This window comes from Streptomyces sp. NPDC059832 (genome assembly GCF_042731715.1).
GTDB lineage: Bacteria > Actinomycetota > Actinomycetes > Streptomycetales > Streptomycetaceae > Streptomyces.
In genome coordinates this window covers 1-55596 of record NZ_JBHWIY010000010.1, presented here as the reverse complement: position 1 = coordinate 55596, position 55596 = coordinate 1, and the positions used below count along the sequence as shown (strand labels likewise).

At 71.0% G+C, this 55596-nt stretch carries 53 protein-coding genes and 2 pseudogenes (1 of these 55 only partly in view); 21 read left to right on the top strand and 34 right to left on the bottom strand.

What is annotated here, in order from left to right:
- The 11 genes from ACFV8T_RS19305 to ACFV8T_RS19255 all read right to left on the bottom strand — a co-directional run.
- Positions 1-1181 carry the 5' portion of an APC family permease gene (locus ACFV8T_RS19305; protein ID WP_385328878.1) on the bottom strand. The gene continues 385 nt to the left of window position 1, outside the view, so 1181 of the gene's 1566 nt are visible here — the first part of the coding sequence; the start codon lies at positions 1179-1181; the stop codon falls past the left edge of the window.
- 246 nt (positions 1182-1427) lie between these two features.
- Positions 1428-2891 carry an aldehyde dehydrogenase family protein gene (locus ACFV8T_RS19300; protein WP_385328876.1) on the bottom strand — a complete coding sequence of 488 codons (1464 nt, stop codon included), beginning with the start codon at positions 2889-2891 and terminating at the stop codon, positions 1428-1430.
- Positions 2888-4627, bottom strand: coding sequence for an amidohydrolase family protein (locus ACFV8T_RS19295; RefSeq protein ID WP_385328874.1), 1740 nt, complete (start codon positions 4625-4627; stop codon positions 2888-2890). Before ACFV8T_RS19295 ends, ACFV8T_RS19300 begins: the two co-directional genes overlap by 4 nt.
- Positions 4628-4820: 193 nt before the next feature.
- Complete coding sequence (locus ACFV8T_RS19290) at positions 4821-5942, bottom strand: LLM class flavin-dependent oxidoreductase (protein WP_266418033.1); 1122 nt, start codon at positions 5940-5942, stop codon at positions 4821-4823.
- A gap of 108 nt (positions 5943-6050) precedes the next feature.
- Complete coding sequence (locus tag ACFV8T_RS19285; RefSeq protein ID WP_385328872.1) at positions 6051-6848, bottom strand: SDR family NAD(P)-dependent oxidoreductase; 798 nt, start codon at positions 6846-6848, stop codon at positions 6051-6053.
- 10 nt (positions 6849-6858) lie between these two features.
- Positions 6859-7803: an LLM class F420-dependent oxidoreductase gene (locus tag ACFV8T_RS19280; RefSeq protein ID WP_385328871.1), complete on the bottom strand. Its 945-nt coding sequence runs from the start codon at positions 7801-7803 to the stop codon at positions 6859-6861.
- A 232-nt stretch (positions 7804-8035) separates the two neighbouring features.
- Positions 8036-8485 carry a hypothetical protein gene (locus ACFV8T_RS19275; RefSeq protein WP_385328868.1) on the bottom strand — a complete coding sequence of 150 codons (450 nt, stop codon included), beginning with the start codon at positions 8483-8485 and terminating at the stop codon, positions 8036-8038.
- A 137-nt stretch (positions 8486-8622) separates the two neighbouring features.
- Complete coding sequence (locus ACFV8T_RS19270; RefSeq protein ID WP_385328867.1) at positions 8623-9489, bottom strand: oxaloacetate decarboxylase; 867 nt, start codon at positions 9487-9489, stop codon at positions 8623-8625.
- A 489-nt stretch (positions 9490-9978) separates the two neighbouring features.
- Positions 9979-10941, bottom strand: coding sequence for a phosphotransferase family protein (locus tag ACFV8T_RS19265; RefSeq protein WP_385328866.1), 963 nt, complete (start codon positions 10939-10941; stop codon positions 9979-9981).
- A 53-nt stretch (positions 10942-10994) separates the two neighbouring features.
- Positions 10995-12899 carry an AMP-dependent synthetase/ligase gene (locus ACFV8T_RS19260; protein WP_385328864.1) on the bottom strand — a complete coding sequence of 635 codons (1905 nt, stop codon included), beginning with the start codon at positions 12897-12899 and terminating at the stop codon, positions 10995-10997.
- Positions 12900-13047: 148 nt separating this feature from the next.
- A complete protein-coding gene (locus ACFV8T_RS19255; RefSeq protein WP_385328862.1) occupies positions 13048-14316 on the bottom strand; it encodes an acetyl-CoA C-acetyltransferase in 1269 nt (422 codons plus the stop codon).
- 71 nt (positions 14317-14387) lie between these two features.
- Here ACFV8T_RS19255 and ACFV8T_RS19250 point away from each other — a divergent pair, with 71 nt between their 5' ends.
- Together ACFV8T_RS19250 and ACFV8T_RS19245 are read left to right on the top strand one after the other, a co-directional pair.
- Positions 14388-15707 carry a 3-oxoacyl-ACP reductase gene (locus tag ACFV8T_RS19250; protein ID WP_385328860.1) on the top strand — a complete coding sequence of 440 codons (1320 nt, stop codon included), beginning with the start codon at positions 14388-14390 and terminating at the stop codon, positions 15705-15707.
- Positions 15708-15711: 4 nt separating this feature from the next.
- A complete protein-coding gene (locus ACFV8T_RS19245) occupies positions 15712-16572 on the top strand; it encodes a MaoC/PaaZ C-terminal domain-containing protein (protein WP_385328859.1) in 861 nt (286 codons plus the stop codon).
- Here the strand turns inward: ACFV8T_RS19245 and ACFV8T_RS19240 are convergent.
- The 6 genes from ACFV8T_RS19240 to ACFV8T_RS19215 form a co-directional block, all read right to left on the bottom strand.
- Positions 16526-17155 (bottom strand): TetR/AcrR family transcriptional regulator, encoded by a 630-nt coding sequence (locus tag ACFV8T_RS19240; protein ID WP_266425735.1) that lies wholly within the window; start codon positions 17153-17155, stop codon positions 16526-16528. The genes ACFV8T_RS19245 and ACFV8T_RS19240 overlap by 47 nt on opposite strands.
- Positions 17156-17354: 199 nt before the next feature.
- Positions 17355-18701 (bottom strand): dicarboxylate/amino acid:cation symporter, encoded by a 1347-nt coding sequence (locus ACFV8T_RS19235; protein WP_385328858.1) that lies wholly within the window; start codon positions 18699-18701, stop codon positions 17355-17357.
- A gap of 436 nt (positions 18702-19137) precedes the next feature.
- A complete protein-coding gene (locus ACFV8T_RS19230; RefSeq protein WP_385328857.1) occupies positions 19138-19392 on the bottom strand; it encodes a DUF4229 domain-containing protein in 255 nt (84 codons plus the stop codon).
- A 151-nt stretch (positions 19393-19543) separates the two neighbouring features.
- The gene (locus ACFV8T_RS19225; RefSeq protein WP_385328855.1) at positions 19544-20071 is read right to left on the bottom strand and encodes a GNAT family N-acetyltransferase; all 528 of its coding nucleotides are present in this window, start codon (positions 20069-20071) and stop codon (positions 19544-19546) included.
- Positions 20072-20178: 107 nt separating this feature from the next.
- A complete protein-coding gene (mqnE, locus tag ACFV8T_RS19220; protein ID WP_266418005.1) occupies positions 20179-21342 on the bottom strand; it encodes an aminofutalosine synthase MqnE in 1164 nt (387 codons plus the stop codon).
- A gap of 97 nt (positions 21343-21439) precedes the next feature.
- On the bottom strand, positions 21440-21895 hold the full coding sequence (locus tag ACFV8T_RS19215; RefSeq protein WP_266418001.1) for an Lrp/AsnC family transcriptional regulator: 456 nt from the start codon (positions 21893-21895) through the stop codon (positions 21440-21442).
- Between the two features lie 132 nt (positions 21896-22027).
- On the opposite strand from ACFV8T_RS19215, the gene ACFV8T_RS19210 reads away from it, so the two are divergent.
- Positions 22028-22162, top strand: coding sequence for a hypothetical protein (locus tag ACFV8T_RS19210; RefSeq protein WP_256260259.1), 135 nt, complete (start codon positions 22028-22030; stop codon positions 22160-22162).
- An 8-nt stretch (positions 22163-22170) separates the two neighbouring features.
- Here ACFV8T_RS19210 and ACFV8T_RS19205 read toward each other — a convergent pair whose 3' ends face one another.
- A complete protein-coding gene (locus ACFV8T_RS19205) occupies positions 22171-22845 on the bottom strand; it encodes a UbiX family flavin prenyltransferase (RefSeq protein WP_385329234.1) in 675 nt (224 codons plus the stop codon).
- A 128-nt stretch (positions 22846-22973) separates the two neighbouring features.
- On the opposite strand from ACFV8T_RS19205, the gene ACFV8T_RS19200 reads away from it, so the two are divergent.
- Positions 22974-23609: a rhomboid family intramembrane serine protease gene (locus tag ACFV8T_RS19200; protein ID WP_385328854.1), complete on the top strand. Its 636-nt coding sequence runs from the start codon at positions 22974-22976 to the stop codon at positions 23607-23609.
- 201 nt (positions 23610-23810) lie between these two features.
- On the opposite strand, the gene ACFV8T_RS19195 is transcribed toward ACFV8T_RS19200, so the two are convergent.
- The 3 genes from ACFV8T_RS19195 to ACFV8T_RS19185 form a co-directional block, all read right to left on the bottom strand.
- The gene (locus ACFV8T_RS19195; RefSeq protein ID WP_385328853.1) at positions 23811-24476 is read right to left on the bottom strand and encodes a DUF4232 domain-containing protein; all 666 of its coding nucleotides are present in this window, start codon (positions 24474-24476) and stop codon (positions 23811-23813) included.
- Positions 24477-24945: 469 nt separating this feature from the next.
- On the bottom strand, positions 24946-25863 hold the full coding sequence (gene mqnP / locus ACFV8T_RS19190; RefSeq protein WP_385328852.1) for a menaquinone biosynthesis prenyltransferase MqnP: 918 nt from the start codon (positions 25861-25863) through the stop codon (positions 24946-24948).
- Positions 25860-27317, bottom strand: coding sequence for a menaquinone biosynthesis decarboxylase (locus ACFV8T_RS19185; RefSeq protein WP_385328850.1), 1458 nt, complete (start codon positions 27315-27317; stop codon positions 25860-25862). Before ACFV8T_RS19185 ends, mqnP begins: the two co-directional genes overlap by 4 nt.
- 212 nt (positions 27318-27529) lie before the next feature.
- On the opposite strand from ACFV8T_RS19185, the gene ACFV8T_RS19180 reads away from it, so the two are divergent.
- From ACFV8T_RS19180 to ACFV8T_RS19165, 4 genes are all read left to right on the top strand, one after another.
- Positions 27530-27925, top strand: coding sequence for a PLD nuclease N-terminal domain-containing protein (locus tag ACFV8T_RS19180; RefSeq protein ID WP_266417979.1), 396 nt, complete (start codon positions 27530-27532; stop codon positions 27923-27925).
- Positions 27926-27946: 21 nt separating this feature from the next.
- Positions 27947-28390, top strand: a complete 444-nt coding sequence (locus ACFV8T_RS19175) for a nucleoside deaminase (RefSeq protein ID WP_385328848.1) — start codon at positions 27947-27949, stop codon at positions 28388-28390.
- Between the two features lie 129 nt (positions 28391-28519).
- Positions 28520-30634, top strand: a complete 2115-nt coding sequence (locus ACFV8T_RS19170; RefSeq protein ID WP_385328846.1) for a hypothetical protein — start codon at positions 28520-28522, stop codon at positions 30632-30634.
- Positions 30627-32189 carry a hypothetical protein gene (locus ACFV8T_RS19165; RefSeq protein ID WP_385328844.1) on the top strand — a complete coding sequence of 521 codons (1563 nt, stop codon included), beginning with the start codon at positions 30627-30629 and terminating at the stop codon, positions 32187-32189. The genes ACFV8T_RS19170 and ACFV8T_RS19165 overlap by 8 nt, the downstream gene beginning before the upstream one ends.
- Before the next feature lie 37 nt (positions 32190-32226).
- Here the strand turns inward: ACFV8T_RS19165 and ACFV8T_RS19160 are convergent, their stop codons facing one another.
- The 8 genes from ACFV8T_RS19160 to hemL form a co-directional block, all read right to left on the bottom strand.
- A complete protein-coding gene (locus ACFV8T_RS19160) occupies positions 32227-32754 on the bottom strand; it encodes an SRPBCC domain-containing protein (protein ID WP_385328842.1) in 528 nt (175 codons plus the stop codon).
- 50 nt (positions 32755-32804) lie between these two features.
- Positions 32805-33893 carry a c-type cytochrome biogenesis protein CcsB gene (ccsB, locus tag ACFV8T_RS19155; RefSeq protein ID WP_385328840.1) on the bottom strand — a complete coding sequence of 363 codons (1089 nt, stop codon included), beginning with the start codon at positions 33891-33893 and terminating at the stop codon, positions 32805-32807.
- Positions 33890-35698: a cytochrome c biogenesis protein ResB gene (locus ACFV8T_RS19150; protein ID WP_385328839.1), complete on the bottom strand. Its 1809-nt coding sequence runs from the start codon at positions 35696-35698 to the stop codon at positions 33890-33892. The genes ccsB and ACFV8T_RS19150 overlap by 4 nt, the downstream gene beginning before the upstream one ends.
- 5 nt (positions 35699-35703) lie before the next feature.
- The gene (locus ACFV8T_RS19145) at positions 35704-36474 is read right to left on the bottom strand and encodes a cytochrome c biogenesis CcdA family protein (RefSeq protein ID WP_385328838.1); all 771 of its coding nucleotides are present in this window, start codon (positions 36472-36474) and stop codon (positions 35704-35706) included.
- A gap of 4 nt (positions 36475-36478) precedes the next feature.
- Complete coding sequence (locus ACFV8T_RS19140) at positions 36479-37090, bottom strand: TlpA family protein disulfide reductase (protein ID WP_385328836.1); 612 nt, start codon at positions 37088-37090, stop codon at positions 36479-36481.
- A gap of 67 nt (positions 37091-37157) precedes the next feature.
- Entirely contained in the window at positions 37158-38408 is a 1251-nt protein-coding gene (locus ACFV8T_RS19135; protein WP_385328834.1) for a hypothetical protein, read from the bottom strand.
- Positions 38409-38761: 353 nt separating this feature from the next.
- Complete coding sequence (locus ACFV8T_RS19130) at positions 38762-39478, bottom strand: histidine phosphatase family protein (protein ID WP_385328832.1); 717 nt, start codon at positions 39476-39478, stop codon at positions 38762-38764.
- The gene (hemL, locus tag ACFV8T_RS19125) at positions 39475-40791 is read right to left on the bottom strand and encodes a glutamate-1-semialdehyde 2,1-aminomutase (protein WP_385328831.1); all 1317 of its coding nucleotides are present in this window, start codon (positions 40789-40791) and stop codon (positions 39475-39477) included. The genes ACFV8T_RS19130 and hemL overlap by 4 nt, the downstream gene beginning before the upstream one ends.
- Before the next feature lie 118 nt (positions 40792-40909).
- On the opposite strand from hemL, the gene ACFV8T_RS19120 reads away from it, so the two are divergent.
- Entirely contained in the window at positions 40910-41083 is a 174-nt protein-coding gene (locus tag ACFV8T_RS19120; protein WP_385328829.1) for a hypothetical protein, read from the top strand.
- Positions 41074-41511: a hypothetical protein gene (locus tag ACFV8T_RS19115; RefSeq protein WP_385328827.1), complete on the top strand. Its 438-nt coding sequence runs from the start codon at positions 41074-41076 to the stop codon at positions 41509-41511. Before ACFV8T_RS19120 ends, ACFV8T_RS19115 begins: the two co-directional genes overlap by 10 nt.
- 119 nt (positions 41512-41630) lie before the next feature.
- Here ACFV8T_RS19115 and ACFV8T_RS19110 read toward each other — a convergent pair whose 3' ends face one another.
- Complete coding sequence (locus ACFV8T_RS19110) at positions 41631-42188, bottom strand: NAD(P)H-dependent oxidoreductase (protein WP_385328826.1); 558 nt, start codon at positions 42186-42188, stop codon at positions 41631-41633.
- A gap of 123 nt (positions 42189-42311) precedes the next feature.
- Here ACFV8T_RS19110 and ACFV8T_RS19105 point away from each other — a divergent pair, with 123 nt between their 5' ends.
- The 4 genes from ACFV8T_RS19105 to ACFV8T_RS19090 all read left to right on the top strand — a co-directional run bounded on the left by ACFV8T_RS19105 (position 42312) and on the right by ACFV8T_RS19090 (position 46355).
- Positions 42312-42965, top strand: coding sequence for a TetR/AcrR family transcriptional regulator (locus ACFV8T_RS19105; RefSeq protein WP_385328824.1), 654 nt, complete (start codon positions 42312-42314; stop codon positions 42963-42965).
- Positions 42966-43147: 182 nt separating this feature from the next.
- Positions 43148-44149: an Acg family FMN-binding oxidoreductase gene (locus tag ACFV8T_RS19100; protein WP_385328823.1), complete on the top strand. Its 1002-nt coding sequence runs from the start codon at positions 43148-43150 to the stop codon at positions 44147-44149.
- 73 nt (positions 44150-44222) lie between these two features.
- A complete protein-coding gene (locus ACFV8T_RS19095; protein WP_385328821.1) occupies positions 44223-45107 on the top strand; it encodes a universal stress protein in 885 nt (294 codons plus the stop codon).
- A 90-nt stretch (positions 45108-45197) separates the two neighbouring features.
- A complete protein-coding gene (locus ACFV8T_RS19090) occupies positions 45198-46355 on the top strand; it encodes a hypothetical protein (protein ID WP_385328820.1) in 1158 nt (385 codons plus the stop codon).
- Positions 46356-46741: 386 nt separating this feature from the next.
- Here ACFV8T_RS19090 and ACFV8T_RS19085 read toward each other — a convergent pair whose 3' ends face one another.
- Positions 46742-47314 (bottom strand): TIGR03086 family metal-binding protein, encoded by a 573-nt coding sequence (locus ACFV8T_RS19085; protein ID WP_385328818.1) that lies wholly within the window; start codon positions 47312-47314, stop codon positions 46742-46744.
- 89 nt (positions 47315-47403) lie between these two features.
- Between ACFV8T_RS19085 and ACFV8T_RS19080 the strand changes: the two genes are divergently transcribed.
- The 4 genes and pseudogenes from ACFV8T_RS19080 (at position 47404) to ACFV8T_RS19065 (ending at position 50698) form a co-directional block, all read left to right on the top strand.
- Complete coding sequence (locus ACFV8T_RS19080; RefSeq protein WP_385328816.1) at positions 47404-48204, top strand: DUF6597 domain-containing transcriptional factor; 801 nt, start codon at positions 47404-47406, stop codon at positions 48202-48204.
- A gap of 36 nt (positions 48205-48240) precedes the next feature.
- Positions 48241-48765: pseudogene (locus ACFV8T_RS19075) on the top strand (GNAT family N-acetyltransferase); the annotation flags it as partial.
- A 247-nt stretch (positions 48766-49012) separates the two neighbouring features.
- On the top strand, positions 49013-49867 hold the full coding sequence (locus ACFV8T_RS19070; protein WP_385328814.1) for an NAD(P)H-binding protein: 855 nt from the start codon (positions 49013-49015) through the stop codon (positions 49865-49867).
- Between the two features lie 87 nt (positions 49868-49954).
- The gene (locus ACFV8T_RS19065; RefSeq protein ID WP_385328813.1) at positions 49955-50698 is read left to right on the top strand and encodes a Mut7-C RNAse domain-containing protein; all 744 of its coding nucleotides are present in this window, start codon (positions 49955-49957) and stop codon (positions 50696-50698) included.
- A 147-nt stretch (positions 50699-50845) separates the two neighbouring features.
- Here ACFV8T_RS19065 and ACFV8T_RS19060 read toward each other — a convergent pair.
- Both ACFV8T_RS19060 and ACFV8T_RS19055 read right to left on the bottom strand, forming a co-directional pair.
- Positions 50846-51319, bottom strand: a pseudogene (locus tag ACFV8T_RS19060) (MarR family winged helix-turn-helix transcriptional regulator); the annotation flags it as partial.
- 107 nt (positions 51320-51426) lie between these two features.
- Positions 51427-51999 carry a TetR family transcriptional regulator gene (locus ACFV8T_RS19055; protein ID WP_385328811.1) on the bottom strand — a complete coding sequence of 191 codons (573 nt, stop codon included), beginning with the start codon at positions 51997-51999 and terminating at the stop codon, positions 51427-51429.
- Between the two features lie 125 nt (positions 52000-52124).
- On the opposite strand from ACFV8T_RS19055, the gene ACFV8T_RS19050 reads away from it, so the two are divergent.
- The gene (locus ACFV8T_RS19050) at positions 52125-53591 is read left to right on the top strand and encodes an FAD-dependent monooxygenase (RefSeq protein WP_385328809.1); all 1467 of its coding nucleotides are present in this window, start codon (positions 52125-52127) and stop codon (positions 53589-53591) included.
- Positions 53592-53619: 28 nt separating this feature from the next.
- On the opposite strand, the gene ACFV8T_RS19045 is transcribed toward ACFV8T_RS19050, so the two are convergent.
- Positions 53620-54018, bottom strand: a complete 399-nt coding sequence (locus ACFV8T_RS19045) for a hypothetical protein (protein ID WP_385328807.1) — start codon at positions 54016-54018, stop codon at positions 53620-53622.
- Between the two features lie 301 nt (positions 54019-54319).
- Here ACFV8T_RS19045 and ACFV8T_RS19040 point away from each other — a divergent pair, with 301 nt between their 5' ends.
- A complete protein-coding gene (locus ACFV8T_RS19040) occupies positions 54320-54655 on the top strand; it encodes a YnfA family protein (protein ID WP_266417897.1) in 336 nt (111 codons plus the stop codon).
- A gap of 54 nt (positions 54656-54709) precedes the next feature.
- Positions 54710-55468: an SDR family NAD(P)-dependent oxidoreductase gene (locus ACFV8T_RS19035; RefSeq protein WP_385328805.1), complete on the top strand. Its 759-nt coding sequence runs from the start codon at positions 54710-54712 to the stop codon at positions 55466-55468.
- The last annotated feature ends 128 nt before the right edge of the window (positions 55469-55596 follow it).

Genomic DNA, 55596 nt, shown 5'->3' with positions numbered 1-55596 from the left:
AGGGTCATGACCGTGTAGAAGACGCCGGTCGCGACGCCCGCGGTGATCGTGGCCCTCCCCGGGGTCCGGAAGCGCGGGTGCACCCGGGCGTACGAGGCGGGCAGGGCCTCGTAGGTGGACATCGCGAGCACCGTGCGGGCCACCGGGATGAAGGTGGTCTGCAGGCTCGCGGCGGCCGAGGCGAGCACGGCGACGAAGAGCAGGATGCCGAGGCCGGGGCCCATGACCGGGCCGGCCAGCGCGGCGAAGACGTTGTCGGAGGTGCCGGGGTTGGCCAGGCCCAGGCCGGAGGTGCCGGAGCCGACGGCCATCTGGGCGGCGACACCGGTCGCCAGGTAGGAGCCGACCAGCACGACCATCGCGATGAGGGCGGCCCGCCCGGGGGTCTTCTCGCTGCCGGTGGTCTCCTCGTTGGCGGTCAGACAGGCGTCCCAGCCCCAGAACATGAAGATCGACAGCGACAGACCGGCGGTGAACGCGGCGAAGGACTGCACGGCGAACGGGTTCAGCCAGGACCAGGAGAAGTCCAGCGACGAGGCGAAGTCGCCGCTTCGCGCCTTCTGTACGGCCATCACCACGAACACTGCGAGGACGACGAGTTGAAGCCCCACCAGTGCGTACTGGAGGCCCTTGGTGGCCGTCATCCCCCGGTAGCTGATCGCCGTGGCGACCGCGATCAGGGCCAGACAGGTCAGGATGTGGACGGGTTTGCTGTCGTCCAGGGCGGCGATCGAGTCGTTGCCGGTGATCTCGCCCGCCAGGAGCCAGAAGTACGAGGTGGCGACGCCTGCCAGATTCGACAGGACGATGATCGTCGCGATGACCAGGCCCCAGCCGCACATCCAGCCGACGCGCGGGCCGAACGCCTTGACCGTCCAGGTGAAGGAGGTGCCGCAGTCCGGCATGGCCTTGTTGAGCTCGCGGTACGCGAAGGCGACGAGCAGCATCGGCAGGAAGCCGGCCAGGAAGACGGCGGGCATCTGCACGCCGACCTCGCCCGCGGTGGAGCCGAGGGTGGAGGTGAGGCAGTAGACGGGGGCGACGGTGGAGATGCCGATGACGGCGCTGCCCATCAGGCCGACGGAGTTCCCGCCGAGGCCCTTGCCGCGTACCCCACTGTCGGCCGGGGCGGCGCCCCTTACCGCGTCTCCGGCCTGCGGCCGCACGTCCAGCTGAGTCATGAAAAGGACGATAAACGCTGCGATTTCCACATCTGGAGGATGAGACTCCGCCGTCTCACCCTTGAATTCCAGGCAACAATACGGAAAGACCTTGATTAATTGAAGGTCTTTCGCGAATATCGCCTTCCGATGCGAGGTCGAGGCCCGATCGCAGCACCGTACGGGAACCGCAGCAGTGTCCGTTTTGTGGGGGTTCAAAATTTCCCGTGGGTGTCCGCTCAGCGGACACCCACGGAGTGTTCCGGTTCAGCCGGGCCAGACGATCGACTGGAGTTCGCTGTACGCGTGCAGGGCGTACGAGCCGACGTCGCGCCCGACACCGCTCTTCTTGAACCCGCCGAACGGGGCCTCCATGTTCCGTCCGATGGTGTTCACGCCGACCCCGCCGGCCCGCAGCCGCCGGGCCACCCGGAAGGCGCGGGCCACGTCCGAGGACCAGACGTAGTCGATCAGTCCGTAGTCGCTGTCGTTGGCGAGCGCGATGCCCTCCTCCTCGTCGTCGAAGGGGACGACCACGACGACCGGGCCGAAGATCTCCTCGCGAACGACGCGCATGTCGTTGGTGCAGTCGGCGAGCAGGGTCGGGGCGACGTAGAAACCGCGCTCCGGCCCGGCCGGGCGTTCGCCGCCCGTGACGACCCTCGCCCCCTCCTTCCTGCCCAGCTCGACGTACGACTCGATCCGGTCGCGGTGGGCGGCCGAGATGACCGGACCGACGACCGTGCCCCTGGCCGCCGGGTCGCCCACCTTCAGATGGCCCGCGTACGCGGCGAGCTTCCCGAGCAGGGCGTCATGGACGCCGCGCTGGACGAGGACCCGGGTCGGGGCCGTACAGATCTGGCCGCTGTAGAAGGAGAACGTGGTGCCGATCCCCGCCACCGCCGAGTCGAGGTCCGCGTCGTCGAGGACGACGGCGGCGCCCTTGCCGCCCAGCTCCATCAGCTGCCGCTTCATGCCCCGGCCGCACACCTCGGCGATGCGCTGCCCGACGGCCGTGGAGCCGGTGAAGCTGACCATGTCGACGTCCCCGCTGTCGACGGCGGCCTCGCCCGCCTCGGGGCCCGACCCGGTGACGACGTTGACGACGCCCGGCGGAACGCCCGCCTCTTCGAGCGCCTCGGCCATCCGGTAGACGGAGAGCGGGTCCTGCGGGGCGGGCTTCACGACGACCGTGTTGCCCATGGCCAGCGCGGGCGCCACCTTGCCCGCCGGGTTGGCCCAGGGGTTGTTGTACGAGGTGATGCAGGTGACGACGCCGACCGGCTGGCGGACGGCGAGCGCCCCGAAGACCCCGGCCCGCCCCATCGGCCCGGCCTCGTTGATCTGCGGCGCGACGGCCTCCTCGACCGGCTCCAGGGCGCCCCTGGCGTACCTGCGGAAGCGGGCGGCGCCGACGGCGACCTGCATGCCCCGGGCCGTCGCGGTGGTGGCGCCGCTCTCCGCGCGGGCGAGCGCGGCGTTCGAGGCGAGGTCGCGCACCATCAGGCCCGCGGCCCGGTCGAGGATCCCGGCGCGCTCCTCGGGGCGGGTGCGGGACCAGCCGGCGAAGGCCTCCCGGGCCGCGGTCGCCGCCGCGTACACCTGCTCGCGGCTCGCCTCGGGGGCGAGGCCGACGACCTCCTCGGTGGCCGGGTCGATCACCTCGTAGTGGCCGTGGTCGGGTTCGGTCCACCGCCCGCCGATGAACAGACGCCGCTTCCCGTCGCTCATGCGGTGCTCACCGTCCGGGTGTCGCGCCCGGAGCGGAGCACCGTGCCGGGGACCGCGCCGGTCACCTTGTCGTCGCGCAGGGTCTCCACCCCGTTGACCCGGACCGAGACGATGCCGATGGCCCTGGAGTCGAGCCGGGGGCTGTCGCCGGGCAGATCGTGCACGAGGGTGGCGGGCCCGGCGTCGATGCGTTCCGGGTCGAAGAGGACGAGGTCGGCGTGGAAGCCCTCCTCGATCCGGCCCCGGTCGCGGAGCCCGAAGAGCCGGGCGGGGTCGTCGGTGAGCATCTTCACGGCCCGTTCGAGGGGGACGAGCCTGCGTCCGCGCAGGCAGTCGCCGAGGAACCGGGTGGTGTACGGGGCGCCGCACATCCGGTCCAGGTGCGCGCCCGCGTCGGAGCCGCCGAGCATGACGTCCTCGTGCTCCCAGGTCTCGCGGCGCAGCGCCCAGGAGGCGGGGTCGTTGTCGGTGGGCATGGGCCACAGCACCGTGCGCAGTTCGTCGGCGGCGCAGATCTCGACGAGGCAGTGGAAGGGGTCCAGCCCGCGTTCGGCGGCGATGTCGCGTACGACGCGGCCGGTCAGCCCTTCGTTGGCCGCGCTGTAGGTGTCGCCGATGACGTACCGGCCGAAGTCGGCGAGGCGGCGGAAGACGCCGGCCTCCTTGCTGTCGGCGCGGCGGAGCATCTCGGCGCGGGTGGCGGCGTCGCGGAGCCGTTCGATGCGCTCGGGGACGGGGAGGGCGAGGATGTCGCCCCAGCCGGGTATGAGGTTGAGGGCGCAGAAGGTGCCGAGCGACATGTTCATCGGGGTGAGGATCGGCATGGTGAGCGCGACGATCCGGCCGCCGGCCCGGCGGGCCCGTTCGCTGGGCACGAGCTGACGCGGTACGCGTTCGGGGACGGCGGCGTCGATGGTGAGGACGTTCCAGTTCAGCGGGCGTCCGGCGGTGGCGGTCATGTCGACGAGCAGCTCGATCTCCTCGTCGGAGAACTGGTCGAGGCAGCCCGCGACGATCGCTTCGAGCTGGGTGCCTTCGTGTTCGCCGACGGCCCGGGAGAGGGCGAGGAGCTCCTCCGGCAGCGCGTGCCGGGAGGCGACGGGCTGCCCGTCGCCGTCGGAGTGGGTGGCGGACTGGGTGGTGGACAGCCCCCAGGCTCCGGCGTCCATCGCGTCGTGGAACAGCGCGAGCATGGCGTCGAGCTGTGCGGGGGTGGGCTGTCCGCCGATCGCGTCGGCGCCCATGACGTGCCTGCGCAGGGCGCAGTGCCCGACCATGAATCCGGCGTTGACGGCGATCCGCCCTTCGAGGGCGTCGAGGTATTCGCGGAAGCTGGACCAGCTCCAGTCGACGCCCTCCTCCAGCGCCTTGAGGGCCATGCCCTCCACCCGCGCCATCATCCGGCGGGTGTAGTCGGCGTCCTCGGGGCGCCCGGGGTGGAGCGGGGCGAGGGTGAACCCGCAGTTGCCGCCGGCGACGGTGGTGACGCCGTGGTTCATGGACGGGGTGGCGTACGGGTCCCAGAAGAGCTGGGCGTCGTAGTGGGTGTGCGGGTCGACGAAGCCGGGCGCGAGGACGAGACCGGTGGCGTCCTCGGCGGTGACGGCCTCCTCGGTGAGCGTGCCCGGTTCGGCGACGACGGCGATGCGGCCGTCGCGGATGCCGATGTCGGCGGGGTACGAGGGCCCGCCGGTGCCGTCCACGACGGTCGCTCCGCGGATGAGGTGGTCGAGCATGACGGGGTTCCCTTCTGTGGTGGGTGGGTGCTTCTGCGGTGGGCGGTTGTGCGGCCGGGGTGCGCACGGCCGCGGTACGCACCCCGGCCCCACGGAGCGGCGGTCCGGGAAGACGCCGCTGGTCCGAGCGGGGCGGAATCGAGCCCCTCCGGCGATGAAGGAGCGGGGTCCGGGGGCGGAGCCCCCGGAACCACTACGCCGCGTCGCGGAAGCGGGAGGTGCGGTGGACCGGGTCCGTGTCGATCTCCGGGATCACGTGCTCACCGATCAGCTTGATCGAGTTCAGCGTGTCCTCCCGGCTCACCCCGATCGGCAGCCCGAAGCTCAGCTGGTCCGCCCCCGCCTGCTCCCACCGCTTGCACTGCCGCAGCACCTCGTCCGGATCGCCGCAGATCATCAGCTCCTCGGCGATCAGCAGCTCGATGATCTCCTCGGTGTACTCCGGGAGCAGTTCGGGCCACTCCGGTATGCCCTCGGGCCGGGGGAAGGTGTCGTGGTAGCGGAAGAGCAGCGACTGAAGGTAGTTCAGCCCGCCGCCCACCGCGATCTCCACGGCCTTGGCGTGCGTCTCGGCGCAGATGGCCGTGGAGGTGACCATGACGTTGTCGTTGACGAAGTCCCCTATGGGATCCGCCTCCTTGACGGCCGTCTTGTAGGACTCGACGACCCACTCCATGTCGGAGACCTTCTGCACGCTGAAGCCCAGCACGCCGAGCCCCTTCTTTCCCGCCATCGCGTACGAGGACGGCGACCCGGCGGCGTACCACATGGCCGGGTGCGACTTCCCGTACGGCTTGGGCAGGATCTTGCGCGGCGGCAGCGACCAGTGCTTGCCCTGGAAGCCGACGTACTCGTCCTGGAGCCACATCTTGGGGAACTCGGCGATGGTCTCTTCCCAGAGTTCCTTGGTGTGGTTCATGTCGGTGATGCCCGGCATGAACCCGAGGATCTCGTGGCTGCCGGCCCCGCGCCCCGAGCCGAACTCGAAGCGCCCCTCGGACAGATGGTCGAGCATGGCGACCTTCTCGGCCACCTTCACCGGGTGGTTGACCGGGGCGAGCGGGTTGAAGATGCCGGATCCGAGGTGGATGCGGTCGGTGGCGTGGGCGAGGTACCCCAGGTACACGTCGTTGGCGGAGAGATGCGAGTACTCCTCCAGGAAGTGGTGCTCGGAGGCCCAGGCGTACTTGAAGCCGGACTTGTCCGCCTGGATGACGTACTCGGTCTCCTCGATCAGCGCCTTGTGCTCTGCCCCGGGGTCGACCTTGGCCCGCGCGGCGGGCACGTACCCCTGTACAAAGAGCCCGAATTCCAAGGGGGTTCACCGTCCTCAATCGTTTCTGACACTCCGTCAGATCGTGATGCGTCCGACTGTTCCACCGGCGCCTGCACCCGTCAATACCTGACACATCGTCAGGTCGACTCAGAACAGACTGACGCCCGCCAGCCATCCCCCGTCGATGACGAACGGCTGTCCGGTGATGTACGAGGAGTCCTCCGAGGTCAGGAAGAGTGCCAGCGCCGCCACCTCCTCCGGCTGCCCGATCCGGCCCAGCGGCACGAGCTTGCGGTACAGCTCGTCCACCGCCGCCCTGGACTCCTCCGGGTCCGCGGCCGGGTCCAGCGCCGCCGGGTTGGTCATCGCGGTGTCCACGGCCCCGGGGCAGACGGCGTTGACCCGTATCCCCTTCGCGGCCAGCTCCACCGCCGCCACCCGGGTCAGCCCGAGCACCGCGTGCTTGGTGGCGGCGTACGCGCCCACGAACGCCATGCCCGTGAGTCCGGTGTACGAGGCGGTGTTGACGATGGTCCCGCCGCCCGCGGCCTCGATCTCCGGCGCGACGTTCTTGATCCCGAGGAAGGCGCCCACCTGATTGACCTGCACCACCTGCTGGAACTCCTCCAGCGGCGTGCTCACCAGCTCGTTGAACCGCAGGATCCCCGCGTTGTTGACCAGCCCGTCGATCCTCCCGAAGGCGTCCTTCGCTGCGGCGACCGCGGCCTGCCAGTCCTCCTCCCGACTCACATCGAGACGGACGAACCGGGCGACGTCCTCCCCCAGCTCCTCGCGTATCCCCTTGGCCAGCGCCTCGCCCTGCTCGTCGAGCACATCGGCGATCACCACCCGCGCGCCCTCCGCGGCGAAGAGCCGCGCCTCCTGCTCACCCTGCCCGCGCGCCGCACCGCTGATGAGTACGGTCCGCCCGTCCAGCTTGCCCATGGCCTGACTCCTACCTGTCGAGATGGGGTGCGACCTCGGCGGCGAACACCGCCATCTGGTCGGTCAGTTCGCTGCGGCTCCGGCTGCGGAACCGCACCTGGATCTGGTGGACGCCCATGGCCCGGTACGCGCGCAGCGACTCGGCGACGGCCTCCGGCTTCCCCGTGAGGGTGCGCCGCCCGACGGACCACTCCGGTTCACCGACGTACAGCGGCTCGGTGATCGCGCCGATGACGATCGGGTCCTCGACCCCGGCCGCCTCCCGCAGTTCCGTCAGCCGGGCGATCTGCGCGGGCAGCTTCTCCCGCGGATCGCCCTGCGGCAGCCAGCCGTCGCCCCGCACGGCCGCCCGGCGCACGGCGGCCGGCGAGGAGCCGCCCACCCAGACCGGCACCCGCTCCTGGGCCGGCCGCGGCAGCTGCCCGAGGCCGGCGAAGGAGAACCGTTCCCCCGCGAACTCCGGGTACTCCTCCGGGCCGAGCGCCGCCTTCAGCGCGTCGATGGTCTCGTCGAGCACCCCGCCCCGTCCGTCGAAGTCCGCCCCGAGCGCCTCGAACTCCTCCGGCACGTGCCCCGCGCCGACCCCGAGGATCAGCCGGCCGCCACAGAGGTGGTCGAGGGTGGCGTACTGCTTCGCGGTGGCCAGCGGGTGCCGCAGGCCGACGACGGCGACATGGCTCATCAGCAGGACCCGCTCGGTGATCCCGGCGAGAAAGGCGAGGGTGGCGACCGGGTCGTACCAGACGGTGCCCATGACCCCGGCGAGCCGACGGGGGATCGCGACATGGTCGCAGCTCGCCAGATAGGCGAAGCCGGTGCGGTCGGCTGTGCGGGCGATTGCGGCGAGGTCGGCCACGGTGGCCGCCGCCTCCCACCCCTCGGCGTAGATGGTGCTCTGCGACTGGATCGGCAGCTGCATCCCGTACGACAGCGGCCCGGTGGGTGATATCGGCACCGGACGGCCTCCTCCCCGAGCAGATCTGACGCATCGTCACTTGACGGGCGCGGGGGCCATCGTCACGCCTGACACCGCATCAGGCAAGGGGCGTGGGAGGAATGCCGGAGTCACCGGCGGTGCGCGCGCCCGGCCCGGTCGCGGGCTTGCTCCCGTCGTGGAAGTTCACGTCGTCGCACTCACCGGTCCACCGCAGCCGGCGGCGGAGCCGGCTGCGATGGCGGGGGCGGGGTCAGTGCAGGGGCGGGCGGGGGGCGTCCTCATCGGCGTCGCCCTCGTCGTCGTCCCCGCCGGTCGCCGCGCTCTCGGGGGCCTTGGCGGCGCCGGGGGCCGTCGCCTCCTCTTCCTCGTCGTCCTCGTCCTCGTGTTCGTCCGGGGCGGCCTGGACGCCCACTCCCTGCGAGCTCGACACGTTCTGGTCGATCGCGCCCCCGCCGCCGTCGTGATCGCTGCCCGCCGTGCCCTTGCTGAAGGGGCCCAGCACGTTGAGTGTGCGGTCCACCTCCAGCCAGGAGTCGGCGTTGGAGTTGTCGATGGTGAGCACGGAAGGCCCGTGGTGCGTCTCCATGCCACCGTCCGGGGCGTCCGCCCAGGCGGCACCCGCGGCCCACTGGCCCTGGCAGAGCGCGCCGAGGACGACCGAAGCCAGGGCCGCACGCGCCCTGGACGAGGTGATTCCCATGTGTCCGTGTCCTTCTTTCGCGGTGGTTCATGTGGTGCCGGGGCCCCATGGAGCGTGGGGGTTTCTCCACGGGGCCCCGGCGTTCGGGCGGAGCGGATACGGCCGGGCGCTCCCCCGCTCCCGGCACGCGGTCCGCGTCAGACGGTCACGGCCACGGACTCGGCGGAGTGGTGCCTGCTGATGTTCTTCTCCAGCAGCTCCGTCGAACGCTGCACCCCGATCCCCTCGGAGGGCACGAACTCGGGGAGCCGCCCGTCGGACTGCTTGAGCTCCGTCAGCGCGCCGTCGATGGCCGCGTGCGCGGCGAAGAGGCAGGGGGTGCTGTAGATGGCCACCTGGCATTGCAGGTCGGTCAGTTCGGAGAGCGAGAGCCTGGGCGACTTGCCGCCCGCGATCTGGTTGAAGAGCAGCGGCTTGTCACCGACCACCTTCCGGATGCGCTTGATCCACTCGACACTGCGCACCCCGTCGACCAGGACGACATCGGCGTCCGTCTCGGCCAGCGCCTCGGCCCGGCGCAGGATGTCGGCCTCCTCCGTGGCGTCCGTGCGGGCCACGACCACCAGGTCCCGCCTGCTCTCCAGCACCAGGTTGAGCTTCTCCAGGTACTCCTCCAGCGGCAGCACCTGCTTGCCGTCCGCGTGACCGCACCTGCGGGGGCGCTTCTGGTCCTCCAGGATCACGCCGGAGGCGCCGATCCGCTCCAGCCGCTGCACCACGTGGCAGGCGACCTCGGGATCGACGTAGCCGTCGTCGATGTCGACCAGCAGGTGGTGGGAGGGGAAGGCCAGCCGCAGCCGCTCCACGAAGGCCACCATGTCCGGCCAGGCGATGAAGCCGATGTCGGGGAGCCCGTAGTGGGAGGCGGCGAAGCCGAATCCGGACACGAAGAATCCGTCGTAGTGCCGGGCCACGACGGAGGCCGAATACATGTCGTAGATGCCGATGAGAGGGGTCGTACCCGGAGATCGGACTTCTTCCCTCAGTGCAGTTCCGTAGTGCACAGCGTCTCTCCTTGACCAATGGATGAACGGGTGTTGGGCGATGCCGTCCCGGGTACTGCGGGCTCCGTCGACGCCGGGACCCGGAGCCACTGTCGCCGCGGGTGCGGGAACACCACGCGCAGCACTCACTTACGGAAGAGGCGTCGGCATTTCTGCCGCACGGGACGCAAGACCGCCCTCTTCACGAAGACACGTATATCTATACAGACGTGACCGTGTCTTTACCTAGGGACGCGCCGCTTTTTACCTTGTGTGCGAGGCTTTCCGGGCGCACGCCGGGGCCTTTTGAAGGCGCGAAGAATCCGGCGGGCGCTTTCTTTCGGATCATCCGAAACAACAACCCGGGAAAGCGCCGAATGCCTTGCGCGTGCGCCGTGTTGACGTTTTCAGGGACTGCCGGAACGGCAGCACCGAAGGGCACCGTCCGGTGTTTCGCCGGACCGCTTCAGCAGTAACGTTCCGCCCCACCGGAGACCGCCGGCGGCAGGCCTATCGGTCGAACTGTTCGAGGAGACTCTCCACATAGTTTTCCAGGCGCTCCGTGAGCACCTCGGGCGTCAGATCGGTCCGCCCCAGCTCCCGCCACGGGACCGCCACCTTCTCCGCCTCCGGGGCGTGGGCGAGGGCGTCGAGCAGCCGCCAGTACAGGTGGTCCGCCGCGCTCCCGGCCAACCGCCCGCCCGCCGCCTCGTACCGCCCGGCGAAGCCCATCCCGGCCGGGACGCCGTGCAGCAGCGCCAGCGCCGTCGAGCAGTGGGCGACATCCAGGTCGGCCGGGCCCCAGGAGGTCTCGACCCAGTCGACGACCCCGCTGATCCGCAGCTCCGCCCCCTCGCCGTCGAAGAGCACATTGCCCGGGTGGAAGTCACGGTGCAGGAACTTCGGGACGTACGCGGGTGGTTCGCGGCGGATCACGTCCACGGCGCGCCGCCACAGCTGCGGCCGGCCGGTGGCCTCGGGCACCCGCACCCGGTCCGGCGCGGTCCAGGCCTCGTAGTCACGCGGGCGGGTCCGGTCGGTGACCGCGATCCGGTGGATGCCGGCCAGCTGTCCCGCCAGCAGCCCGATGCGCTCCGCCGCCCCGGCGTCGTCGACCCGCACCTCGCCCGGCAGCAGGGTCATCAACAGCGAGGGGTGATCGCCGTGTTCGCCCCGGGCGTCGACGGCCACACACCGCGCCGCCGGGACGTCCGTGCCGCCCAGCAGCCGCAGAATGTCCGCCTCACGGGTGAGCAGTCCCGGCGCATGGCGTACGTAGAAGGGTTTGACGAAGGACCGCAGGACCAGCGAACGCCCGCCCTGTGGACCGGAGATGTCGAGCCGCCGCATCTGCGAGCTCCATCCGCCGAGCAGTCGCTCCGATCCCTCGATCCGCTCCCCCGGCGCCAGGCTCTTCCCGACCCAGGCTCGCGTCGCCCCCCAGCCGGTCCCGTCGTCTGCCGCTTCACCCATACGGGGAGCCTACCGACGGCCGGTGGGACCGGGGCCGCCTCCGGCTGATCGGCTCACTTCCGGTACAGCGCCTCGATCTCCTCCTCGAAGTCCCGCGCGATCACGTCCCGCTTCAGTTTCAGCGAGGGCGTCAGATGGCCGCCCTCCTCGGTGAAGTCCACCGGCAGGACGGCGAATTCACGGATCGACTCCGCGCGGGAGACCAGCCGGTTGGCCTCGTCGACGGCGCGCTGCAGCGCCGCACGCAGCTCGTCGTCGTCGACGAGTTCCCGCATCGGCACGTGCTGCTTCTTCTTCATCTGCCGCCAGTGGGCCAGCCCGTCCGGCTCCAGGGTGATCAGGGCGGTGATGAAGGAGCGGTTGTCGCCGACCACCATGCACTGGCTGACCAGCGGGTGGGCGCGCAGCCAGTCCTCCAGGGGCGCCGGGGTGACGTTCTTGCCGCCGGAGGTGATGATGATGTCCTTCTTGCGGCCGGTGATCGTGAGGTAGCCGTCCTCGTCGAGCGCGCCCAGGTCTCCGGTGGCGAACCAGCCGCCCTCCTGTGCGGGCACGGCCCGGCCCCGTTCCGCGTCCCAGTAGCCCTGGAACACCTGCCCGCCGCTGAGCAGCACCTCGCCGTCGTCCGCGATCCGCACGGCGGTGCCGGGCAGCGGCCAGCCGACGGTGCCCAGGCGCGGTCTGAGCGGCGGGGTGACGGTGGCGGCCGCGGTGGTCTCGGTCAGGCCGTAGCCCTCGAAGATCTCGATGCCCGCGCCCGCGTAGAACGCCGCGAGCCGGTGGCCCAGCGGGGAGCCGCCGCAGATCGCGTACCGGACATGCCCGCCGAGCGCCGCCCGGATCCGGCGGTAGACCAGCGGGTCGTACAGGGCGCGGGCCGCCCGCAGCACCGGCCCCGGGCCGGGGCCGGTGCCGTGTTCGGCGGCCTCGACGGCCTCCCCGTACCGCCGGGCGATCCGCGCGGCGCGGTCGAACGACGAGGCGCGGCCCATCTTCTCGGCGGTGGCGCGGCCGGTGTTGTACACCTTCTCCAGCACGTACGGGATGGCCAGCAGGAACGACGGCCGGAACCCGGCGAGGTCGGCGAGGAGGTCGTCGGTCCGGATGGACGGGGCATGGCCGAGGCGGACCCGGGCGCGCAGGCAGCCGATCGCGACCATCCGCCCGAAGACGTGGGAGAGGGGGAGGAAGAGCAGCATGGACGCGGGGTACTTGCTGACCGATCTGAACACCGGGTGCAGGAGCTCGATCGCGTTGTCGACCTCGGCGAAGAAGTTGCCGTGGCTGAGCACGCAGCCCTTGGGGCGGCCGGTGGTGCCGGAGGTGTAGATGAGGGTGGCGGGGGTCTCCGGCTCCAGCGTGGCGCGGCGGGCGGCGACGGTGTCGTCGGGGACGTCCCGGCCGAGGGTCTTCAGCCGGCCGAGGGCGCCCGTGTCGAACTGCCACAGATGGGCGAGATCGCCGAGCTGCTTGCGCTCCTGGCTGATCAGCCGGCCCTGGTCCGCCGTCTCGACGGCGCACGCGACCGCGCCGGAGTCCTGGAGTATCCAGCGGGCCTGGAAGGCGGAGGAGGTCGGGTAGATGGGGACGGTGACGAGCCCGGCGGCCCAGGCCGCGAAGTCCAGGAGGGTCCACTCGTAGGTGGTGCGGGCCATGATCGCGATCCGGTCGCCGGCGCCGAGGCCCTCCGCGATCAACCCCTTGGCGACGGCGAGCACCTCGTCGGCGAACTCCGCCGCCGTGACGTCCTGCCAGCCGCCGTCCGGCCGCTTGCGGCTGAGCACGGCGTCGGCGGGGGCCTCGCGGGCGTTGTCGAACGGGATCTCGGCGAGCGAGCCGCGGCGGACGGGCGGTGCGGCGGGCGGTACGGAGACCTGCCGCACCGAGCCGTCGGCGGCCCTGGCCTTGGTCGGCTCGACGAGGGTCGGGGTGGCGGGGGCGGTGGATGGCGTGGACACGTGCGGCTCCTCAACGTGGGGTCGGGCGGTTCCGCCGGGGTCCCTCCGGCGGCCGGTCTCCGGACTGGCCGGGGCTCTGCTGCTGTCCGGTGCGGTGCGTCGGGCCGGTGCGGTGCGTCGGGCCGGTGCGGTGCGTCGGGCCGGTGCGTCAGGGGCGTTCGAGGATGGCCGTGACGCCCTGGCCGCCCGCCGCGCAGATCGAGATCAGCCCCCGGGACGGTGCGTCGCGCTCCGCCAGGAGCTTCGCGAGCGTGGCGACGATCCTGGCGCCCGTCGCGGCGAACGGGTGGCCGGTGGCGAGCGAGGAGCCCGCGACATTGAGCCGGTCCCGGTCGACGGGGGCGAGGCCCTGCTTCTCCCAGGCCGCGAGGGTGGCCAGCACCTGGGAGGCGAAGGCCTCGTGGATCTCGAACAGGTCGAAGTCCTCGATGGTGAGCCCGGCGCGCTCCAGCATGCGCGGTACGGCGTACGCGGGGGCCATCAGGAGCCCGTCGTCGCCGTTCACGTGATCGACGGCGGCCGTCTCGTACAGGGACAGGTAGGCGAGCGGCTCCAGGTCGTGCGCGCGGGCCCACTCCTCGCTCGCCAGCAGTACGGTCGCCGCGCCGTCGGTGAGCGGGGTGGAGTTGCCCGCGGTCATCGTCGCGTCGGGATGATCGGTGCCGAACACCGGCTTCAGCGTGGCGAGTTTGCCCGCCGTGGAGCCGGGGCGGAGGTTCTGGTCGCGGGTCAGGCCCCGGAACGGGACGACGAGGTCGTCCAGGAAACCGCGCTCGTACGCCGCCGCGAGCCGCTGGTGGCTGGTGGCCGCGAGCAGGTCCTGGTCCTCGCGGGTGATGCCCCAGCGGCGGGCGGTGACCGCCGCGTGCTCGCCCATCGAGAGGCCGGTGCGGGGTTCCGCGTTGCGCGGGACGTCCGGGACGAGGTGCCGGGGGCGTACGCCCGCGAGTGCCTTGATCCTGGCGCCCGTCGACTTCGCCCGCCGGGTGGTCAGCAGCAGCCTGCGCAGTTCATCGTTGACGCCGAGGGGCGCGTCGCTCGTGGTGTCGGTGCCGCCCGCGACGGCCGAGTCGATCGCCCCGAGCATGATCTTGTTCGCGGCGGCGACGACCGCCTGGAGGCCGGTGCCGCAGGCCTGCTGGATGTCGTACGCGGGGGTGCGGGGGTCGAGCGCCGAGCCGAGCACGGTCTCGCGGGCCAGGTTGAAGTCGCGGCTGTGCTTGAGCACGGCGCCCGCGACGAACTCGCCGACCCGCTGCCCCTGGAGTCCGAACCGCTCGACGAGGCCGCCCAGGGCGGCCGTGAGCAGCTGCTGGTTGGAGTCCTGTGCGTACGGGCCGTCGGAGCGCGCGAACGGGACGCGGCTGCCGCCGATGACCGCGACCCTGCGGGGCTGCGGAAGTTCGAGGGGGATCATCTCGACCAGCTCCTGACTCTTGAGTAACCTTACTCTGGAGTAAATCTACGACCGAGCAGGGAGTCTGGACAATGGCCGACCGCTATCTGCACTTCACCGGCACAGCACCCGGCCGTTTTCTGACCCGGAGGCTCGGACTCCCGCAGCCCGCCCCGCTGCGCCGCTGGTCGTGGGAGACCCCGGCCCTGGACGGCCCGCTGCTGCACCTCACCGCCGGGGACTCCACGGTCACGAAGGAGCTCGGCGCGCTCCTCGCGGCCACCGGCCTCGAAGTCACCGGTCGTGCCGACCGCCCGGCCGGGATCGTGCTGGACGCGACGGCCGTCGTCACCCCCGGCGGGCTCGCCGGGGTCCACGCGGCGCTGCACCCGGTGGTCCGCTCCCTCGCCCCGGGCGGGCGCGTCGTGGTGCTGGGGGTCCGGCCGTCGGCCGACGACCACCACCAGGCCGCCGCCCAGCAGGCGCTGGAAGGGTTCGTGCGCTCACTGGGCAAGGAGATCGGCAGGGGCGCCACCGTACAGCTGCTCCGTATCGCGCCGGAAGGCGTCGCCGCGGCCGAATCCACCCTGCGCTTCCTGCTCTCGCCCCGCTCCGCGTACATCAGCGGCCAGGTGATCGAGCTGACCTCGGCCGCACCCGACCCGGTCGCCGACTGGGCCACCCCGCTCGCCGGGCGCACCGCGCTGGTCACCGGCGCGGCGCGCGGCATCGGCGCCTCGGTCGCCTCGGTGCTGGCCCGGGACGGCGCCCGGGTCGTCTGCCTGGACGTCCCGCAGGCCCGGGACGAGCTGGCCCGCACCGCCGACCGGCTCGGCGCCACCGCGCTGCCGCTGGACATCACCGCGGCCGACGCGGCGGAACGGATCGCCGCCGCGGCCCCCGACGGTCTCGACGTCCTGGTCCACAACGCGGGCATCACCCGCGACCGCCGCCTCGCCAACATGCCGGCGGACCGCTGGGCCTCGGTCCTCGACGTGAACCTCGACAGCGTGCTGCGCACCACGGACGCCCTGCTGAAGTCGGGCACCGTCAACCGCGGCGGCCGGATCGTCGCCACCGCCTCCATCGCCGGCATCGCGGGCAACAACGGCCAGACGAACTACGCGGCCAGCAAGGCGGGCATCATCGTACTGGTCCGCGCGCTGGCCCCGCGCGCCGCCGCCGACCACGGCGTCACGGTCAACGCGGTGGCCCCCGGCTTCATCGAGACGAAGATGACCGCGACCGTCCCCCTCTTCATCCGGGAGGCGGGCCGCCGGATGAACTCCCTCTCGCAGGGCGGCCTCCCGGTCGATGTCGCCGAGACGACCGCCTGGTTCGCCCAGCCCGCCTCGACGGCCGTCAACGGCCAGATCGTGCGCGTCTGCGGCCAGAGCCTGCTGGGGGCGTGACCCTGTGCCGAATCCGAACGTGTCACTTGTCCGGGCAACCGTCACGACCCCGTTCAAGAGGGCCGGCCGCCCCGGCGCCACCCTGCCCGCCGACCGGGCCGTGCTCCCGGCCGCGCCCATCGCGGCCGGCCCGCTCGCCTCGTACAACCGGATCTGCGGCTACACCGACCCGGGCCCGCTGCCGCTCACCTACCCGCACGTACTGGGCTTCCCGCTCACCATGCGGCTGATGACCGCCCGGAGGTTCCCGCTGCCGGTCGTCGGGCTCGTCCACACCTGGATCGAGATCGCCCGGCACCGGGTGCTTCACCCCACGGACATGCTCGAACTCACGGTGTACGCCCAGGAGTTGACACCACACCGGCGCGGCACCGAGGTCACGGTGGTCACCGAGGCACGGCTGGCGGGCGAGCTGGTCTGGGAGTCCCGCAGCGGCTACCTCTCCCGGCACGCGAGAAGCACACCACCGGCAGGGCGTCCGTCCGGGCCGCCCGGGTCGGCGCACGGCACCCCGGCCGTGGAGCTTCCCGCCGTCGCCGAATGGCGGCTGCCCGGCGATCTGGGACGGCGTTACGGCGCCGCCTCGGGCGACCGGAACCCCATCCACCTGTATCCGCTCACCGCCCGGCTCTTCGGCTTCCCCCGGGCCATCGCCCACGGCATGTGGACCGTCGCCCGCTGCCTGGCCGAGTCACCGCGGCCCGATGAAGTCCATTGGGTACGGGCCGACTTCAAGGCCCCCGTCCTGCTGCCCGCCACCGTCACCTACGCGGCGGACGCCACCGGCTTCCAGCTGCGCGGCACCGGCCGGGTCCACCTCACCGGGCGGACGGGTTCGGCGGCTGCCAGGGACGGCCGTTCATAAGGTTCTCCAGACCCGCCCAGGAGAAGTTCATCAGGGTGGCCGCGGCCTCCTTCGCCGAGACGCCCGGGGTCTCGTTCGCCCACCCGGCGAGCGACTCCGCGGCCCCCACGAGCGCCTGCGCGAGCCCCGACACATCACGGTCGGGCAGCGCCGGATCGTGGTGCGCCTCGCGCGCCGCGGCCCCGATCAGCTCCGTCACGAAAGCAACGATCTCGTCCCGCATCGCCGTCACCTCGTCGGCGAACGGCTCGCCGTGCGTACGCGCCTGGCGGTGCAGCACCGCCCAGCCGTCCGGGTGCTCCGCCGTGTGCGTGAAGAACGCCCGCAGCCCCGACCACAGTTGCCGATCGGCCGGAAGCCCCGGCTCCGCCCCTGCCCGTACCGCTTCGACCAGCGCTTTCGCCTCGCGCCGGATGCAGGCGGTGAAGAGTTCTTCCTTGGAGTTGAGATACAGGTAGACGAGCGGCTTGGACACCCCCGCCAGCTCGGCGATCTCGTCCATCGAGGCGGCCCGGTACCCGCGCTGCCCGAAGGTCTGCACGGCGGCGTCCATCATCTGCTGCTCGCGCACGGCCCGCGGCATCCGTTTGCTCTTCACAGCACCCACGTCGACTTCCTCCCGCCCCCGGTGTGCCACTCCCCCGGTAAGGGTACGGCGCGGGCCTCCTCCCCGGCGTACGCGGCAGGGGCCGCACGCCCCGGACGTCCGGTACGGCACACAAGCGCCCCCGGCCCTGCCGAAAGGCGGACCGGGGGCGCTCCCGTATGTCGTGCGTGAGCGGTTACGCGGCGACCGGCACCCGCTCCGGCTCGGTGTCGCGCACCTCGTCGCCGTCGACCGGGGAGGACGAGGCCGAGTTGTACGCGTCATGGTCGAGGATCTTCTCGCGGGCCGCGACGATCACCGGGACCAGCGCCTGACCCGCCACGTTCGTGGCCGTCCTCATCATGTCCAGGATCGGGTCGATGGCCATGAGCAGACCGACGCCCTCCAGCGGGAGGCCCAGCGTCGACAGGGTGAGGGTCAGCATGACCGTGGCACCGGTGAGACCGGCGGTGGCCGCCGAACCGATCACCGAGACGAACGCGATCAGGACGTAGTCACCGACACCCAGCTGCACGTCGAAGATCTGCGCGATGAAGATCGCCGCCAGCGCCGGGTAGATCGCGGCGCAGCCGTCCATCTTGGTGGTGGCGCCGAACGGGACGGAGAAGGAGGCGTACTCCTTCGGGACGCCGAGGCGCTCGGTGACCTTCTGGGTGACCGGCATGGTGCCGACCGAGGAGCGGGAGACGAAGGCCAGCTGGATGGCCGGCCAGGCGCCCTTGAAGAACTGCACCGGGCTGAGCTTGGCGACGGTGGCGAGCAGCAGCGGGTACACACCGAACAGCACCAGGGCGCAGCCGATGTAGACGTCGGCGGTGAACGTCGCGTACTTGCCGATCAGGTCCCAGCCGTAGTCGGCAATCGCGTAGCCGATGAGGCCGACGGTGCCGATGGGGGCGAGGCGGATGACCCACCACAGGGCCTTCTGGAGGAGCTCCAGGACGGACTCGCTGAGGGTGAGGATCGGCTGGGCCTTCTCGCCGAGCTGGAGCGCGGCGATACCGGCGACGGCGGCCATGAAGACGATCTGGAGCACGTTCAGCTCGGTGAACGGCGTGATCACGTTGTCCGGGATGATGCCGGTCAGGAAGTCGAGCCAGGAGCCCGCGTGCTCCGGCAGCTTGCCGTCCTTCGGCGTGAGGCCCGTACCGGAGCCCGGGTTGGTGACCAGGCCGATCGCGAGGCCGATGGCGACCGCGATCAGCGAGGTGATCATGAACCAGAGCAGGGTGCGGGTGGCCAGCCGGGCGGCGTTGTTGACCTTGCGCAGGTTGGTGATCGACACCAGGATCGCGAAGAAGACGAGAGGCGCGACGGCCAGCTTCAGCAGCTGGACGAAGATGTGGCCGACCTTGTCGAGCGTGGTGTAGAGCCAGCCGATGTCGTACGTACGCGTGAGCCAGCCGAGTACGACACCGAGGACGAGACCGGCGACTATCTGGGCCCAGAACGGGACCTTGGGTATACGGAAACCGGAGCCGGACGGGCTGCCGGCAGCGGTGGACGCGGGGTTCGCGGACACGGACACACTCCAGATGTGACGCATCGGGGCGCACGGGGACGACTGTGCGGGGGACGGGGGTGCGGCGCCCGCGTCAGGGGCGGCGCCGCTGCATGGTGCCGTTCAGACGTTGCGGCAACAGACCGCGGACATACAGCGGCAGAGATCGACATGCAGGCGCTCCACGAGCGGGACGCTCGCGGCGAATCGATGGCGCACTGCTGTCTTCATGTCGAACACGTTAACACTTGAACTTTGAGAAGCTCAAAGCTCTTCTTTGACCCCGGCTCGCCGGCGAGACCGCCGCCACCACGCCCCGGCCCGCCCCGGATCCCCGCGGGAACGACAAAACCCCAGTACAGGAGCGGACGCTCCGGCGCTGGGGTTTCGAACGAAAACTGTGCGGGTGTGAGGAAGCTTACGTAGTCCTTACGCAGCCCTCACGCCGTCGCCACCGTCACGGGGTGACGTGGTCCTCGCGGGTGCGGTTCGCCTCAAGGCGCTCCTTGGCCCGGTCGACCGTGGACACGATCTGCTCGGACATCTCGTCGCGCTGCTTGCGCAGCAGCACATAACTGAGCGGCGCGGACAGGACCAGGGCGAGCAGAATCACCCAGACGAGATTGGAGCCGTTCGTCCCGGAGGGCAGCAGGCCGAAGTGGACGGCCAGGGCCGCGACGGCGAAGCAGCCGACGAAGATACTGAGGCGCATCGCGGTGTACCGAATTGTCGCGCTCGGCTTGGCAGCGGACACAGTTGGCCTCTCTCTCAACGTATGACGGTCCTTCGATCCTGCCCGACCAGTGAAGCATGCCCCGGAATCGATCAGTTCGGAGGGCTCCGCCAAAGGAGGCGGACGCGGCTCAGTGCCCGAGCGGCAGCAGCATGATGATGTCGTCGCGGTCGTCCCCGTCGGCCACCCGGATCGCGTCGGGCACCCGCCCGACCTCCTTGTATCCGCACGAGGCGTAGAACCGGTCGACACCGGTGCCGCCGCGGCAGGTGAGCCGGACGGCCTCGATCCCGTCGATCGCGCGGGCCGCCCGCGCGGCGGCGTCCATCAGATCGCGCCCGTACCCCTTGCCCTGATGGCGGGGGTGGACCATCACCGTGTAGAGCCAGAGCCAGTGGATCATCAGCCGGTGGGTGTTGAGGGCGAGGAAGGCCGTGGCCGCGACGGCGCCCTCCTCGTCGCGTCCGATCAGCAGGCGGGTGCGCCCCTCGGCCATGGCGACCAGATGCTTGACCAGCTCGGGCCGTACGTCGTCGGTAGTGACGGGCGGTACGAAACCGACCGCGCCGCCCGCGTTGGAGACATCGGTCCACAGCTCGACGATGCCGTCCCGCAGTGTGCGGTCGAACGTGGGGTCCAATTCGAATGTAAGTGCCATAGGCGCAGATTAACTATTACCGACCCGCGGCCTCAAACCATGTCCAGCACGCGAGAAAGCCCCGGCCTGAGGCCGGGGCTCCCGTACAACTACTGACGACGCGCGGGTCAGACGCGCATCGGCTGCGGCGACTCGCGCCGCCCGGCGTCCGGGCCCGGGTACTCGCGGATGATCTCGTACCGGGTGTTGCGCTCGACGGGCCGGAAGCCCGCGTCGCGGATCAGGTCCAGCAGATCCTCGCGGCCGAGCTTGTTCGGCGTGCCGTAGTTGTCCGCGTCGTGCGTGATCTTGTACTCGACGACCGAGCCGTCCATGTCGTCCGCACCGTGCTGGAGCGCGAGCTGGGCGGTCTGCACACCGTGCATCACCCAGAAGACCTTGACGTGCGGGACGTTGTCGAAGAGCAGCCGCGAGACCGCGAAGGTCTTCAGCGCCTCGGCGCCGGTCGCCATCGTCGTCCGCGCCTGGAGCCGGTTGCGGACCTTGCCGTCCTTCATGTCCACGAAGTCGTGCTGGTAGCGCAGCGGGATGAAGACCTGGAAGCCGCCGGTCTCGTCCTGGAGCTCACGCAGCCGCAGCACGTGGTCCACGCGGTGCCGGGGCTCCTCGATGTGCCCGTACAGCATGGTCGCCGGGGTCTTGAGCCCCTTCTCGTGCGCCAGGCGGTGGATGCGCGACCAGTCCTCCCAGTGGGTGGCGTGGTCCACGATGTGCTGGCGGACCTCCCAGTCGAAGATCTCCGCGCCGCCGCCGGTCAGCGACTCCAGACCGGCCTCGATCAGCTCGTCCAGGATCTCGGAGGCCGAGAGCCCGGAGATGGTCTCGAAGTGGTGGATCTCGGTGGCGGTGAACGCCTTGAGGGAGACCTGCGGCAGGGCTTCCTTCAGCGCGCTCAGCGAGCGCGGGTAGTAACGCCACGGCAGGGTGGGGTGCAGCCCGTTGACGATGTGCAGCTCGGTGAGGTTCTCGCCCTCCATCGCCTTGGCGAGGCGAACGGCCTCCTCGATGCGCATGGTGTACGCGTCCTTCTCGCCCGGCTTGCGCTGGAACGAGCAGTAGGCGCACGACGCGGTGCACACATTGGTCATGTTGAGGTGCCGGTTGACGTTGAAGTGCACGACGTCACCGTTCTTGCGCGTGCGCACCTCGTGGGCGAGGCCGCCGAGCCAGGCCAGGTCGTCCGACTCGTAGAGGGCGATGCCGTCCTCGCGGGTCAGCCGCTCCCCTGCGCGGACCTTCTCCTCCAGCTCGCGCTTGAGCCCGACGTCCATGCGGCTGCCTCCCAGTTGTCGACGTGCAGTGCGTTTCCCGGTGACAGGTGATACCGGGCGAAACCCCCGGTCACCCGGGGGCTCCACCACGTTACGCCTACGACTCGTCGGGAAGTTCCCCGACCCGGTTCTCCCACTTGGTGGAGAGCACGATCGTGGTACGGGTGCGCGAGACGCCCCTCGTACCGCTGAGCCGGCGGATGGTCTTCTCCAGGCCGTCCACGTCACCGACGCGCACCTTGAGCATGTACGAGTCGTCGCCCGCGATGAACCAGGCGTCCTCGATCTCCGCGAGGTCCTTCAGCCGGCGCGCCACGTCCTCGTGATCGGCCGCGTCGGAGAGCGAGATGCCGATCAGGGCCGTGACCCCGAGCCCCAGGGACGCGGCGTCGACGGTGGCGCGGTAACCGGTGATGACACCGGCGGTTTCCAGCCGGTTGATGCGGTCGGTGACGCTGGGCCCGGAGAGCCCCACGAGCCGTCCCAGCTCGGCGTACGAGGCCCTGCCGTTCTCCCTGAGGGCCTGGATGAGCTGCCTGTCCACCGCGTCCATGTGACTGAAACCTTCCATTGTTCAGCAGTATCGCGAGTCTACGTGTAGAATCTAAGGCATGCAGGCTTCATCGCCTGCAAATCTTTCCGAACATCCAAAAAATGCTTTCGAATCTTCAGGAGTGAAAACACCGTGTACACGATCGAGATGGCCTACGCCCGGATGCGCGAGCTGCAGGACCTGGCCAACCGCTCGCGTGCCCACCAGCCCGCCGCCGCGCACCGGGTCGACCGGACCCGCAAGCCGCGCGCCATGAAGAAGCGCTGACCACCGACTCAGCCACGGGAGTCGCGGGAGCCGCCACCGAGCTCTCCCTCCCACCGGCGGTACAGGTCGTGCGGCACGCCCGCCGCGTCCAGTACCCGCCCGGCGACGAAGTCCACCAGATCCTGGATGTGCGTCGCCCCCGCGTAGAACGCCGGAGAGGCGGGCAGCACCACGGCGCCCGCCTCGTCCAGGCTCACCAGATGCTTCAGCGTCTGCCCGTTCAGCGGAGTCTCCCGCACCGCGACGACCAGCTTCCGCCGCTCCTTGAGCGTCACGCTCGCGGCCCGCTGGAGCAGATCCTTCGAGAGCCCGAGCGCCACCCCGGCCACACAGGCCGTCGAGGCCGGGACGATCAGCATCCCCTTCGCCGGGTACGAACCCGAGGAGGGTCCCGCTCCCAGATCACCGGCCGCCCAGTGCCGTACGCCCTCGACGTCCACGTCGAAGGTGTGCGGCTTGCCGTCCGCCCCGCGCGCCAGCCAGCTGCGCAGGTCCTCCTGCCAGTGCCCGTCGCGGAACGCGATCCCGGTCTCGTCCAGCAGCGTCAGCCGCGAGGCCCGGCTCACCACCAGATCGACGCTCTCCCCCGCAGCCAGCAGACCGCGCAGCACCGCGGCGGCGAATGGGGTGCCCGAAGCGCCTGAAACCCCGACAATCCAAGGCTGCCGCTGCTGCTGACTCACTGAAGTCTCGGAATCCACACTCCTGAGCCTATCCGGCAGTACGAAACCGGAACCGAGTACGGTGCCTCGGGCGTTCCAGGGGTGGGAACAGGGACGACAAGGGGACGGCAGGAGGGGCAGGGGGCACGATGGCCGCATCTTCGGATCGATCCGCACCGGCGTGGAGTGCGGGCGGCCGCGCGAAGACCGCGGCCGAGGTGATGCTGGGCTGGGTCGCGTTCCTCTGGCTGCTCGAAGTCGTCGACGCCTCGACGGGCCACGCGCTGGACACGTTCGGGATAGAGCCCCGCCGGGCCGGCGAGCTGCTGGACGTGGTGCCCGCGTCCTTCATCCACTTCGGCTTCGGTCATGTCGCCTCCAACAGCGTGCCGCTGCTGGTCTTCGGCTTCCTGGCGGCGCTGAGCGGCGTCCGCAGATTCGCCGCCGTGGCCGCGATGATCATCGTGGTCGACGGGCTCGGCGTCTGGCTGGTCTCACCGGACGGTTCCAACACGGCGGGCGCGTCCGGGCTGGTCTTCGGCCTCTTCGGCTATCTGCTCGCCCGGGGGTTCGTCGACCGCAGGGCGCTCGACATCGCCGCCGGTCTGGTGGTCGGCGCGATATGGGGCTCGTCGATCCTGGTGGGGCTCTCCCCCGCCAACACCTCGGTCAGCTGGCAGGGCCATCTGTTCGGGCTGGCGGCGGGCGTGGCGGCGGCGTTCGTCTTCCGCCGCCCCGCGCGCGGCCGGAGCACGGTGCCGCCCGCCCGGCCGCTCATGCCGTAGAGCGCGTTCGGCCGCTCTTGGCGCAGGGCCTGCCCGGCCGGTCATGTGACTTTCCGACCGGCCGCATGTCGGTTCGGGTACGGGCCGGGGGATCCGATGCATCGCGAGTGGTCGCTTCCGGAGCCGCGTCTGCCGCCGTCGGGCAGCCGTCCTCTTCCGGCTCCACCCATGATCCCCCGGACGGATCCCGTGGCGTCCGGGTCAGCCCTCGCCCTGACCGGCGCTCCCCATCGGGCCGACCTTCACCGGGGAGCCGGAGCCGTCCGTGGCGGGCAGCGTGGCGGCGCCCGGCCATTCGAGGGAGAACGACTTCGTCTCGTCCGGCGGGGTCACCACCAGGGCCGTGATGCGGACGCCGGAGCCGCCCGACTTGTTGAGCGGGTAGTTGATGCCGAAGTACACCGACTTCCCGTCCTTGAGGGTCATCGGGGTGGCCTTCTCACCGGTACGCTCCGCGGACAGCGACCCCGCGCTGGTCTTCAGGTCGACGCCCGCGTACCCGGAGAGCACGCAGTCCCGGCCGCCGCCGTTCTTGAACTCCACCGCGACGGTGCCCTCGGTGTCGCCGTCGATGGTGCTGTCCGACGCGGTGATGTCCAGGTCGTCGGTGCGGCACTTGCCGACCTTGCCGTTCTCGTTGGAGCCGGTCCCGGCGGCCGTGCCCTGCCCGCCGGACCCCTTTCCGGCGGAGTCCTTGCCGCCGTCCTGGTTCGTACCGCCCGAGCCCGAGCCGCCGCTCGCGGACGCCGCAGAGGACGCGGAGGACGGGGCGGTCTGTCCCAGGTCGTCCTCGCCGTCCTGGCAGGCCGTGAGCGAGAGACCGGCGACAACGGCCAGGGCGGCGAAGGTGAGCTTGCGTGCGCGCATCGTTTCTTCCTCAGTGTCGGTGGGGGGTGTCGGCCGCTCGGCACGGTCGGTACGAGCGAGCGTTTCTGATCACCAAGAGCCGCCCGGCCCGGCAAGGCGTTCCGCCCAACCACCCGCTAATACACCCCTGTTACACGCACTGCCGGGCACAACGCGCACCACCACCGGGCATGCCCCCGCCCGCACCCGCCCCCGCCGCACCCGCTCCCTGCCGCCGTCCGGCAAGGGAAACAGGAGCCGGACACGGCGCGCCGCACCGCGCCGGAACACACCGCCGGCCGGCCGCGACGGCGGTTCCCGCCACCGTTTCGCACCTGTCGACGCCCGCAGCCCACTGGGACGGACCCGTAACGCGGCGGTCCTTGACCACAACAACGGACGGGCCTCCTCGACCCGTCTCGCCCGCGCCCGGGGCAGCCGCCCGTCGAGGATGAGGTCCTGGATCCGCCGGACACGACCCCGGGCAGGCTCAGACCGTCAGGCCCCGCACCAGCAGGTCCAGCAGCGCACACGCGAACAGGGCGATCCCGATGAACCCGTTGACCGAGAAGAACGCCCGGTTCAGCCGGGAGAGGTCGTGCGGCCGCACCACCCGGTGCTCGTACACGAACGCGACGGCGACGATCACCATGCCGATCCAGTAGAACAGCCCGGCCTCCGTGGCCAGCCCGAACCAGACCAGCAGCCCGGTCGTCACCGCATGGCAGACCCGCGCGCCCCACAGCGCGGCCGGGATGCCGAACCGGGCCGGCACCGAGAGCACCCCGTGCGCCCGGTCCGCCTGGACGTCCTGGCAGCCGAAGATCAGGTCGAAGCCGCCGATCCAGATCCCGACCGCGAGGCCGAGGATCACCGCGTCCCACGACCAGCTGCCGGTCACCGCCAGCCAGGCACCGATCGGCCCTATGGCCTGCGCGATACCGAGGATGGCGTGCGGGTAGTGGGTGAACCGCTTCCCGTACGGATAGACCACCATCGGCACGACGGCGGCCGGCGCGAGCGCCAGACAGAGCGGGTTCAGCAGCGCGGCGGCGCCGAGGAAGACGACGACGGCGACCAGCGCCCCCGTCCACGCCGACTTCACCGAGACCGCCCCGGTGACCAGCTCCCGGCTCGCGGTGCGCGGGTTACGGGCGTCGATCTCCCGGTCGATGATCCGGTTGCAGGCCATCGCGAACGTCCGCAGCCCCACCATCGCGACCGTGACGAGCAGCAGGGTGCCCCAGTGGATGGACATGTCCGCCTGGAACATCGCGGTCAGGGCGGCGATGTACGCGAAGGGCAGCGCGAAGACCGAGTGCTCGATCATCACGAGCCGCAGGAACGCCTTGACCTTGCTGTTCGGTTGTACGGGCCCTGAGCCCAGTGCTGCTTCGGCGGCGCTCACAGTCCGTATTCCTTCCACCGGCGGTCGACCTTCGCCGCCGTCTCCGGGTCGGACTCGACCATGTTCGGCCAGCCCCCGTCCCGGGTGTAGCCCTCCTCGGGCCACTTCTTCGTCGCGTCGATGCCCGCCTTGCCGCCCCAGAACTGCTGGTAGGAGGCATGGTCGAGATGGTCGACGGGACCCTCGGTGACCGTCAGGTCGCGCGCGTAGTCCGTATTGCCGAGGGCCCGCCACGCCACCTCGTGCAGATCGTGGACGTCGCAGTCGGAATCCACGACCACGATCAGCTTGGTCAGCGACATCATGTGCGCACCCCAGATGGCGCTCATCACCTTCTGGGCGTGCTTCGGGTACTTCTTGTCGATCGAGACGATCGCGCAGTTGTGGAAGCCGCCCGCCTCCGGCAGGTGGTAGTCCACGATGTCCGGCACGATGATCTTGAGGAGCGGCAGGAAGAACCGCTCGGTGGCGCGTCCCAGCGGCCCGTCCTCGGTCGGCGGCCGGCCCACCACGATCGACTGGAGCAGCGGACGCTTCCGCATGGTCACGCAGTCGATGGTCAGCGCGGGGAACGGTTCCTGCGGCGTGTAGAAGCCGGTGTGGTCGCCGAACGGCCCCTCGGGAAGCATCTCCCCGGGCTCCAGCCACCCCTCGATGACCACTTCCGCCTGCGCCGGCACCTGGAGCGGCACGGTCTTGCAGTCGACCATCTCGATCCGCTTGCCCTGGATGAACCCGGCGAAGAGGTACTCGTCGATGTCCCCCGGCAGCGGCGCGGTGGAGGCGTACGTCACCGCGGGCGGCGCGCCGAACGCGATGGCGACCGGCAGCCGCTCGCCGCGCTTGGCGGCGACCTGGTAGTGGTTGCGGCTGTCCTTGTGGATCTGCCAGTGCATCCCGATGGTGCGGCGGTCGTGGCGCTGGAGCCGGTACAGCCCCAGGTTCCGTACGCCGGTCTCCGGGTGCTTGGTGTGGGTGAGCCCCAGGTTGAAGAAGGAGCCGCCGTCCTCGGGCCAGGTGAAGAGCGCGGGCAGCAGGTCCAGGTCCACGTCGTCGCCGGTGAGGACGACCTCCTGCACCGGGGCGCTCTCCTGCTTCACCTTCTTCGGCGGCACGTGCACCATCGAACCGAGCTTGCCGAAGGCCTCCCGCACCCCGACGAAGCCGTGCGGCAGCTCCGGCTTGAGCAGCCCGCCGATCTTGTCGCTGATGTCGGCGTAGGACTTCAGCCCGAGCGCCTTGAGCAGCCGCTTGTCGGTCCCGAAGACATTCATGGCCAGGGGCATCGAGGACCCCTTGACGTTCTCGAAGAGCAGCGCGGGGCCACCCGCCTTGTTCACCCGGTCGACGATCTCGCCGACCTCCAGGTAGGGGTCGACCTCGGCCTTGATGCGCTTGAGCTCGCCCTCGCGCTCCAGGGCCCGGAGGAGGGAACGAAGATCGTCGTAAGCCATGCCGTCCAGTTTGTCATCCCCGCCCGCCGCGGCCGCCGGGGCTCCCCCACCCCGCCCCGGGCCCCGCCCTCGCGCACCCGGAATCGGGCGGCCCCGCCCGCTCGCCGCCGGTTCACCCCGCTCGCCGTGATATGTCACGGACACCGGCTACTCTGGGCCCGAACCGGGGCGGGACAAGCCCCGCCAACTCTCCGCAGGGGGACCTTTCCATCATGTTCCGGGCCCTGATCTATCTCCTGCCTCTGGCACTGACGATCTACGCGTTCATCGACTGCCTGAACACCCCCGAGGACGAGGCCAAGCACCTGCCGAAGATCGCCTGGGTCTTCATCATCCTGCTGTTCTGGATCGTCGGCCCGATCGTCTGGCTGGCCGCGGGCAAGATGCGCCACGCGCCCGCCGGAGGCCGTACGCCGTCCGAATGGCACCGCAATCACCGCTCGCAGTGGGTGGCGCCGGACGACAACCCGGAGTTCCTGAAGGCGCTGAAGGACGAGAACAAGAAGGACGAGTCGCTCCTCAAGGACTGGGAGGCGGATCTGCGCCGCCGCGAGGAGGAGTTGAAGCGCCGCGAGAGCGGGGAGAGCCCGAGCCCCTCGGGCGAGTAGCCCCCGGACCGGGAGGACCGCATGAACGACGCGGACATGCTCGCCACCGCCCTCGCCGAGGCCCGTAGCGGTCTCGCCGAGGGCGGTGTGCCCATCGGCGCGGCCCTCTACGGACCGGACGGCGCCCTGCTCGGCCGGGGCCGCAACCGCCGCGTCCAGGACGGTGATCCGTCCCTGCACGCGGAGACGGCGGCCTTCCGCGCGGCCGGGCGGCAGCGCTCGTACCGCGGTACGACGATGGTGACGACGCTCTCCCCGTGCTGGTACTGCAGCGGCCTCGTTCGGCAGTTCGGGATCTCGCGGGTGGTGATCGGCGAGGCCCGGACGTTCCACGGCGGGCACGACTGGCTGGCCCGGCACGGAGTGGAGATCGTGCTGCTCGACGACGCCGAATGCGTGGCGCTCATGCGGGACTTCGTACGCGACCACCCCGCCCTCTGGAACGAGGACATCGGCGCCGGCTGATCCGCCGCCCCGCCCCGCCCCCGCGCCCCCAACTATCGTTCGAAATTCCCCTCCACTCTCCAACACCCGGGCGATACGCTTGTGTTGACGGTGTGACAGATCGGATGGAGCGTCGACGCTGGGGGTGCTGTGGAGAGAGAGCTGTACGGGCGCGAGGCGATCTTCGGCAACGACGGACTTGCGGCGCGCCTGACCGGCCTCACTCCGTACGGCTCCGCCCGGGTCGTCTACGAGCACCGCGACGATCCGCCGGTCGCTGTGCTGACCGGCGGCCGGGGCATGGGCAAGACGGCCGTCCTCAAGCAACTGCGCCATCTGTACCGGGAGATCACCCCGGTCGCCCTCGTCGACTGCGAGGCCGTCGTGGCACCCGAGGACGCGGGGCCCGGCTGGACCCCGGTCACCGGCGCGCTGCCGGAGCTCGCCACCCAGCTGACGGCCAAGGTGCACGCCGCGCGTCCGGTGCAGTTCCCCCGGCTGAGCCTCGGGCTCGTGGCGGTCGCCTCCATCTCCTGGACCCGCGAGGACGAGACGCGGGCGCGGCGGGACCTGCAGTCGCTCGGTCCGATGCTGGCGACCGTCGACGGCCGCGGGGACGCGGCGACCGGCTGGGTCACCAAGGTGCTGACGAAGCTGGCCGCCAGCGCCTTCGACTCGGTGGCCCCGATGGCCGGGATGATCGCGGAGGCCACGGTCGAAACGGTCCTGGAGGAATCGTTCAGCCGCTTCCAGCGGCGATCGGCGGACTGGTACGGCAGCTATCCGCACGCGGGCGGCAACGGCCGGATCGGGCTGCGGCAGCTGGCGGTCGACTTCGAGCGCGGCGGCGATCTGCGCCGCCGGGCCGAGGACCATCTGGTGCTCGCGCTGGCCGCGGACCTGGTCGCGGCCTACGGGGGCCTGGCCTGGGGCGCCCGCCGGGGCCGCCCGGTGCTGCTCGTCGACAACGCGCACACACCGCTGGGCCGGCAGCTGTTGGAGCCGCTGCTGCGACAGCGGGCCGCCGGGATGCGCGACCGGATCGCGGTGTTCGCCTCCTCGCGGGTCCGGGACCACGAGGGACTGAGCCATGCGGTGCGCCGGCGGCTCCCGGAGGTGGCGCACAGCTCGCACTGGTCCAGGGGCACGGGGGTGACGTCCGGGATCCTGGCCGTGGAGCTGACTCCGCTCAACCCGGAGCAGGTGCGCTCCGCGTTCGACCGGCACGACCGGGCGGGCCGTATCCCGGCCGGGCTGGCCCGTGGGGTGCACCGGCTGACGGGCGGGCGCCCGCTGGCGGTGGAGCTGTTGGCGCTGGCGGCGGGCGAGGCGCCGGAGCCCGCGTCGCTGGTGCCGGGATCGCTGCTGGACTGCACGGTGGAGGTGCGCGAGGACCGGGCGCCCGCGCAGGTGGCGGACGAGCTGCTGGCGCGGCTGCTGCCGGGGCCCGAGCAGCGGCTGGACTTCCTCGGCGTGCTGGCCGCCGCGCACGGCGAGGACTCGGCGCGTCTGCTGGCGGAGAGCCGGCTGGGCCGGGGGTCGCCGGACGGCGACGTGGCGCTGCGGATGCGCGATGCGCTGCGGGCGGAGGACTGGCCGGTCGGGCCCGGCCACTTCGTCGCCGATCCGCTGCTGCGGTCGCTGCTGCTGCACCGGCTGCGGTTCCAGGACGGCGACCATCCGTCCTACGCGGTGTGGCAGGCGGTGCATGTCTCGCTGCGTGGGGCGTACGGCCCCGGCGGGCGCCTCCCCAGCGTCCCGCATCTGCTGCACCAGAAGCTGGTGCTGGGCGACGCGGAGGCGTGCGTGGGGCATCTGCGGCTGCGGTTCGACGAACCGGACGTGGCGGGATGGCTCGACTCGCTGCGCTTCATCGCCTCGGCACCGTACCCGCGTACGCGCGGATCCGTCGGCCCCGACCGGCGGCGCGCGGTCGCGCTCGGCCGGGCGGACAACGCGGTGCCGAGAGGGCTCGAAACGTCGGCCGCGGAGCTCCATGTGCAGCTGCGCCGGCTGCTGCACGGCGTATGGCTGCTGTCCGATCCGCTGGCCCTGCCGGACGAAGAGGTGATCGACAAGATGGCGCACGAACTGCGACAACTGTCCGGCAGGCATCCGACGGGCAACAGCGTGCTGTGGGACGCGGCGACGCACTGGCCGCGGGACATCAGGGCCTGGCGTCCGCTGTCCATGCCACCGGGAGAACCGGGCGCGGGCGGCAGCGGGCCGGGGCCACGACGGGGGAACGGTGGCCCGGATGCGTAATCCACTGCGCTACCGCCTCTGGTACACGGCACGGCAGAAGGTCGTCACCTCGGTGGTGGTCGCCGCCCTGGTGATCACGTCCGGCTGGTACGGCATCGGCCGGCTCACCGCCCCCGAGGACCGTTCCTGCGCGAAGGGGGTCGAACGGCCGCAGGGCAGTGCCGAGTGCATCGGCGTCTCCGGCGACGGCTACGACTTCGGGCGGCCGAAGCTGGCCGAGGTCGCCGCGGCCATCGCCCGGGAGAACGACACCCTGAAGCCCGGCCGGTACGCGACGGTCGCGCTGCTGCTGCCGCTGACGTCGACGGACGAGGCGATGCAGACGAAGATGCAGCGCGAGCTGCAGGGCGCGTTCGCCGAGCAGTACCGGGCCAACCACCTCTCCAACGAGCAGGTGCCGCAGATCCGGCTGGTGCTCGCCAACACCGGGAAGAACAACCTGCTGTGGCGGCCTGCGGTGGAGCGGCTGAAGACGATGACCGGGGCCCCGGACAACCTGCGGGCCGTGTCCGGGGTCGCCACCAGCAGTACGCAGGTCAAGTCGGCGGTCAAGGAGCTGACCGCCGCGCACATCGCGGTCGTCGGCACCACGATCACGGCCGACGACATCGCCAACGGCGCGAAGGGCGATCCGTTCCCCGGCCTGGCGCGGGTCTCGCCGACCAACCGGGACGAGGCGCGCGCCCTGGCCCACTTCGGGCAGGTCAAGAAGGACAAGGCGCTGCTGGTGCAGGACACCCGTACCGGGGACCACTACACGGACACGCTGCGGGCGGCCTTCACCTCGCTGGTGAAGGGCACCCGGTACCAGCCGGAGCTGTTCACCTCGCGCAGCGACCCCAACGACGAGGGCACCACGGCCAACACCTTCCAGCAGATCACGCATCTGATCTGCGACACGGACGCGGAGACGGTGTTCTTCGCCGGACGCCACGTCCAGCTGCGGCAGTTCATCAACGCGCTCGGGGCCCGCGGCTGCCAAAGCCGCGCGTTCACGATCCTGACCGGCGACGAGGGCTCGTACCTCGGCAGTGACAAGAAGCTCGACCGGGGCGCGCTGCGCCGGAAGGTGACCGTCCGCTACGCCTCGCTGGCGCACCCGGACGCCTGGGCGGCGACGGGGAAGGGCCGGGCGGCCACGGGCGGTTCCGCGGCGGACTACCGCGCCTTCCTGGATCTGCTGGCCACGGTGTCGAGGAAGCCCGCGGGACCGATCGGTCCGACCGACCACCAGGCCCTGACCGACGGCCAGGTGATCATCGCGCACGACGCGATGACGCTGGCGGTGCAGGCCGTCCGGCAGGCGACCCCGGAGGGCAAGGGGCTGCCGCAGCTCGCGGACGTGGGCGAGCAGTGGCCGCGGGTGAAGGGTTCGCTGCGGGTGTCGGGGGCCAGTGGCTGGATCTGCCTGGACAACCACGGCAACCCGTACAACAAGGCGGTTCCGGTGGTGGAGCTGGCGCCCGAGGACGCCAGTCAGCGGTTCGTGTCGATCGCCTGGCCGGAGGGCACGCCGCCGGACGGGAAGTGCCTGCTGCCGTCCGCGGCGCCGTGACGCCGTGACGCCGCTTCAGAGGCTGTCGGGCGACCTCTCACCGCTCGGCCGCCACGTACTCCTCACGCAGCCCGGCCCACCGGACCGGGGTCCACTTCGACCAGTCGGCGGGATATCCGTCGAGCGCGTCCACGAGGTAGCGGAAGTGGTCGTGCCAGCCCGCCAGGCAGTCGAGGCGCAGCTCGTCGTCGCCGCGGAACTCGTTGGTGAACCGCAGCAGCACATGGTCGCCGCGCGGGGGCTCCAGGTGGAAGCGGATGCGGCCGTGGATTCCTTCGAGGGTGTATTCGGCGACCCGCTCGATGTCCCAGGCGGTGACGGTGCCGGGGGCGACCGTGGCCCGGCCCTCCTGGTCGGTGTTGAGCCAGCGGAGCGTGATCGCTCCGCCCATGCGCGGTTCGAAGGGGTCGGCGGCGGCGAGCCAGCCGCGCAGCCCCCCGGAACTGGCAACGGCTGCCCACACCCGCGGAACGGGGTGGGGCAGCCGTAGCGTGAACCTCAGGGTGTGCAGGTCACCATGGGTTTCGCTGGTGCCGGGCTCGATGACGGGGGTCGCATCGGTCATGGTTCCAGCGTGGCCCGGTGGTGCGGGATCCGCACCCGTACAGGACGTTCTCAGACCCCGGCGTAGGAGTGCTTGCCGGTGACGAAGATGTTCACGCCGTAGTAGTTGAAGAGCCAGCAGCCGAAGGCGATCAGCGCCAGGTAGGCGGCCTTGCGGCCCTTCCAGCCCGCGGTGGCGCGTGCGTGCAGGTAGCAGGCGTACGCGACCCAGGTGATGAAGGACCAGACCTCCTTGGGGTCCCAGCCCCAGTAGCGGCCCCATGCGTCGCCCGCCCAGATGGCGCCCGCGATGATCGTGAACGTCCACAGCGGGAAGACGGCGGCGTTGATGCGGTACGAGAACTTGTCGAGCGAGGAGGCGGAGGGCAGCCGGGAGAGCACGGACTGGGCGAACGAACCGGGCTGCACGCCGTTGGCGAGCTTGCTCTCGTAGCTGTCGCGGAAGAGGTAGAGCAGGGTGGCGCTCGCGCCGATGTAGAAGACGGCGCCGCAGATGATGGCGGTGGAGACGTGGATCCACAGCCAGTACGAGTGCAGCGCGGGCACCAGCTGGTCGCTGGAGGTGTAGAGCACCGTGGTCGCGATGCCGAGGTCCAGCAGGACGGTGGTGACCAGGAGCAGCCCCATCCAGCGGACGTTCTTCTTCAGCGCGAGGAGGATCAGGTACGCGCCGACCGCCACCGTGGAGAAGGTGATGGAGAACTCGTACATGTTGCCCCAGGGGGCACGCTGCACGGACAGTGCCCGGGTGACGACTCCACCGGCCTCCACGAGGAAGGCGAGCACGGTCATGGAGACCGCCATGCGCCCGTAGAGGTCGCCCTTGAACGTGCCGCCGGCCGCGCCGGGCCCGTCCGGTACGTCGCGGGAACCGGCCGCCGCGCGCGTGATGATCTTCGGGCGGTCCAGTACGGCGGTGCCGCCGCCCTGCTGCGCGACCTGCACCTTCACCGAGCCGGCGGCGACCGCGCCCTCGGTCCCGGTCAGCGCGGCGGCGGTGCGGCCGACCTTGCTGCGGCTGCCGAACACCCATTCCGCGATGTGCGCGAAGAAGGCCAGGGTGTAGACGGCCATAGACGAATAGATCAGCACATTGCTGGTGTGCGCCAGGTTCTCGTTGGTTGCGGCGGCGAGATTCACTTCTCAGCCCCTTCGGCAGGTTCTTCGGAGGATTCTTCGACGGAGTCGGAATCCGGTTCGGGGGATGAACCGGGCTCGGTATCGGTGCCGGGCGCGGTTTCGGGCTCGGGCGCTGTGGGCGCCGAGGCGATGAGCGTGACCGCGAGATCGGCCAGCTCCTCGGGCAGCTTCGCGGACTCGCTGCGGCCGAGACCCGCCATCTCGACGACCGTGACGCCGTCCGCACCGGGGACCGCCCGTACCCAGACCCGGCGCCGCTGGATGAACAGCGAGCCCGCGAGTCCGGCAATCGCGGCGACGGCTCCGGTGAGCGCCCAGCCGCTGGCCGGCTGCTCCGAGATCTGGAAGCTGGCCCACTCCTGGATGCCCTCGAAGGTGATGGAGCCCGCGCCGTCGGGCAGCTTCATCGTCTCGCCGACCAGCAGGCGCTGCTTGAGCTGCTTGCCGTCGGCGTCCTTGAACTCCTTCATCTTGGTCTTGTCCAGCTGGTACACGTTCTGCGCCAGCCCGGAGTCGGGACCGAGGTAGCCGTGGTAGCCGTTGAGGGCCAGTACGGGCATGTCGGCGGCCGGGAACTGCGAGAACATCGTGCCCTTGCCGTTGCCCGCGAAGGTCGGCACGAAGAACGCCTGGAAGCCCAGCTGGGTCTTCTTGCCGTTCTTGTCGCGGTAGCCGTCGAAGACCTTGATCGCACCGGTCGAGGTGACGTTGTTGTCGATGGGCAGCAGCGGCACCGCGTTGCGGTAGACCTCCTTGCCCTTGCCGTCCTTGACCGAGACGACCGGCGCGTAGCCGTGCGCGTTGAGATAGACCTTGGTGCCGTCGACGACGAGGGGCTCGTTGACCCTGATGACGGTCTTCTGCGGCTTGCCGTACGCGCCCTTCTCGTACGTCACATGGGCCTCGTAGGTCCTGGGCGTACCGATCTGGGGGCCGCGGCGCTCGTACGTGCCGATGAACTTGTCGAGCTTGAAACTGAACGGGGCGAGCGAGTCGGCGTCGAAGAGCGAACCGGACTTGAAGTCGTCGTACTGGGTGAGCGTGTTGGAGAAGCCGTCGCCCTCGACGATCAGCTTGCCGCCCTCGGACTTGAAGAGCTGCCCGAAGGCGAACGCCACCAGCATCACGATCAGGGCGATATGGAAGACCAGGTTCCCGGCCTCGCGGAGATAGCCCTTCTCCGCCGCGACCGCGTCCCCCACGGTGTGCGCGCGGTAGCGCCGCTTCCGCATCATCGCGAGCGCGGCCTCGCGGACCTGCTCGGGCTCGGCCTCGGTGCGCCAGGTGGTGTACGCGGGCAGCCTGGTCAGGCGCTTGGGGGCGCCCGGCGGGCGGCTGCGCAGCTGGCTGATGAACTGGCCGGTGCGCGGCACGATGCAGCCGATGAGCGAGATGAACAGCAGGATGTAGATCGCGGAGAACCACACCGAGCTGTAGACGTCGAAGAACTGGAGCTTCTCGTAGACCGGCGAGACGGTGGTGTGGGCCTTCTTGAAGGTCTCCACCTTCAGCTCGTCCACGCTGTTCTGCGGGATCAGCGAGCCGGGGATGGCACCGAGCGACAGCAGGAAGAGCAGGATCAGCGCGACCCGCATCGAGGTGAGCTGCCGCCAGAACCAGCGGGCCCACCCGATGACGCCCATGGCCGGCAGACCGGCCGCGCTCTCCTCGCGCGGGGCGGTGGAGAGCTGGGAGCCGGCCGCGCCCAGTTCGCGGGCGTTCTCCCGGTCCCGCTCGTCCCGGGCCTTCCGCTCGTCCCGGCGCTCGCGCTCCGGGGCGGGGGGATTGGACTTGGTGTTGCTCATGGAACTCAGATCCCCACCGTGAAGCCGTCGGACCAGCCCTGCAGTTGCTGCATCATCGTGCCCCACGCACCGGTCAGCAGGAGAAGACCGGTCGCGATCATCATGACGCCGCCGATGCGCATGACCCATGCGTAGTGGCGCTTGACCCAGCCGAACGCGCCGAGCGCCTTGCGGAAGGCGACCGCGGCGAGCACGAAGGGCAGGCCGAGGCCGAGGCAGTACGCGATGGTCAGTATCGCCCCGCGGCCGGCGGTGCCCTGGTCCATCGCGAGGATGCTCACCGAGCTGAGCGTCGGGCCGAGGCACGGGGTCCAGCCGATCCCGAAGAGGGCGCCCAGCAGCGGTGCGCCCGCCAGTCCGGTCACCGGCCTCTTGTGGATACGGAACTCACGCTGCGTCATCCAGGGCATCAGGCCCATGAAGAAGATCCCCATCAGGATCATCAGCACGCCGAGCACCTTGGTAAGGATCCCGCTGTGCTCCTGGAGGGTCTGGCCGAAGAATCCGAAGAGGGCGCCGCCGGAGACGAACACGGCGGTGAAGCCGAGCACGAAGAGCGAGGCGCCCGCGACCATCCGCCCCCGCCGGGCCTGCGCCAGGTCCGTGCCGCTGACCCCGGTGACGTAACTGAGGTAGCCGGGGACGAGCGGCAGGACGCACGGCGAGAAGAACGAGACGAGCCCGGCGAGTACGGCGACGGGCAGGGCGACGATCAGCGCGCCGTTCACGACGGTCGGGTTCTCGCCCGTGATCGCGGCAGCGGCAAGGGTTAGCACGGAATCACTTCTCCGCGATCAGCGGGTCGATCATCTTGTGCAGCTTGTCGGAGTCGAGCGCGGCCAGGGAACGGGCGGCGATCTTCCCGTCCCGGTCCAGCACCACGGTCGACGGAATGGACTGCGGACGCAGCGTGCCCTTGGGGAAGCGGAGCATGAGCTTGCCGGTCGGGTCGAAGAGGCTCGGGTAGGGGACCCCGTAGTCCTTCTCGAAGCTCAGCGCGGGGCCCTTCTTGGCGTCCCGCGTGTTGATCCCGACGAACTGGACGTCCTTGTCCTTCGTCTCCTTCGCCACCCGCGAGAAGTACTGGGCCTCAAGGCGGCAGGGCCCGCACCACGAGCCCCACATGTTCAGTACGACGACCTTGCCCTTGTAGTCGGCGACGTCGAGCTGCTTGCCGTCGAGGGTCTCGCCGTCCAGCTTCGGGGCGGCCTTGCGGTCGCCCTTCTCCACGGTGGAGACGCCGCCACTGCCCGTGACGAAGTTCGTATTGCCACCGCCTCCGGCCTTGTTGCCGTCCCCGCCGCACGCGGTCAGCGTGAGGGCGAGGGCGGCGGCCGCTGCGGGGGCGGCGAGCAGGGTGAAGCGGCGTCGGGGTGCGCGGCCATAGCTCATGTGAAAAGTTTCGCATGGCGGTTTCGACGATCTCGGGCACCCCCCTCGGTGCCCGTAAAGCCCGTTGTCAGGCCTGTTTAAAGAAGGTGTTCCAGCCGCCTTCGGGGGACTGCCCGACCTCCAGCGTACGGAGCTTGTCGAGCACGGCCGGGGTCTGTACGTCGAGCCAGTCGACGAACTGCCGGAAGGAGACGAGGCGCACATCCGGCTTCCCCGCGATTTTCTTGATCACCGCCTCGACGGCGTCCATGTAGATACCGCCGTTCCACTCCTCGAAGTGGTTTCCGATGTAGAAAGGCGCGCGATTCGTCGAGTACGCGCGGTTGAAACCGGCGAGGTACGACTTGGTGGCCTGCTCACGCCACCCGGGATAACGCGAGGGCATGCCCTTGGTCGAATTCAGCGACTGGTTGGCGAGGATGTTGTAGTCCATCGAGAGGACTTCGAAGGAGTGCCCCGGGAACGGCATCGCCTGGAGGGGCAGGTCCCAGACACCCTCCCGCTTCTTGGGCCAGACCTGGGTACCACCGGGTGAGCTGGCGTCGTAGCGCCAGCCGAGCTTGCTCGCCGTGGGCAGCAGATTCTCCTGGCCGAGCAGACAGGGGGCGCGACCGCCGATCAGTTCCTTGCGGTAGTCGAAAGGCAGCGGATCGAGGTCGGTCCAGCCGGTGTTCGTGCGCCATTCGGTGACGAAGGAGACCGCCTGATCGATTTCACTCCGCCACTGCGCGGACGACCAGTTCGCGACCGATCCGGAACCGCTGCAGAAATGCCCGTTGAAGTGGGTCCCGATCTCATGCCCGTCGAGCCATGCCTGACGGACGTTCTTCAGCGTCTCCTTTATGTGACCGTCGGTGAGATAACCGATGTCGGAAGCGCCGATCGGGTTGTTGGGCGGCCGGTACATGGACTTCTTCGACTCGGGCAGCAGATAGAGCCCGGACAGGAAGAAGGTCATCGCCGCGTCATGATCCTTGGCGAGTTCCAGAAAGCGCGGGAAGAGTCCGTTGCCGACCTCGCCCGCCCCGTCCCAGGAGAAGATCACGAACTGCGGTGGCGTCTGCCCGGGTTCGAGCGGGACCGGCTTGGCGGGCTGGTGCGGCTGCTTCCCGGTGTCCGCGGTGGAACCGTCCCCGATCTTCCTGACGTCCTTCTCCTCGGACCCGGTCCCGCGAGTGCGTCCGTCGGACCCCTTCTCCCCCGTGGTCCCCGACCGGCCCGAATCGGACGAGCCGAAGGCACCGCAGCCCGCCACCCCGACGGCGGCGGCGGCTCCAAGCCCGGCTCCGAGCAGACCCCTTCGGCTGATGTCGCGCATGAATACCCCATCTGCGGTCGTTTTGCCTCAAGTCCATACAAACTGGCGAAGGCTTAGATGAAGGAATCAACACGGGGGTTCCGCGATTTAGCACATGATTCTTTGCGCGACCAGACCCCAGCCATGACCGAACGTATGACCTAGCAGGTGACGTGGGGTGGGAACAGCGCTTCAACCACCACCGAGGACGGCAATCGCCGGGCAGACGAAAAATCGCCGGACGGGCGAAAAAATCAAGCCCGTCCGGCGATTGAGGACAAAAACCCCAGACGACAACAAACCAGCACTCGACGACCGGCGACCCCGGCGAACCGGCCTCGTGGGCACCCCCGCCCCGCCGGCCCCCGGGCCGACTACGCGCCGAACGCCTTCGACTTCCCCTTCACCGGCTTCGCACCGGCCCGCAGATGCGCCGGCACCAGGTCCCGCGCCGGCTCCGTGTACCCGACCGACACGATCTTGTCGCCCTGGTACGTGAAGCTGGTCAGCGACGCCAGCGTGCACTGCCGCTTGCGCGGGTCGTGCCACAGCCGCCGCCGCTCCACGAAGCTCCGCACGATCCAGATCGGCAGCTGGTGGCTGACGCAGACCGCCTCGTGACCGCGCGCCGCGTCCCGAGCGGCGTCCAGCGCCCCGACCATCCGTACGACCTGCTCGATGTACGGCTCGCCCCACGACGGCCGGAACGGGTTCGTCAGGTGCTTCCAGTTGTCCGGCTTGCGCAGCGCGCCGTCGCCGACGCCGAAGGTCTTGCCCTCGAAGACGTTGGCCGCCTCGATGAGCCGCTCGTCGGTGGCCAGGTCCAGGCCGTGCGTCTTGGCGATCGGCGTGGCCGTCTCCTGGGCGCGCTCCAGCGGGGAGGCGACGACATGGGTGATGTCGCGGCCCGCGAGGTGCTCGGCGACCCGGTCGGCCATCTGCCGGCCGAGCTCGGAGAGGTGGTAGCCGGGGCGGCGCCCGTAGAGCACGCCCTCCGGGTTGTGCACCTCTCCGTGCCGCATCAGATGGACGACGGTGATGTCCTTGCCCGCGCGGCTTCCGTCGTCCGTGCGGCTTCCGTTCTCGCTCATGCGGTGGCCTCCGAAGCGGCGCGGGCGGCGGCGGGCAGGGCGGCGGCGATGCGCTCGACGGCCTGCGTGTCGTGGGCCGTGGAGACGAACCAGGACTCGAAGGCCGACGGCGGCAGGTAGACCCCCTGCGACAGCAGCGAGTGGAAGAAGGCGGTGAAGCGGAAAGCTTCCTGCTGCTTGGCGTCCTCGTAGTTCCGCACCGGGCGGTCGGTGAAGAAGACGGAGAACATGTTGCTCGCCGCCTGCACCGTGTGCGCCACGCCCTCCTTGGCCAGCGCCTCGCCGACCAGGCCGCGGATCTCCGCGGAGACCGCGTCCACCTTGGCGTACGCCGCGTCGTCGAGCAGCCGCAGCTGGGCGAGGCCGGCGGCGGTGGCGATCGGGTTCCCGGAGAGGGTGCCCGCCTGGTAGACGGGGCCGGCCGGGGCGAGGTGCGCCATCACGTCCGCGCGCCCGCCGAAGGCCGCGGCCGGGAAGCCGCCGCCCATGACCTTGCCGAAGGTCATCAGATCGGGCCGCACCCCGTCGACGCCGAACCAGCCGGCCTTCGAGGTACGGAACCCGGTCATGACCTCGTCGGAGATGTAGAGCGCACCGTTGGCGGCGCAGAGCTCCTTGAGCCCGGCGTTGAAACCGTCCAGCGGCGGCACGACGCCCATGTTGCCCGGCGACGCCTCGGTGATCACACAGGCGACCTCGCCGGGGTGCGCGGCGAACGCCTCGCGGACCGCGTCCAGGTCGTTGTACGGCAGCACAATCGTGTCGCCGGCCTGCGCGCCGGTGACCCCGGGGGTGTCCGGAAGACCGAAGGTCGCGACCCCGGAACCGGCGGCGGCGAGCAGCGCGTCGACGTGGCCGTGGTAGCAGCCGGCGAACTTCACCACCTTGGCCCGGCCGGTGAACCCGCGGGCGAGACGGATCGCGGACATGGTCGCCTCGGTGCCGGACGACACCAGCCGCACCTGCTCCACGGGCTCGATCCGGGCCACGATCTCCTCGGCGAGCGCGACCTCGCCCTCGCCGGGCGTACCGAACGAGGTGCCGCGGGCGACAGCCTCCTGGACTGCGGCGATGACCTCCGGGTGGGAGTGGCCGAGGATCATCGGCCCCCACGAGCACACGAGGTCGACATACTCACGGCCGTCGGCGTCGGTGAGGTACGGACCGTTGCCGGACACCATGAAGCGGGGCGTACCGCCCACGGCTCGGAAGGCACGGACGGGAGAGTTCACGCCGCCGGGCGTCACGAGGGACGCGCGGTCGAAAAGCGTCTGCGAAACTGGGGCGTCATAGGGAAAGCTCACACAAGCCATGGTGTCAGAGCCACGGACGGTCTTGCGGACAGGTGTTTCACCGCACGCCCGTGGGGGAGGTCACTGACACGATGATCGGGTTGCGCGGCGGGGGCTGTGTCTCCTAAGTAGTAGTCGGGTGGATGAGATATGCATCGCGGTGGCGGAGTGGGCGAAGGGACCGACGACCTGGGGCCCGAGCCTGCCCGGCGGGGTCGGCACCGGCGTGAGGCGGAGCGCGAGCAAGGCATACGGGCCGGTGGTCCGCAGGGTGGCGAAGCCGGAAGCAGGAGTGGTGGCCGGGTGGGGGTGACCTACAAGTACTTCGGTGCCCCCGACGGGGCCACCGCGGCACGCGTGCCCATCTCGATGCGCCCCGAGGAGCTCGGCGGCGACGAGCTGGGCATGGGCGGCATGTTCACCAAGATCAAGCCGGAGACGGTGGCGGCGATGGTCCTCACCGGAATACAGGGCATACCCCTGCACGCGGTCCCCCCGCTCGAACTGGTCGTGCTGCACCCCGATTACGCGGTGGTCAAGCTTCCGATGACGGTCGTCGACCCGCTGCGCGGCGTCGGCGAGGAGTCGGTGGGCGCCGCGGCGTTCATCTGGTCCACGGTCCCCGACCGCGGCGGCCCGCGCGACGCGTTCAACGTCTACCAACTCCTGCACGAGTGGCAGGACTTCTCGCACCGGCTGCACGACGCGGGGCACCAGGCGTACTGCCTGGTGTGGCCCTGACCGGGGCCCGTTCAGCACGGTGCTGCGGCGGGGCCTCCCCGGGCGTCCCAGGACGCCCGGGGCATGACGACGGCGGCGGCCGGGCGTCCTCGCCCGCGCCGCCACCGCATACGTAGAGGTCAGGCAGCCACCGAAGCGGCCGAGCTCACCTTGGCGATGACCTCGGTGAGCGCGGTGACGACCTCGGCGTCGTCGGCGGGGTGGGTGTCGGCGAAGCGCGTCACGGAGCCGGGGATGGACAGCTTGGCGTCCTCCAGGACCACGCCACCCGCGACCCCGACGGACTTGCGGGCGTCGTCCTGCGCCCAGACGCCGCCGTACTGACCGAAGGCGGTGCCGACCACGGCGACCGGCTTGCCGGAGATGGCGCCGGCACCGTACGGGCGGGACAGCCAGTCGATGGCGTTCTTCAGGACGGCCGGCATGGTGCCGTTGTACTCGGGCGAGAACAGCAGGAAGGCGTCGGCCCCGGCCGCCACCTCGCGGAGCCGGGCGGCAGCCGCCGGGACGCTTCCCTCGACGTCGGTGTCCTCGTTGTAGAAGGGCACATCGGCCAGGCCCTCGAACAGCTCGATCTCGGCGCCCGCAGGGGCGTGCTTGGCGGCGGCCTCGGCGAGCTGGCGGTTGTGCGAGCCGGCGCGAAGGCTGCCGACGAGCGCGAGGATGCGTACAGACATAGGGGAACTCCCGGGAGGCGGAGAGGCAGTTGCGTCCAATCAAGCGGACCGTGGTCCGTTTAAAGTTGTACCACCTAAACGGACCACGGTCCACTTATTCTTCCCGGACGCTACGCTGTCACCATGACCGGCCCCGTTACCCCTCCGCCGAGGCTGCCCGAACCAGGAGGAGCGCGGACGAATCTCCCGCTCGCCCCGACGGATGAGCCCCCGCAACTGCGGGCGGACGCAGCGCGCAACCGCACGCTCCTGCTGGACGCCGCTTCCCGGCTCCTGGCCGGGTGCGGAGCGGCCGACCTGACCATGGAGTCGGTGGCCGCCGCCGCGGGCGTGGGCAAGGGGACCGTCTTCCGGCGCTTCGGCGACCGGGCCGGGCTCCTGCTCGCACTCCTGGACCACCGGGAGAAGCAGCTCCAGGCCGCCTTCCTCTCCGGTCCACCACCGCTGGGCCCCGACGCCTCCCCGGCGGAGCGGCTGCACGCCTTCGGGCCCGCCGTCCTGCGCCACGAACGCGACCACCACCCGCTGATCCTGGCCAGCCGGACCGACCCGCTGCGCAACTACGCCGTCCCGGCGCTCCATCTGCGCATCAACCACATCGCGATGCTGCTGCGGCAGGCGGGCGTGCCCGGCGATCCGGAACTGCTGGCACACACCCTGCTCGGCGCCATCGACACCGCCCTCGTCCACCACCTCACCGTCGAGCGCGGTATGCCGCTGGAGCGCCTGGAGGAGGCCTGGCACCACCTGGTCACCCGGCTCGGGGCGACCGCGTAGCCATCCCGCTCCCTTCCGCGATCCCCCTCCATGACCCCCTCCGCGGCCCCCGGCGGGATCCCTCGGCGGGACCCCGAAGAATCACGGGAAACATGGACTTCGGGACGAAAGCCCCATATCACCGTGGCGGCACTTGATACATGCTGGAGAGACATCGACAGTTCCCGACCCCCGGGGGTCCGATGTCCACCCAGACGCTCACCGACGCGGTGGTGACCGACCTCGTCGCCGACGCCACCGCCGCACCGTCCATGCACAACGCCCAGCCCTGGCTCTTCCGCTACGGGCACCGCAGCCGCACCCTCGCCCTCCTCGCCGACTTCGAGCGCCGGATGCCGGAGGCCGACCCCTCCACGCGCGCCCTTCACGTGGGCTGCGGCGCGGCCCTGCTGAACCTGCGGGTGTCCGCCGCCCACCACGGCCTGGACGCGGCCACCACCTTGCTGCCCGAGCCGTCGGATCCGGTCCTCCTGGCCTCCGTACGCCTGGACGACCACCCCGAGGCCCCCCGCGAGCAGACCGACGAAGCGCTCCGCGCTCTCCATCCCGCTATCGCGGACCGGCACACCAGCCGCTACCCGTTCGACGAGCAGACGATCCCCGACGACGTCCGCGCCCGCCTCGTCCGCGCGGCCCGTGCCGAGGGCGCGGACCTCGTGTTCCTGACCGAGCCCCACCTGGAGACCGTGCTCGATCTGATCCGGGACGCCGAGGGATACAACCGCGGAGACCCGGCGCGGGAGGCCGAGCGGGAGCACTGGGCCCGGTACGCGAAGACCGACGCGCCGGTCGACGGAATCCCCGACTACGCCTTCGGCCCCCTCGACGCCGCCGAGAGAGCGACCAATCGCGACTTCGCCGGTACCGCCGCCCTCGCCGGCCGGGCCCGCGTCCTGTTCGAGCACCAGCCGCAGCTGGCCCTGTTGAGCACCGAGGGCGACCGCCCGGCGGACTGGCTGCGCGCCGGTCAGGCGCTGGAGCGCGTCCTGCTCACCGCGACGCTGGACGCGGTGTCCACCTCGTTCGCGACCCAGCCCCTCGAATGGCCGGACCTGCGCTGGGTGCTGCGCGACCCGGTCCATGGCTCGGGGAACCCCCAGATGATCATCCGCCTGGGATACGGGCCCACCGGGCCGCGCACGCCGCGCCGTCCCTTGGACCGGGTGCTGACGATCGAACCGTAGAAACGCCGGGGCGAGGCGCCGGAACCACACGCGCGGGTCCGGCCGAATCCGAGCAGAGAAGGCGGTGGCAGCGATGCGGCTCCCCGTAGTCGTCGGAGTGGACGGGTCGGAGGGCAGTCTGCGCGCCCTGGACTGGGCCGCGGCGGAAGCGGCCCGCTCCCGGCTCCCCCTGCGCATCGTGCACGCGTCGCTGTGGGAGCACTACGAGGGTCTGCGGCCGACCGCCGACAGCGGGCGTCCTCCCGAACAGATCCTCGCCGAGCATCTCGTCGCCTCGGCCCGTGACCGCGTGCGAGACCTCAGCCCCGGGGTGAGCGTGGTGGCCGATGTGCAGCCCGAGGACCCGGTGGCCGCACTCGTCCGGGAGAGCCACGAGGCGGCGCTCGTCGTCCTGGGGTCCCGGGGCCGGGGCCGGATCGCCGGAATGCTCCTGGGGTCCGTCGGACTCGCGCTCGCCGGCCGGTCCCACTGCCCGGTCGTGGTGATCCCGGCGACGCCGCCGCTCGCCCCGGCGGAACCCGGCCGCGTGGTCGTCGGGATCAGCGACGCCACCGGCCCGTCGGCGGCTGCCGTCTTCGCGCTGGCCCAGGCCGCTTCGCGCCATGGCGAACTGGTCGCCGTACGGGCCTGGCGCCGCCCCACGCACGAGTTCCTGAGCCGTACGCCCCTCCCGGGCTCCCCCGCTTCCGCACACCGCCGACGGGCCGAGGAACACCTCGAAGAGGTCCTGGGCGCGCTGGCCGAACGGGACGATTCCGGAACCGTCGTCCACCGGTCGGTGACGCAGGGACCGGCGCACCAGGTACTGATCGAAGCCTCCGAGGGCGCGGAACTGCTGGTCGTCGGCGCCCGGCGGAGCAGCGGATGGCACGGACTCCAACTGGGCCCGGTCGACCACGCGGTGCTGCATTACGCGCCCTGCCCGGTCGCCGTCGTCCCGGATACGTACCAGGGCTGATACGCGTCGGTCCACGGCCTTACGGTTCTCCTCGTACCGATGTACTCACGTTCGAGTCGATGTACTCACGCACGAGGGGGAGGCCGCCCCATGGCCGATGCCGCCGCACACCTTGTCACCACGCTCGCCGCACCGCTGGACCGCGCACGGGACGCGGCGGACGCCCCGCGCCTCCTGCGGTGGCCCGCGCGGCGGCCGGACACCCGACCCGCTCCCGGTGACGGGCGATCAGCAGAGGGCCCGCGCCTGCTCGTCCAGCGCGGTGACACCGAGCTGGTCGCCGTCGACCCCGACTCCCCGGGCGTGGCGGCGGTCCGCTTCCCCGCTCCCTGGCCCCGCCGCTTCGGCACCAGCACGGTGGCGCCGAACGGTGAGCTCGCGGTGTTCGCCGGGGTGCACGCGGTGCGCGCGGTGGACCCGACGGGGGCGGTGCGCTGGGAGGTCGGACACGGCTGCTGGGAGGGCAGTTGCCGCACCCTCCACACCGCGTACGAGGAGTACGCGACCGACCACCGGCATCGGTACGCGGACAGCGGCTCGGCCGTGTTCTCCGCGGACGGGACGCTCGTGTGGGCCCATGTCCGCGGCCCTGTCGCCGCGTCCGGACCCGATCCGGAGGCGCTGGACGAGTGGCTGGTCATCGACGCCGCCGACGGACGGGTGCTCGGCCGGGCGGACGCGGAGACGGCGGCGGTCGGCTCGGATCACGTCCCGCACCCGGACCCCGCCCGGATGGGGCTGTGCGTCGGTGAGGGGCAGGACGGGGTGCCGATGCTGTGGGGCAGATGGGACGGCGAGAACCTCTCCGTCGAGCGGTTCTGCGACGACGAGCGGATCCTGACGGACGTGAGCCCGTCGGGCGACCGCTTCCTGACGGTGACTCATTACGAGGAGACGCTCGGCGTGCACCGGGTCGACGACGGTTCCGTACTGTCCGAACTGGACACCGAGCACACCGTCCCCCGCCACCCCGAGGCCGATCCCGACGACCAGGACGCCGACGAGACGCTCTGGGACTACGAGTGCGGCTTCCTCGACGAGGAGACCGTCGTCGCCGGTACGTCGGAGAGGGACGGGGAGTACGGGGAGGAGCGCCACTGGCTGGTGAGCGCGACCGGGGACCGGATGCGGCTGACCGCGCGGATCACGTACCCGTTCCCGATATCCGGCGCGCCCACGGCCCTCGGTGACGGCACCTGGTACACGGTGTCGGCGGCGGGCGACGCACTGCATGTGTGGAGCCGGTAGCCCGGCGGGCACGGGCCGGGGCGGGCCCCGGGGCGTCGGCCCCGGACCGGCCCCCATCCACCGGCCCCCATCCACCGGTCACCGGCCGCCGGTCACCGGCCGCCGGTCACCGGCCGCCGGTCGCCAATCACCCGCATCCGGCCATTCGTTCATTGGCCGAAGAGTGGTCTCCAGCCGATCCGTCGAACGTGCCGATGCAGAAGACACCTGCCTTCGTCCCGCGTGTGCGTGGAGGCCTGCCGTGGGCGACATCCTGCTGACCCTGCCCATCCCCGTGCTGACCTTCGCCTGCGGCATCTACGCGGCGTGCGAGAGCTGGTGGCGGGGACGGCGCCCGGCGCCGCCGTCCCCGTGTCCCCACCGGGCGGCCCGGCCGGCCGCCGCGGTCAGGCGACGGGCGGCCGCCAGCCGGGATCGCGGCCGGTCAGCGCCAGCACCTGCTCGAAGGGGCTAGCCCCGTCCGGCACGGGGTGGGGCTCGCCGAACACCTTCGCCTCCCGGGCCATCGGAGCCATCGCGGCCAGCCCGGGACCGATCTCGTCCAGCACCGACGTGTCCGGGGCGAACTCCTGACCGGTGGCCCGCGCCAGGTCCCAGGCGTGGACGGTCAGATCGCCCAGCACCATGTTCCCGACGGTCCTGGCCGGGAGTCCCATGGCCCCCGCGGTCCCCTCGTCCGCGCCGGGCACGGCCCAGGCCGCCACCAGCCTGGCCGCCTCCTCACCGAAGCGGGCCCGCCAGTTCCCGGTGACGATGTCCGGCGCCGCACCGAACTCGACGTCCTCCCTGGCCGCCAGGGCCTGGAAGTTGACGATCACTTGGAAGAGATGGTTGAGCAGAGCCCGTACGTCGTACTCCGCGCAGGGGGTGGGGGCTTCGAGGCTGTTGTCGTCGATCCCGTCCAGCACGCTCACGGCCGGTCCGACGGCCGTCTCCAGCAACTCGCTGATCTTCGTCATCCTTCGACGATGCACGACGGGGTGATCCGGCGCTTGAAGAAACGCGACATCGTCCGCACCGGCGGACCGCGCACCATAGGATCGCCGCCATGGCCGGTCCTCGACGCGACACCCGGGGCATCGTGGACGCCCCCGAGCTCTTCACCCAGGTACGTTTCCGCCGCCGTGAACCCGCCGCCGGGCTGCGGCCGTACCTGGAGCACTACTGGCTCATCGACTGGGACCTGTCCGAGCCGTACGCCTCCCACCTGGTGCCGCACCCGTCCGTGAACCTGGTCTTCCAGCGGTACGAGGGCAGGGCCGATTTCGTGGAGGTCTCGGGCATCGGGCTGGAGCTCTTCACGCAGAAGCTGGAGGGCCGGGGCCGGGTCTGCGGAGTGCAGTTCCGGCCCGGCGGTTTCCGGCCGTTCGCGCCGGACCGGCCCGTCGCGGAGTGGACGGGCCGGCGGCTTCCCGCCGACGAGGTGTTCGCCCCGCCCGCCCCGCCGTCGGACGTCCTCGACCCGGCGGACGAGGACGCGCGGGTGGCGGCGCTCGACACGTACCTGCTGGCGCTCGGCCCGGAACCGGACCCGCAGGCCGAACGCGCGATGGCCCTGGTCGACCTGGTGCGCACGGACCGCACGGTGCGCCGCGTCGACGAACTCGCCCGCGCCGAGGGGGTGTCGTCGCGCTCGCTCCAGCGGCTCTTCGCCACGTACGTCGGCGTCGGCCCCAAGTGGGTCATCCTCCGCTACCGCATCCACGAGGCGCTGGAGCGGGCCGAGTCGGACCGGCAGGTGGACTGGGCGGCGCTCGCGGTGGAGCTCGGCTACAGCGACCAGGCCCATCTGATCAGGGACTTCACGGCCACGGTCGGCGTACCCCCGACGGCCTTCGCGCCGCACTGACCGCCGGTTGTCAGTGCCGCGTCCTACAGTTCCGGCATGGAACGCACCACTTCATCGCCCGTACGGATCGAGGCCTGGTCGGACGCCGACCTGGAGCTGCTCCGCCGCGCCAACGCACCGGAGCTGATGGACCACCTGGGCGGACCCGAGTCGGAGGAGCAGCTCATAGCGCGTCACCAGCGCTACGTGGAGCTGAGCGCGGACCGCACGGGCCGGGGCAGGATGTTCCGCATCGCCCTGACGGACGGGGACGACGCCGTGGGCACGATCGGTTTCTGGGAGCGGACCTGGCAGGGCCAGGAGGTGTACGAGACGGGGTGGGCCGTCCTCCCCGGATACCAGGGCCTGGGCATCGCGACGGCCGCGACGACGGCCGTCGCCGAGCAGGCTCGGGCCGAGCGCAAGCACCGCTTCCTGCACGCCTACCCGTCCGTCGGGAACGGCGCGTCGAACGCGGTGTGCCGCAAGGCGGGCTTCACCCTGATCGGCGAGTGCGACTTCGAGTACCCGCCCGGCCAGGCGCTGCTGACGAACGACTGGCGGCTGGACCTGCACCCGGACGCGGTCGGGAACGGGGCCGGGGACGGGGCCGGAGACGGGGACGGGGACGGGGCCGGAGCGCGCTGGCCTCGGTCGGCCGCCGCCCCCGTCGTGCCGTAGCCGACCCTCACGCCCAGGAGCGTCCCGGGCCTGCCCGGGACGTTCGAAAACGTTTGACGACCGGGGCTCCCTCCTGGATATTCATCTGCGTCACGCAGTTTATGTGTGTCACAGGCATACTCATGCGCCCAGAGGGGATTCCTCCACCATGCACACTCTCGTCACCGGATGCCGCGGCCGTATCGGCTCCACGCTCGTCTCGCTGCTGCACCGCGACGGCCACACCGTCCGCGCGGCCTCGCGCACCCCCGGAGAGCTCGCCGCCACGGCCACCGCGCTGCCCGCCGGCGTACCGGTCGTGACCTGCGATCTCGGCGATCCGGCCACCTTCGGGGCCGCCCTCGACGGCGTCGACTCCGTCTTCCTCTACGCCGACCCGTCCGGCGTCGACGCCTTCCTCGCCGCGGCCGAGTCCGCCGGGGTCGACCACATCGTGCTGCTCTCCTCCAGCTCGGTCCTCGACCCGGACGCCCGGGACAACCCCATCGCCGCCTCCCACCACGCGGTGGAGCAGGCACTCACGGCCTCGCCCCTCACCACGACGCTGCTCCGTCCGGGCGCCTTCGCGAGCAATGCGTACCAGTGGGCGCAGTCGGTACGGGCCCACGGCTCCGTCGACCTCCCCTACCCCAACAGCCACTCCAGCCCCATCGACAGCACGGACATCGCCGAGGCCGCCCTCGCCGTTCTCACCGACCCCCGCCTGCGGGGCGCGGCGTACCACCTGACGGGCCCCGAATCGCTCACCGCCGCCGAGCAGGTCGGCCTGTTGGCTGCGGCGTCCGGGCGCCCCATCACGGTCAACACCGTGACCGGGGCGGCCTGGAAGGAGTCCATGGCCGCCTTTCTGCCCGAGCCGGTCGCCGACGCGCTGCTCGGGTACGCGGCCGCTTCGGACGGCTCCCCGGCCGAGGTGACCGGCGAGGTCGAGAAGCTGACCGGCCACCCGGCCCGCACCTTCGCCGCCTGGGCCGAGGAACACGCCGCCGCCTTCCGCCCCTGAGCCCGCCCGCATACCCGGCGCACCCGGCGCACGCCGACCACCGAAACCCTCTGGCTGACACACCCCGGCCGATGACATCCTGACGAGGTGAACGGACCGGAGATCCATCTCGAAGTCGCCCCCGAGCTGCGGCTCTTCGTCGCGCATGAACGCCGCCGGGGACGCACGGCCGTGACCACCGACGGCTCCTCCACCCTCGGCCATGTCGTGGAGTCGCTCGGTATCCCGCTCACCGAGGCCGGACAGATCCTGGTGGACGGTCGGCCCGTACCCGTCTCGCACATCCCGGGGGCCGGCGAACTGGTCGAGGTGCGGGCCGTGGAGCGCCCCCAGCACGTCCCGGGCGCGCCCCTGCGGTTCCTGCTCGACGTCCACCTCGGCACGCTGGCCCGGCGGCTGCGGCTGCTGGGCGTCGACGCGGCGTACGAGAGCGAGGACATCGGGGATCCCGCACTGGCCGCCCGGTCGGCGGACGAGCGGCGCGTACTGCTCTCGCGGGACCGCGGGCTGCTGCACCGGCGGGAGATCTGGGCCGGGGCGTACGTCTACAGCGACCGCCCGGAGGACCAACTCCGTGACGTGCTGGGACGGTTCACCCCGCGTCTCGCCCCCTGGACCAGGTGCACCGCCTGCAACGGCGCGCTGAAGGCCGCCGACAAGGACACGGTCAGCGACCATCTGGAACACGGCACCCGGCGCTCGTACGACGTCTTCGCGCAGTGCACGGAGTGCGACCGCGTCTACTGGCGGGGCGCCCACCACTCCCATCTGGAAGCGATCGTCACGAAGGCGCTCCACGAATTCGCGCCCACGTCCGCGGACGGCGCGTAGATCCGGGGAACGGCGTCGGCTCGGACCTGGAGCCGGGGAGCGACGTCAGCCCCGTCCGGAGCCGGGGGCCGAAGGACCGTCCACGCCGGGGCCGGCCGTCGCCCCGCCCCCCTCGGACACCGCGCCACCCGCCGCCGTCGCGCCGACGCCCTCGCGCAAGGCCTCGACCTGGAGCGCGCTCAGCTCGACCGTGCGCCGCATGTGGGTGATGAGCAGGGCCACCTCGTCGTCGTCGTACGCCTCGAACATCGCCGACCACGCCCCGTTCAGCCGCTCCCACACCGCGCCGATCTCCGCCATCCGCTCCGGCACGGTCGTCACGAGCACCCGTCGCCGGTCAACGGTGTCACGCTCGCGCGTCACGTACCCGCCCCGTTCCAGCCGGTCCACCAGCCGGGTCGCCGAGCCCGTGGTCAGCCCGGTCAGCTCCGCGATGCGGCCCGTGGTGACCGGCGCCGCCTCCAGGCCGAGCAGGTTGAGGCACTGCAGATCAGTCGGGTGGAGCCGCAAGTGGTCCGCGACGGCCTGGTTGAACAGCGCGTACGCGGCCATGTAGCGGCGTGACTCGACGGTCAGCTCGGCCATCAGCGCACTGCGGCGGGGCTGGGACTTCTGCGACATGCAGAGAGTGTACGAAGCAGACAACCCCGGGACCCGGACCGGCCAGCCGGTCGGCCAGCCAGTCAGTCAGTCGGCCGGTCGGCCGGCCGGTCGGCCGACCGGTCGGCCTACGGAGCCTCGGCGGTCAGATAGCGCTGGACGGTGGGCGCGAGCCAGGCGATCACCTCGTCGCGCGACATCTCGACGGCAGGCCCGAACCGCAGCACGTAGCGCGTGAGCGCCATCCCCAGTATCTGCGAGGCGACGAGCGCCGCGCGGTGGGACGCTTCGGCCGGAACGGGGCAGACACCGGCCGTGACCGCGCCGATCTGCTCGGCGAAGACGGCTCTCATCCGCTCCGCGCCGGCTTCGTTGGTGACACCGACCCTGAGCATGGCCGTGAGCACGTCGTCGTTCTCCCAGCGGTCCAGGAAATGCGCGACGAGGACCGCACCGACGTGCTTGCCCGGCATCGCCCCCAGCTGGGGCATCCGCAGGTCGATCGCGGAGGCGGCGACGAACAGCCCCTCCTTGTTGCCGTAGTAGCGCATCACCATCGACGGGTCGATGTTCGCGTCACGGGCGATGGCCCGGATGGTGGCGCGCTCGTACCCGTCGGCGGCGAACCGCTCGCGCGCGGCGTCGAGAATCGCGGCCTTGGTGGCATCCGAGCGGCGGGGCACGGTGGCGGGCTTCGTCATGCCAACAAATGTAGGCCAACAAGCGTTGACATGCCAGCCGCGCCGGGTCTACCGTTGCCAACAAGCGTTGACCAACACTTGTTGGCACGAAGGTGACAGCCGATGAACGGGCCCAGGAGGCAGCCATGACCACCACCCCGAGCACCGCACCCGACACCGTCGACGTCCTCGTCGTGGGCGCGGGCCCCACCGGCCTGCTGCTCGCAGGGGATCTCGCCGCCCAGGGCGTCTCCGTCACGCTCGTGGAGCGCCGCCCGCACCGGACGAGCAACATGACGCGCGCCTTCGCCGTACACGCCCGCACGCTCGAACTGCTCGACAGCCGCGGCCTTGCCGACGAGCTGATCAAGACGGGCACCTCCCTCGTCTCCCTGCGCTTCTTCGGCAAGCTCTCGCTCGACCTCTCCCGGCTGCGCACCCGCTTCCCCTTCGTGCTGATCACCCCGCAGTACGAGGTGGAGCGCCTGCTGGAGCGCCGAGCCCGCACCGCCGGCGTCCGCTTCCGGTACGACACGGAGCTGACCGGGCTCCAGCAGAGCGCCGCATCGGAATCCGTCACCGCCGAACTGCGCGAGCCGGACGGCAGCCGGACCACTCTCGCCGCCCGCTATCTCGTGGGCGCCGACGGGATGCGCAGCCCCGTGCGCCAGGCGCTCGGGCTCCCCTTCCCCGGCAGATCCGTGATCCGGTCGATCGCCCTCGCCGATGTCCGGCTCACCGAGGAGCCGGACGACATCCTCACGGTCAGCGGCGACGGGGACGCCTTCGCCTTCGTCGCCCCCTTCGGCGACGGCTGGTACCGCGTGATGGGGTGGAGCAGCGCACGCCAGTCCGCCGACAGCGACCCCACCGACCCCGTCGACCTCGACGAGCTGCGCGAGATCACCCGCCTCGCCCTCGGCACCGACTACGGCATGCACGACGCGCGCTGGATCTCCCGCTTCCACAGCGACGAGCGCCAGGTGCCGTCCTACCGCACCGGCCGGGTCTTCCTCGCCGGGGACGCCGCCCACGTCCACTCGCCCGCGGGCGGCCAGGGCATGAACACCGGCCTCCAGGACGCCGCCAATCTCTCCTGGAAGCTCGCCGCCGTACTGCGGGGGCAGTCGGCCGACCCGGAAGCGCTCCTCGACAGCTACCACGCCGAACGGCACCCGGTCGGCACGAAGGTACTCCGCTCCAGCGGCGCGCTCATCCGTCTCGCCATGGCCCGCACCCCGCTCCAGCGGACGGTCAGGACCATCGCCACCACGGCGCTGTCCATGGTCCGGCCCGCCTCCGACAAGGTCATCGGCATGGTCTCCGGAATCTCGATCGCCTACCCGGCCCCGCGCGGTGCGCATCCCCTGACCGCAAAGCGCGCCCCCGACCTGAGCCTGCGGGAGGGCCGGCTGCACCAACTGCTGCGCGACGGAACATTCGTCCTCGTCACTCCCGACGGCTCCGCCGCTCCGGCATCACCGGCCCCACTGGTGCACGCCCACTGGCGAGGTGACCGCACCACCACCCTGCTCATCCGCCCCGACGGCTACATCGCCTGGGCGAGCGACCACGCCGACCCGGCGGCCCTGCGCGCCGCACTCGCCCGATGAGCACGGGGCCCGCATCACCGGCCGGGGCTCAGAACACGTACTCGTCCCCGGTGGCCGGAGCCAGCACTTCGTGGTCGTTGTTACCGGGGTTCCGGTCGGTCGCGCCGCCGTTCCACAGCGTGTCGACGCGCACGACGACCTCGTCCGGCCGCTCCGCAAGCCGCAGTTCGAGGGCGAGCCGCCGCTCCTGCGCCCCATCGGCGCGCAGCGCACCCGTCCGGCACAGCACGGTCCGCCGGTCGGCCTGCAGACAGCTCTGCGGAAGTTTCTGCCGTCCGGAGAGCGCCACCGACGTCCGCACGCGCACGGTCACGCCCGACAGGCTCGACGGACCGTGGTTCTCGGTCCGCACCCGGACCCCGAGCCTCGCGCCCCACAGCAGGACATGCCCGTGGTGCGCCACATCGGCCTCAAACGCAATGGCCACGGAAGGCACAGGCGCCGAAGGGAGCGAAGGGCTCGACAGAGCCAAAGGAGTGGCCGCCGTGGCCACCGCGGCATCCGCCCCCAGCACCATGGTCGCCGCCAACACCGCCGTCGAAGCCAGCCCAGCCATCGAAGCTGTCGCGGAGACGGCTCGTGCGGATCCATGCGTCACTACCATGACCCGAAGATACAGATCACCCCGAATTATCCTTATTTGCCGACCGGTTCGGCGCGCCATTTGCCGACCGGTTCGGCGCACCCTCCCCCTCATTCGGCCCCTCACCCCGTGAAACGCTGACTCCATGTCCATCACCCGCTCCGTCGCTCTGTTCGTCGTCGCCGCGCTCTTCGAGATCGGGGGCGCCTGGCTGGTCTGGCAGGGCGTGCGCGAGCACCGGGGCTGGATCTGGATCGGGGCGGGCGTCATCGCGCTGGGTGCCTACGGCTTCGTCGCCACGCTCCAGCCGGACGGCGAGTTCGGCCGTATCCTCGCCGCGTACGGCGGTGTCTTCGTCGCCGGCTCGATCATCTGGGGCATGGTCGCCGACGGCTACCGCCCCGACCGCTGGGACGTGATCGGCGCGCTGATCTGCCTGGCCGGCATGGCCGTGATCATGTACGCCCCCCGCAACCACTGACCCCGCGCCTGCCTATCCTGACCCCGTACCGATCAGCTGTCCGAGGAGTCCGCCATGGCCGCCACCCCGATCGCCGTCATCACCGGAGCGAGCAGCGGCATCGGCGCCGCGACCGCCCGGCAGTTGGCCGCAGCCGGCTACCGCGTCGTACTGACCGCCCGCCGCAAGGACCGCATCGAGGCGCTCGCCGCCGAGATCAACGAGGCGGGCCACCAGGCAACGGCCTACGCGCTGGACGTCACCGACCGCGATGCGGTGGACGAGTTCGCCACGGCGTTCCGTAGCCTCGCCGTCCTCGTCAACAACGCGGGAGGCGCACTCGGGGCCGACCCCGTCGCCACCGGCGACCCCGCCGACTGGCGCCAGATGTACGAGACGAACGTCATCGGCACGCTCAACGTCACCCAGGCCCTGCTCCCCGCCCTCACCGGGAGCGGCGACGGCACGGTCGTGATCCTCTCCTCCACCGCGGGCCTCTCCACGTACGAGGGCGGCGGCGGCTATGTGGCCGCCAAGCACGGCGAGCACGTCCTGGCCGAGACCCTCCGCCTGGAGATCGTCGGCACCCCGGTCCGCGTCATCGAGGTCGCCCCCGGCATGGTCAGGACGGAGGAGTTCGCGACCACCCGTTTCCGCGGCGACACCGAGAAGGCGGCCAAGGTGTACGCGGGCGTCGACGCCCCCCTCACCGCCGACGACGTGGCGGACACCATCACCTGGGCCGTCACCCGGCCCAGCCACGTCAACATCGACCTCCTGGTGGTCCGCCCCCGCGCCCAGGCCTCCAACTCCAAGGTCCACCGCACCACCTGAGCCCAGCGAAGACAGGAAGGGCCCCGGACACACCACGGCGAATTCCAAGGGTCGTGGCAACACAGGTGATCAACTGGCTGTTGCCAGGAGCTTAGCGAGACGCTCGGCTGGGGTTTCCCAGTCGAGCG

What these genes read in the sequence shown, in the direction of transcription:
- ACFV8T_RS19300 (WP_385328876.1), bottom strand. Translation starts at nt 2,891, where the DNA reads ATGAGCGACGGGAAGCGGCGTCTGTTCATCGGCGGGCGGTGGACCGAA.
- ACFV8T_RS19295 (WP_385328874.1), bottom strand. Translation starts at nt 4,627, where the DNA reads ATGCTCGACCACCTCATCCGCGGAGCGACCGTCGTGGACGGCACCGGC.
- ACFV8T_RS19285 (WP_385328872.1), bottom strand. Translation starts at nt 6,848, where the DNA reads ATGGGCAAGCTGGACGGGCGGACCGTACTCATCAGCGGTGCGGCGCGC.
- ACFV8T_RS19275 (WP_385328868.1), bottom strand. Translation starts at nt 8,485, where the DNA reads ATGGGAATCACCTCGTCCAGGGCGCGTGCGGCCCTGGCTTCGGTCGTC.
- ACFV8T_RS19265 (WP_385328866.1), bottom strand. Translation starts at nt 10,941, where the DNA reads ATGGGTGAAGCGGCAGACGACGGGACCGGCTGGGGGGCGACGCGAGCC.
- ACFV8T_RS19255 (WP_385328862.1), bottom strand. Translation starts at nt 14,316, where the DNA reads ATGATCCCCCTCGAACTTCCGCAGCCCCGCAGGGTCGCGGTCATCGGC.
- ACFV8T_RS19250 (WP_385328860.1), top strand. Translation starts at nt 14,388, where the DNA reads ATGGCCGACCGCTATCTGCACTTCACCGGCACAGCACCCGGCCGTTTT.
- ACFV8T_RS19240 (WP_266425735.1), bottom strand. Translation starts at nt 17,155, where the DNA reads ATGCCGCGGGCCGTGCGCGAGCAGCAGATGATGGACGCCGCCGTGCAG.
- ACFV8T_RS19230 (WP_385328857.1), bottom strand. Translation starts at nt 19,392, where the DNA reads ATGCGCCTCAGTATCTTCGTCGGCTGCTTCGCCGTCGCGGCCCTGGCC.
- ACFV8T_RS19225 (WP_385328855.1), bottom strand. Translation starts at nt 20,071, where the DNA reads ATGGCACTTACATTCGAATTGGACCCCACGTTCGACCGCACACTGCGG.
- mqnE (WP_266418005.1), bottom strand. Translation starts at nt 21,342, where the DNA reads ATGGACGTCGGGCTCAAGCGCGAGCTGGAGGAGAAGGTCCGCGCAGGG.
- ACFV8T_RS19215 (WP_266418001.1), bottom strand. Translation starts at nt 21,895, where the DNA reads ATGGACGCGGTGGACAGGCAGCTCATCCAGGCCCTCAGGGAGAACGGC.
- ACFV8T_RS19200 (WP_385328854.1), top strand. Translation starts at nt 22,974, where the DNA reads ATGGCCGCATCTTCGGATCGATCCGCACCGGCGTGGAGTGCGGGCGGC.
- ACFV8T_RS19195 (WP_385328853.1), bottom strand. Translation starts at nt 24,476, where the DNA reads ATGCGCGCACGCAAGCTCACCTTCGCCGCCCTGGCCGTTGTCGCCGGT.
- ACFV8T_RS19185 (WP_385328850.1), bottom strand. Translation starts at nt 27,317, where the DNA reads ATGGCTTACGACGATCTTCGTTCCCTCCTCCGGGCCCTGGAGCGCGAG.
- ACFV8T_RS19180 (WP_266417979.1), top strand. Translation starts at nt 27,530, where the DNA reads ATGTTCCGGGCCCTGATCTATCTCCTGCCTCTGGCACTGACGATCTAC.
- ACFV8T_RS19175 (WP_385328848.1), top strand. Translation starts at nt 27,947, where the DNA reads ATGAACGACGCGGACATGCTCGCCACCGCCCTCGCCGAGGCCCGTAGC.
- ACFV8T_RS19165 (WP_385328844.1), top strand. Translation starts at nt 30,627, where the DNA reads ATGCGTAATCCACTGCGCTACCGCCTCTGGTACACGGCACGGCAGAAG.
- ACFV8T_RS19160 (WP_385328842.1), bottom strand. Translation starts at nt 32,754, where the DNA reads ATGACCGATGCGACCCCCGTCATCGAGCCCGGCACCAGCGAAACCCAT.
- ACFV8T_RS19150 (WP_385328839.1), bottom strand. Translation starts at nt 35,698, where the DNA reads ATGAGCAACACCAAGTCCAATCCCCCCGCCCCGGAGCGCGAGCGCCGG.
- ACFV8T_RS19140 (WP_385328836.1), bottom strand. Translation starts at nt 37,090, where the DNA reads ATGAGCTATGGCCGCGCACCCCGACGCCGCTTCACCCTGCTCGCCGCC.
- ACFV8T_RS19135 (WP_385328834.1), bottom strand. Translation starts at nt 38,408, where the DNA reads ATGCGCGACATCAGCCGAAGGGGTCTGCTCGGAGCCGGGCTTGGAGCC.
- ACFV8T_RS19130 (WP_385328832.1), bottom strand. Translation starts at nt 39,478, where the DNA reads ATGAGCGAGAACGGAAGCCGCACGGACGACGGAAGCCGCGCGGGCAAG.
- hemL (WP_385328831.1), bottom strand. Translation starts at nt 40,791, where the DNA reads ATGGCTTGTGTGAGCTTTCCCTATGACGCCCCAGTTTCGCAGACGCTT.
- ACFV8T_RS19110 (WP_385328826.1), bottom strand. Translation starts at nt 42,188, where the DNA reads ATGTCTGTACGCATCCTCGCGCTCGTCGGCAGCCTTCGCGCCGGCTCG.
- ACFV8T_RS19105 (WP_385328824.1), top strand. Translation starts at nt 42,312, where the DNA reads ATGACCGGCCCCGTTACCCCTCCGCCGAGGCTGCCCGAACCAGGAGGA.
- ACFV8T_RS19100 (WP_385328823.1), top strand. Translation starts at nt 43,148, where the DNA reads ATGTCCACCCAGACGCTCACCGACGCGGTGGTGACCGACCTCGTCGCC.
- ACFV8T_RS19095 (WP_385328821.1), top strand. Translation starts at nt 44,223, where the DNA reads ATGCGGCTCCCCGTAGTCGTCGGAGTGGACGGGTCGGAGGGCAGTCTG.
- ACFV8T_RS19090 (WP_385328820.1), top strand. Translation starts at nt 45,198, where the DNA reads ATGGCCGATGCCGCCGCACACCTTGTCACCACGCTCGCCGCACCGCTG.
- ACFV8T_RS19085 (WP_385328818.1), bottom strand. Translation starts at nt 47,314, where the DNA reads ATGACGAAGATCAGCGAGTTGCTGGAGACGGCCGTCGGACCGGCCGTG.
- ACFV8T_RS19080 (WP_385328816.1), top strand. Translation starts at nt 47,404, where the DNA reads ATGGCCGGTCCTCGACGCGACACCCGGGGCATCGTGGACGCCCCCGAG.
- ACFV8T_RS19070 (WP_385328814.1), top strand. Translation starts at nt 49,013, where the DNA reads ATGCACACTCTCGTCACCGGATGCCGCGGCCGTATCGGCTCCACGCTC.
- ACFV8T_RS19055 (WP_385328811.1), bottom strand. Translation starts at nt 51,999, where the DNA reads ATGACGAAGCCCGCCACCGTGCCCCGCCGCTCGGATGCCACCAAGGCC.
- ACFV8T_RS19050 (WP_385328809.1), top strand. Translation starts at nt 52,125, where the DNA reads ATGACCACCACCCCGAGCACCGCACCCGACACCGTCGACGTCCTCGTC.
- ACFV8T_RS19040 (WP_266417897.1), top strand. Translation starts at nt 54,320, where the DNA reads ATGTCCATCACCCGCTCCGTCGCTCTGTTCGTCGTCGCCGCGCTCTTC.
- ACFV8T_RS19035 (WP_385328805.1), top strand. Translation starts at nt 54,710, where the DNA reads ATGGCCGCCACCCCGATCGCCGTCATCACCGGAGCGAGCAGCGGCATC.